At 65.1% G+C, this 57671-nt stretch carries 49 protein-coding genes (2 of these 49 cut by a window edge); 30 read left to right on the forward strand and 19 right to left on the reverse strand.

Annotated elements, in window-relative coordinates:
• Window positions 1-2216, forward strand: partial view of a peptidoglycan-binding protein gene (locus tag ACFJIU_RS21120; RefSeq protein WP_379063201.1) — the 3' portion only. 1498 nt of this gene lie to the left of the window's left edge; only the last 2216 of its 3714 coding nucleotides appear in the window; its start codon lies off the left edge, out of view; the stop codon is at window positions 2214-2216.
• Window positions 2217-2299: 83 nt separating this feature from the next.
• On the opposite strand, the gene ACFJIU_RS21125 is transcribed toward ACFJIU_RS21120, so the two are convergent.
• From ACFJIU_RS21125 to ACFJIU_RS21135, 3 genes are all read right to left on the reverse strand, one after another.
• Entirely contained in the window at window positions 2300-3253 is a 954-nt protein-coding gene (locus ACFJIU_RS21125; RefSeq protein WP_379063203.1) for an isoaspartyl peptidase/L-asparaginase family protein, read from the reverse strand.
• A gap of 320 nt (window positions 3254-3573) precedes the next feature.
• Entirely contained in the window at window positions 3574-5154 is a 1581-nt protein-coding gene (locus ACFJIU_RS21130) for an ABC transporter substrate-binding protein (RefSeq protein ID WP_379063205.1), read from the reverse strand.
• Window positions 5155-5213: 59 nt separating this feature from the next.
• Complete coding sequence (locus ACFJIU_RS21135; RefSeq protein WP_379063207.1) at window positions 5214-5786, reverse strand: MarR family winged helix-turn-helix transcriptional regulator; 573 nt, start codon at window positions 5784-5786, stop codon at window positions 5214-5216.
• 197 nt (window positions 5787-5983) lie between these two features.
• On the opposite strand from ACFJIU_RS21135, the gene ACFJIU_RS21140 reads away from it, so the two are divergent.
• From ACFJIU_RS21140 to ACFJIU_RS21175, 8 genes are all read left to right on the forward strand, one after another.
• Window positions 5984-6685: a creatininase family protein gene (locus ACFJIU_RS21140; RefSeq protein ID WP_379063209.1), complete on the forward strand. Its 702-nt coding sequence runs from the start codon at window positions 5984-5986 to the stop codon at window positions 6683-6685.
• A 133-nt stretch (window positions 6686-6818) separates the two neighbouring features.
• The gene (locus ACFJIU_RS21145) at window positions 6819-7790 is read left to right on the forward strand and encodes an ABC transporter permease (RefSeq protein WP_379063211.1); all 972 of its coding nucleotides are present in this window, start codon (window positions 6819-6821) and stop codon (window positions 7788-7790) included.
• Window position 7791: 1 nt separating this feature from the next.
• On the forward strand, window positions 7792-8706 hold the full coding sequence (locus ACFJIU_RS21150; RefSeq protein ID WP_379063213.1) for an ABC transporter permease: 915 nt from the start codon (window positions 7792-7794) through the stop codon (window positions 8704-8706).
• The gene (locus tag ACFJIU_RS21155; RefSeq protein ID WP_379063215.1) at window positions 8703-10388 is read left to right on the forward strand and encodes a dipeptide ABC transporter ATP-binding protein; all 1686 of its coding nucleotides are present in this window, start codon (window positions 8703-8705) and stop codon (window positions 10386-10388) included. The genes ACFJIU_RS21150 and ACFJIU_RS21155 overlap by 4 nt, the downstream gene beginning before the upstream one ends.
• A 359-nt stretch (window positions 10389-10747) precedes the next feature.
• Window positions 10748-11671 carry a sulfite exporter TauE/SafE family protein gene (locus ACFJIU_RS21160; protein WP_379063217.1) on the forward strand — a complete coding sequence of 308 codons (924 nt, stop codon included), beginning with the start codon at window positions 10748-10750 and terminating at the stop codon, window positions 11669-11671.
• A gap of 98 nt (window positions 11672-11769) precedes the next feature.
• Entirely contained in the window at window positions 11770-12519 is a 750-nt protein-coding gene (locus tag ACFJIU_RS21165) for a TIGR02186 family protein (RefSeq protein ID WP_379073184.1), read from the forward strand.
• Between the two features lie 5 nt (window positions 12520-12524).
• Complete coding sequence (locus ACFJIU_RS21170; RefSeq protein ID WP_379063219.1) at window positions 12525-13181, forward strand: hypothetical protein; 657 nt, start codon at window positions 12525-12527, stop codon at window positions 13179-13181.
• A 131-nt stretch (window positions 13182-13312) separates the two neighbouring features.
• Window positions 13313-13663: a DUF2200 domain-containing protein gene (locus ACFJIU_RS21175; RefSeq protein WP_379063221.1), complete on the forward strand. Its 351-nt coding sequence runs from the start codon at window positions 13313-13315 to the stop codon at window positions 13661-13663.
• Window positions 13664-13725: 62 nt separating this feature from the next.
• Here the strand turns inward: ACFJIU_RS21175 and ACFJIU_RS21180 are convergent, their stop codons facing one another.
• A complete protein-coding gene (locus ACFJIU_RS21180) occupies window positions 13726-14592 on the reverse strand; it encodes a transporter substrate-binding domain-containing protein (protein ID WP_379063223.1) in 867 nt (288 codons plus the stop codon).
• Between the two features lie 352 nt (window positions 14593-14944).
• On the opposite strand from ACFJIU_RS21180, the gene ACFJIU_RS21185 reads away from it, so the two are divergent.
• From ACFJIU_RS21185 to ACFJIU_RS21220, 8 genes are all read left to right on the forward strand, one after another.
• A complete protein-coding gene (locus tag ACFJIU_RS21185; protein ID WP_379063225.1) occupies window positions 14945-15880 on the forward strand; it encodes a LysR family transcriptional regulator in 936 nt (311 codons plus the stop codon).
• A 130-nt stretch (window positions 15881-16010) separates the two neighbouring features.
• Window positions 16011-16580: an NADPH-dependent FMN reductase gene (locus ACFJIU_RS21190; protein ID WP_379063227.1), complete on the forward strand. Its 570-nt coding sequence runs from the start codon at window positions 16011-16013 to the stop codon at window positions 16578-16580.
• On the forward strand, window positions 16552-17064 hold the full coding sequence (locus ACFJIU_RS21195; protein WP_379063229.1) for a flavin reductase family protein: 513 nt from the start codon (window positions 16552-16554) through the stop codon (window positions 17062-17064). Before ACFJIU_RS21190 ends, ACFJIU_RS21195 begins: the two co-directional genes overlap by 29 nt.
• A 47-nt stretch (window positions 17065-17111) precedes the next feature.
• The gene (locus tag ACFJIU_RS21200) at window positions 17112-18455 is read left to right on the forward strand and encodes an LLM class flavin-dependent oxidoreductase (RefSeq protein ID WP_379063231.1); all 1344 of its coding nucleotides are present in this window, start codon (window positions 17112-17114) and stop codon (window positions 18453-18455) included.
• Between the two features lie 75 nt (window positions 18456-18530).
• Entirely contained in the window at window positions 18531-19466 is a 936-nt protein-coding gene (locus ACFJIU_RS21205) for an amino acid ABC transporter permease (protein ID WP_379063233.1), read from the forward strand.
• 2 nt (window positions 19467-19468) lie between these two features.
• A complete protein-coding gene (locus ACFJIU_RS21210) occupies window positions 19469-20233 on the forward strand; it encodes an amino acid ABC transporter ATP-binding protein (protein WP_379063235.1) in 765 nt (254 codons plus the stop codon).
• An 87-nt stretch (window positions 20234-20320) separates the two neighbouring features.
• Complete coding sequence (locus ACFJIU_RS21215) at window positions 20321-21397, forward strand: LLM class flavin-dependent oxidoreductase (RefSeq protein WP_379063237.1); 1077 nt, start codon at window positions 20321-20323, stop codon at window positions 21395-21397.
• Window position 21398: 1 nt separating this feature from the next.
• On the forward strand, window positions 21399-22715 hold the full coding sequence (locus ACFJIU_RS21220) for an NtaA/DmoA family FMN-dependent monooxygenase (RefSeq protein WP_379063239.1): 1317 nt from the start codon (window positions 21399-21401) through the stop codon (window positions 22713-22715).
• Window positions 22716-22731: 16 nt separating this feature from the next.
• Here the strand turns inward: ACFJIU_RS21220 and ACFJIU_RS21225 are convergent, their stop codons facing one another.
• Window positions 22732-23640 (reverse strand): LysR family transcriptional regulator, encoded by a 909-nt coding sequence (locus ACFJIU_RS21225; protein WP_379063241.1) that lies wholly within the window; start codon window positions 23638-23640, stop codon window positions 22732-22734.
• 204 nt (window positions 23641-23844) lie between these two features.
• On the opposite strand from ACFJIU_RS21225, the gene ACFJIU_RS21230 reads away from it, so the two are divergent.
• Together ACFJIU_RS21230 and ACFJIU_RS21235 are read left to right on the forward strand one after the other, a co-directional pair.
• Window positions 23845-24792 carry a ring-cleaving dioxygenase gene (locus ACFJIU_RS21230; RefSeq protein WP_379073185.1) on the forward strand — a complete coding sequence of 316 codons (948 nt, stop codon included), beginning with the start codon at window positions 23845-23847 and terminating at the stop codon, window positions 24790-24792.
• 60 nt (window positions 24793-24852) lie between these two features.
• Entirely contained in the window at window positions 24853-25404 is a 552-nt protein-coding gene (locus tag ACFJIU_RS21235; protein ID WP_379063243.1) for an NADPH-dependent FMN reductase, read from the forward strand.
• A 335-nt stretch (window positions 25405-25739) separates the two neighbouring features.
• Here the strand turns inward: ACFJIU_RS21235 and ACFJIU_RS21240 are convergent, their stop codons facing one another.
• Window positions 25740-27284, reverse strand: coding sequence for a VOC family protein (locus ACFJIU_RS21240; RefSeq protein ID WP_379063245.1), 1545 nt, complete (start codon window positions 27282-27284; stop codon window positions 25740-25742).
• A gap of 217 nt (window positions 27285-27501) precedes the next feature.
• A complete protein-coding gene (locus tag ACFJIU_RS21245; protein ID WP_379063247.1) occupies window positions 27502-28239 on the reverse strand; it encodes an SDR family oxidoreductase in 738 nt (245 codons plus the stop codon).
• Between the two features lie 96 nt (window positions 28240-28335).
• Between ACFJIU_RS21245 and ACFJIU_RS21250 the strand changes: the two genes are divergently transcribed.
• On the forward strand, window positions 28336-29220 hold the full coding sequence (locus ACFJIU_RS21250) for a LysR substrate-binding domain-containing protein (RefSeq protein WP_379063249.1): 885 nt from the start codon (window positions 28336-28338) through the stop codon (window positions 29218-29220).
• 24 nt (window positions 29221-29244) lie between these two features.
• Here ACFJIU_RS21250 and ACFJIU_RS21255 read toward each other — a convergent pair whose 3' ends face one another.
• From ACFJIU_RS21255 to ACFJIU_RS21265, 3 genes are all read right to left on the reverse strand, one after another.
• Window positions 29245-30684: an FAD-dependent monooxygenase gene (locus ACFJIU_RS21255; protein ID WP_379063251.1), complete on the reverse strand. Its 1440-nt coding sequence runs from the start codon at window positions 30682-30684 to the stop codon at window positions 29245-29247.
• A gap of 240 nt (window positions 30685-30924) precedes the next feature.
• Window positions 30925-32052 (reverse strand): DKNYY domain-containing protein, encoded by a 1128-nt coding sequence (locus tag ACFJIU_RS21260; protein ID WP_379063253.1) that lies wholly within the window; start codon window positions 32050-32052, stop codon window positions 30925-30927.
• 6 nt (window positions 32053-32058) lie between these two features.
• Window positions 32059-32577, reverse strand: coding sequence for a hypothetical protein (locus ACFJIU_RS21265; RefSeq protein ID WP_379063255.1), 519 nt, complete (start codon window positions 32575-32577; stop codon window positions 32059-32061).
• Window positions 32578-32726: 149 nt separating this feature from the next.
• Here ACFJIU_RS21265 and ACFJIU_RS21270 point away from each other — a divergent pair, with 149 nt between their 5' ends.
• Complete coding sequence (locus ACFJIU_RS21270) at window positions 32727-33230, forward strand: hypothetical protein (RefSeq protein ID WP_379063257.1); 504 nt, start codon at window positions 32727-32729, stop codon at window positions 33228-33230.
• 16 nt (window positions 33231-33246) lie between these two features.
• Here the strand turns inward: ACFJIU_RS21270 and ACFJIU_RS21275 are convergent, their stop codons facing one another.
• The gene (locus tag ACFJIU_RS21275; protein ID WP_379063259.1) at window positions 33247-33900 is read right to left on the reverse strand and encodes an alpha/beta fold hydrolase; all 654 of its coding nucleotides are present in this window, start codon (window positions 33898-33900) and stop codon (window positions 33247-33249) included.
• 836 nt (window positions 33901-34736) lie between these two features.
• On the opposite strand from ACFJIU_RS21275, the gene ACFJIU_RS21280 reads away from it, so the two are divergent.
• Both ACFJIU_RS21280 and ACFJIU_RS21285 read left to right on the forward strand, forming a co-directional pair.
• Window positions 34737-41051 carry an autotransporter-associated beta strand repeat-containing protein gene (locus ACFJIU_RS21280; protein ID WP_379063261.1) on the forward strand — a complete coding sequence of 2105 codons (6315 nt, stop codon included), beginning with the start codon at window positions 34737-34739 and terminating at the stop codon, window positions 41049-41051.
• The gene (locus tag ACFJIU_RS21285; RefSeq protein ID WP_379063263.1) at window positions 41048-42502 is read left to right on the forward strand and encodes an autotransporter outer membrane beta-barrel domain-containing protein; all 1455 of its coding nucleotides are present in this window, start codon (window positions 41048-41050) and stop codon (window positions 42500-42502) included. The genes ACFJIU_RS21280 and ACFJIU_RS21285 overlap by 4 nt, the downstream gene beginning before the upstream one ends.
• A gap of 161 nt (window positions 42503-42663) precedes the next feature.
• Here the strand turns inward: ACFJIU_RS21285 and ACFJIU_RS21290 are convergent, their stop codons facing one another.
• Window positions 42664-43530, reverse strand: coding sequence for an NmrA family NAD(P)-binding protein (locus tag ACFJIU_RS21290; protein WP_379063265.1), 867 nt, complete (start codon window positions 43528-43530; stop codon window positions 42664-42666).
• Between the two features lie 78 nt (window positions 43531-43608).
• On the opposite strand from ACFJIU_RS21290, the gene ACFJIU_RS21295 reads away from it, so the two are divergent.
• Window positions 43609-44529 (forward strand): LysR family transcriptional regulator, encoded by a 921-nt coding sequence (locus ACFJIU_RS21295; RefSeq protein WP_379073186.1) that lies wholly within the window; start codon window positions 43609-43611, stop codon window positions 44527-44529.
• Between the two features lie 53 nt (window positions 44530-44582).
• On the opposite strand, the gene ACFJIU_RS21300 is transcribed toward ACFJIU_RS21295, so the two are convergent.
• The 5 genes from ACFJIU_RS21300 to ACFJIU_RS21320 form a co-directional block, all read right to left on the reverse strand.
• Entirely contained in the window at window positions 44583-45878 is a 1296-nt protein-coding gene (locus ACFJIU_RS21300; RefSeq protein WP_379063267.1) for a D-tagatose-bisphosphate aldolase, class II, non-catalytic subunit, read from the reverse strand.
• A complete protein-coding gene (locus ACFJIU_RS21305; protein WP_379063269.1) occupies window positions 45875-46822 on the reverse strand; it encodes a sugar kinase in 948 nt (315 codons plus the stop codon). Before ACFJIU_RS21305 ends, ACFJIU_RS21300 begins: the two co-directional genes overlap by 4 nt.
• A gap of 53 nt (window positions 46823-46875) precedes the next feature.
• Window positions 46876-47871, reverse strand: coding sequence for an ABC transporter permease (locus ACFJIU_RS21310; protein WP_379063271.1), 996 nt, complete (start codon window positions 47869-47871; stop codon window positions 46876-46878).
• Window positions 47868-49412: a sugar ABC transporter ATP-binding protein gene (locus tag ACFJIU_RS21315; RefSeq protein ID WP_379063273.1), complete on the reverse strand. Its 1545-nt coding sequence runs from the start codon at window positions 49410-49412 to the stop codon at window positions 47868-47870. Before ACFJIU_RS21315 ends, ACFJIU_RS21310 begins: the two co-directional genes overlap by 4 nt.
• Window positions 49413-49623: 211 nt before the next feature.
• Complete coding sequence (locus tag ACFJIU_RS21320) at window positions 49624-50526, reverse strand: substrate-binding domain-containing protein (protein ID WP_379063275.1); 903 nt, start codon at window positions 50524-50526, stop codon at window positions 49624-49626.
• A gap of 357 nt (window positions 50527-50883) precedes the next feature.
• Here ACFJIU_RS21320 and ACFJIU_RS21325 point away from each other — a divergent pair, with 357 nt between their 5' ends.
• From ACFJIU_RS21325 to ACFJIU_RS21345, 5 genes are all read left to right on the forward strand, one after another.
• Entirely contained in the window at window positions 50884-51915 is a 1032-nt protein-coding gene (locus tag ACFJIU_RS21325; protein WP_379063277.1) for a LacI family DNA-binding transcriptional regulator, read from the forward strand.
• Window positions 51916-52013: 98 nt separating this feature from the next.
• Complete coding sequence (locus ACFJIU_RS21330) at window positions 52014-52979, forward strand: ABC transporter substrate-binding protein (RefSeq protein ID WP_379063279.1); 966 nt, start codon at window positions 52014-52016, stop codon at window positions 52977-52979.
• 19 nt (window positions 52980-52998) lie between these two features.
• Window positions 52999-54003: a FecCD family ABC transporter permease gene (locus ACFJIU_RS21335; protein WP_379063281.1), complete on the forward strand. Its 1005-nt coding sequence runs from the start codon at window positions 52999-53001 to the stop codon at window positions 54001-54003.
• On the forward strand, window positions 54000-55034 hold the full coding sequence (locus tag ACFJIU_RS21340) for a FecCD family ABC transporter permease (protein ID WP_379063283.1): 1035 nt from the start codon (window positions 54000-54002) through the stop codon (window positions 55032-55034). The genes ACFJIU_RS21335 and ACFJIU_RS21340 overlap by 4 nt, the downstream gene beginning before the upstream one ends.
• A gap of 9 nt (window positions 55035-55043) precedes the next feature.
• On the forward strand, window positions 55044-55838 hold the full coding sequence (locus ACFJIU_RS21345) for an ABC transporter ATP-binding protein (protein WP_379063285.1): 795 nt from the start codon (window positions 55044-55046) through the stop codon (window positions 55836-55838).
• On the opposite strand, the gene ACFJIU_RS21350 is transcribed toward ACFJIU_RS21345, so the two are convergent.
• A complete protein-coding gene (locus ACFJIU_RS21350) occupies window positions 55822-56505 on the reverse strand; it encodes a class I SAM-dependent methyltransferase (RefSeq protein WP_379063287.1) in 684 nt (227 codons plus the stop codon). The two genes, ACFJIU_RS21345 and ACFJIU_RS21350, sit on opposite strands and share 17 nt — an antisense overlap.
• Window positions 56506-56794: 289 nt before the next feature.
• Between ACFJIU_RS21350 and greA the strand changes: the two genes are divergently transcribed.
• Window positions 56795-57277: a transcription elongation factor GreA gene (gene greA / locus ACFJIU_RS21355; RefSeq protein ID WP_379063289.1), complete on the forward strand. Its 483-nt coding sequence runs from the start codon at window positions 56795-56797 to the stop codon at window positions 57275-57277.
• Window positions 57278-57577: 300 nt separating this feature from the next.
• On the opposite strand, the gene ACFJIU_RS21360 is transcribed toward greA, so the two are convergent.
• Window positions 57578-57671, reverse strand: partial view of a DEAD/DEAH box helicase gene (locus ACFJIU_RS21360; protein ID WP_379063291.1) — the 3' end only. It continues 1718 nt past the right edge of the window; 94 of the gene's 1812 nt are visible here — the last part of the coding sequence; its start codon lies off the right edge, out of view — the gene reads right to left on this strand; its stop codon occupies window positions 57578-57580.

The raw sequence follows: 57671 nt of genomic DNA on the forward strand, positions 1-57671 counted from the left end.
CGGAATTCGAGGACATCGCGCCCCGCATCGAGAAGATCGAGGAATCGATCGCAACCAACCGCGACACCATCCTGGAGACGGCAAGGCAGGCCGCCGAAAACGCCGTGCGCGCGCTCGGCCTTTCGAACGGCGACACGGTCACCGTTGCCGGGCTCGCCGGCGACCTCAAGACGCTTGAAGACCTGACGCGCCGCTCCGACGAGCGCAACACCAAGACCTTCGAGGCCATCCACGACACGCTCCTGAAGATCGTCGACCGCCTCGGTTCACTGGAAGGCGCGCCGCCGATGGCGTCGCCGAAGATCACCGTTCAGGATGCGCCGGCGCTCGACATGGACGAGCCGCTGCCGTTCCTGAACGAGCCCGAGACCCCGGCCATGCGCGGCGGTGCGCGCACGCCAGCGCAGGCCGCAGCCGATGCGGCACGCGCGGCACTCGGCGCTGAAGCCATCGCCGCGGACTCGGAAATCTCCGGCCAGAACAAGTCGATGTTCGGCGGCATCGCACGCGCCTTCAAGATGCGCCGCGAAAACGAGACAACGCAGCCGACGGCGCTCGCGGGCAATGCCGAGGTGCCGACGGTCGACCTCGACGAGCCGCTGGAGCCGAAGCTGCTCAACCGCCCGCTCGAACCGGGCTCGGGCGCGCCGGACCTCCGCGCCATCATGAAGCGGGTGCGCGACGAGCGCGGCCAACCCGCCAGGCAGAACACGACCGATGCCTCGAAGGCTGATTTCATCGCCGCCGCGCGCCGCGCCGCGCAGGCAGCGGCCGCCGAGGCGGAAGCGCTCAAGCAGCAGTCGGGCAAGGCCGGCGGCGTCAAGTCGTTCGGCCTCGGCAACCTGTTGAAAGCGCGCCGCAAGCCGATCCTGATGGCCGCCGCCGCGATCATGCTGGCGCTCGCCGGCCTGCAGCTCGGCAAGGCCTTCCTGTCCGATCCGGAGCAGGTATCATTCAACGAGGCCGCCCCGACGACGATCGAGGAAAAGACCGATGTCGCGACGGCACCCGTCCAGCAGGCACCGGTGATGGCCGAAGCACCGGCACTGCCGATCCCGGCCGACGCGCCGCCGGTGCGCAGCGTCGACAACAAGGACGCGGCAGAACCAGCATCCACCGCGGGCCTGACAGCTCCGGAACCAAGGTCCAAGGACGACGCCGCCGTCCTGCAGGCTACGGATGCGCAGGCCGCGCCGGAAACCGTGGAGACAAAGGCCGAGGCCGCCCCGGCGACGCATGCGCTGATCGCCGCCCCGGTGACCCTGCCGACCGTCGACGTGCCTGGCATGCCGAAGTCCGAAGTCGCGACCGAAGACAAGACCGGCGCCGTGCAGTCCGCCTCGGTCAGCCCGTCGGCGAGCGGCATCGAGATCCCGCAGGCCATCAGCCCGGCAGCGCTGCGTGACGCGGCCGCCGCCGGCGACGCCAAGGCGCTGTTCGAAGTGGGCTCGCGTTATGCCGAGGCGCGCGGCGTCAAGGAAGACATGGCCACCGCCGCCAAATGGTATGGCGAAGCGGCCGAACGCGGCTTCGCCCCGGCCGAATACCGCATCGGCAATTTCTACGAGAAGGGCATCGGCGTCGAGCGCGACATCGCCAAGTCGAAGGAATGGTACCGCCGCGCCGCCGAGAAGGGCAACGCCAGCGCCATGCACAATCTGGCGGTGCTGTTTGCCATGGGCGCCGATGGCGCCGCCGACAACGACGCCGCGACCCGATGGTTCAGCCAGGCCGCCGACCTCGGCGTCAAGGACAGCCAGTTCAACCTCGGCATCCTCGCGGCCAAGGGTGCAGGCATGGCGCAGAACCTGGAGGAATCCTACAAGTGGTTCGCGCTGGTGGCCAAGGCCGGCGACAAGGACGCGGCCGCCAAACGCGACGAGATCGCCAAGGCATTGCGCCCCGAGCAGCTCGAACGCGCCAAGCAGGCCACCGAGCTCTGGAAGCCCAAGCCGCTCGACGAAGCCGCCAATTCCACCGAGATGCCGGCAGCCTGGCAGGATGCCCCGACCACCATTGCCGGCATCGACATGAAGAAGGCCGTGCAGAACATCCAGCGCATCCTGGCCAAGAACGGCTACGATGCCGGCGGCACCGACGGCGTCATGGGCGACCGCACCAAGAAGGCGATCATGGCCTTCCAGACCGACAACGGCCTGCCGGCGACCGGCTCGGTCGACGAACCGCTGGTCAAGGCACTGCTGGCCAAGAAGTAAGGCTGCAACGACGTTTCAGCGACCCCTTCTCCCCTTGCGGCGGAAGGGGTCTGGCGAAACGCCGAGACGAGCCTCGTCCACGTCTACCGCAGGTCTTCCGGATACCGGTAGACCTGTGCATGCGAGGCCACGAAGAACGCGCCGTCGTCGCTCACCCAGCCGCGGAACATGCCGTCTGTGTTGTAAGGGGCAGCAACGGCACCCTTTGCATCCACCGCCACCAGACCCGCGCCGACCTCTTTCAGGTCGTTAATGATCACCTTGCGCGTCGCCGCCTCCAGGCTTTCGCCGAGATAGTCGACGCGGGACGCGACCTCGTGCGCGGCGACGTGGCGGATGAAATACTCGCCCTTGCCGGTGCCTGAAACGGCGCAGACGCCGTTGCGGGCATAAGTGCCGGCGCCGATGATCGGGCTGTCGCCGACCCGGCCGTCCGGCTTGTTGTTGTAGCCGCCGGTCGAGGTGGCGGCGGCCAGATCGCCATGGCTGTCGAGCGCGACCGCGCCGACCGTACCGTGCTTTTCGGATTCGCTGGCCTTTGCGGCGGTGCCGGCCTCGACATGCGCTTTCATCGCAGCCAGCGCCGCCTTCCGGCGTTCGGTGGTGAAATAGCTCTGCGGCTCGACGGCCAGCCCGATGTCCTCGGCGAACCTGTCGGCGGCGGGGCCAGTCAGAAGCAGGGGATCGCCCTTCTCCAGCAGGGCGCGTGCCGCCTTGACCGGGTTGCGGACATGCCGGGCGGCGCTGACGGCGCCGGCCGCCAGCGAGCGCCCGTCCATGATCGAGGCGTCGAGCTCATGCACGCCGTTCTCGTTGAGCGCGGCGCCATGGCCGGCGTTGAAATGCGGGCTGTCTTCCATGACGATGACAGCGGCCTGCACGGCGTCGAGCGCCCGGCCGCCGGACTTCAGCACCGCATAGCCGGCTTCCAGCGCGCGCCCGAGATCGCGGCGCGCGGCGATCCATTCCTCCTCGTTGAGATCGAGCTGCGCCATGACCCCGCAACCGCCATGGATCGCCAATGCGAATTTCGTCATCGTCCGTTACCTTCAAGGGGGAGTAGGCGGCCCGGCGGACCGTTTCTGGAGTTTCACAATTCCTGGCGCAAAACCGCCGCGCACTTTTGCTGGAGCGCGACCCCGAAAGCAGGAATCGATTTCGGGATCGCGCTTCAAAAAAGCCAGATCAGGAAGAATATCGAACCAACGCCTTCCTGATCTGGAGAGAATGCAAACGGGATGAACGGTATTCCGTTCTATCTCTTCGTTTTCGGCATGATCCTCGTTCGGCAAGCCCTCGGCTTCCTGCTTTGTTGCTTTCCGGCGGGATCATGCCTCCCATTGCATTCCCGGAACTTCTACTGCTTCGGCTTGGCGTCCATCGCCAGCGTGTCCTCGTCGGAACGCGGCGTGTAGGTGATCTTGTCCGCCTTCACGCCCCACGCCGAGACATTGACGGCCAGCGGCAGGTCGGGACGATCGGTGGCGACGAGCAGGTTCGCCTTTTCGAGCAGTTCGCGGCGCTTGGCCTCGTCCATCTCGACGCCGGCGTCCTCGATCAGCTTGTCCATCTCGGGGTTGGAATAGCCGCGTGTGTTGAAGGCACCCAGCGACTTTTCCTTGTCGTTGGTGTGCATCAGCGACGACAGCATGTAGTTCGCCTCGCCGGTCAGCGTGCCCCAGGACGCCATGTAGAGCGAATATTCGCCGCGCGTCTTGGCGGGATTGAACACCGCGGCCGGCACGCCGTTCACATCCGCCTGCACGTTGATCGCGGCCAGGAGCTGCGCCACCGTCGGCCCAAGCTCGGTCGGCAGACGGTCGTTGGCATAGTTCAGCGACACCTTGAAGCCGTCGGCGAAGCCGGCTTCGGTCATCAGCTGCTTGGCCTTGTCGACGTCATAGGCCGCCGGCGCAATGTCCTTGTTGTAGCCGAAGATGTTGGCGCTCACGAGCTGGGTCGGCACGACGCCCATGCCTTCCAGCGCGACATCGGCGATGGTCTGGCGATCGATGACGAGGTCGAAGGCCTCGCGCACGCGCGGGTCGAGGAAGGGGTTCTTGTCGAGCTTCTTGCCTGATTTGTCCCAGACCATCGGCGAGTCCGCGCGGAAGTCGAATTCGAGATAGGGGATGTAGACCGACTCGTCCTTGACCACGTCGATCGCCGGATCGGCCTCGAGATTGGCGAGGTCGGTGGCCGGCACCTTGGAGATCAGGTCGACCTGCCCTGCCTTGAGCTGGGCGACACGGGCCGCGTCATTGGGGATTTCCTTGCGGACCACCTTGTCCCAGGGCTGCGCGCCACCCCAGTAGCCGTCGAATTTCTCCAGCACGAGATCCTGCGTCGGCGCCCAGCTGACAAACTTGTAGGGGCCGGTGCCGATAGTGGCCTTGCCGGTGTTGAAACCCTCGGCCGCCGTCTCCTTGGTGGAATAGGCCGCGGCCGCCTTGTGCGAAACGATGAAGAGACGCACGAAATCATTGGGCAGGGTCGGCGCCGAGCCATGCGTCTTGACGCGCACCGTCAGCGGGTCGACGACTTCGACGCCGGCGACGCGGCGCACATAGATGGTCGACGGGTTCGGCCCGGTGACGTTGGGGATGCGCTCGATCGAGAACTTCACGTCCTCGGCGGTGAAGTCCGAACCGTCATGGAACTTGACGCCCTCGCGCAGCTTGAATTCCCAGGTCGTCTCGTCGACCGGTTTCCAGCTCACCGCCAGATTGGGCTCGACCTCAAGCTTGTTGCCGGACTTCAAGAGCGTGTCGAAGACATGCTTGGTGGCCTCGGCATTGGCCGAGGTGGCCGTGAAATGCGGATCCATCGAGGCCGGACCGGACTTGGTGGCAATGGTCAGGTCGGCGGCGAGTGCCGGCAGCGACACCAGCAGCGTCGACACAAGCAGCGCCGAGCGCAGCAAGGAATGGGTAGTCATGGGGATCTCCTCTTTTTGTTGTTGAATGTCTCGTTGTCGCCGATATCGGTTCGGCGGGATCAGTCGGTCGCCGCCTCGGCGACACTCATGTCGAGATCGCGGGGCCAGCTGCCGGTGGCGACAACCATCTTGGTCAGCAGGTCCGACAGGGTCAGCCGTTCGGCGGGCGACAGGCATTCGAGCATGGCGCGTTCATGCTCGAGCATCAGCTCCTTGACCGAGACCACGGCGGCGCGGCCCTTCTCCGTCAGCGTCAGGGTGACGCGGCGCTGGTCGGACGGATCGATCTCGCGGTCGATCAGGCCAAGCGTCGCCACCTTGTTGACGGCGCGGCTCAGCGTGTTCTTCGGGAAGTTCGACGAGCGCACCACCTCGGTCAGCGTCAGGCCGTCGCCGAGATAGAGCGACCACAAGACCACGAATTCCGGACGCAGCAGGCCGAGCTGCTGCTGGATGCGGCCATAGACCGGATTGTTGAACTGCAGGGCCAGGAAGTTCAGCCGGAACGACAGCCAGCAGGGATTGTCCCACAGTTTGGGAAACAGCGGATCGTCCTGCGGCAGATGCTGCGGCCCGGGTGTCTCCCGCCCCGCACGCGCCTCATGCAGGGCTGTGCTCAGCAATCGATCCATACAACCTCGCCCCTGAATTAGTCCCAAACGGAACGGTAATTGAAATTTTTGTTGCGTCAACCTCATATTTTTGTTCCTAATGGAACTTAATTGGAGATATCTCGCAGTTTTGTTGCTGACCCATGCCGCATCCCGGCGGGCCGGCGCACGACACCAATCGCGGCAGTACCGGCCGCTGACAAACGGAGTTTTCGGGAATGCGCATTCAGGACATGCACTGGGCTCAGGTCGAGGAACGCGCCAAGGTCGACGACCGCTGCGTCCTGCCGATCGGATCGGTCGAGCAGCATGCCTATCTCAGCCTCGCGACCGACATGATCCTGGCCGAGCGCATTTCGGTGGAGGCCGCCGCGCCGCTCGGCGTGCCCGTCTTCCCCTGCCTGCCCTATGGCATGGCCTCGGGCTTCGCCGACTTCCCCGGCACCATCACGCTGACGCTGCGCACCTATATCAGCGTCATCGAGGACATGCTCGACAGCGTCTACCGCTCCGGCTTTCGCCGCATCCTCGTCGTGAACGGCCATGGCGGCAACACGCCGATCGCCCCGCTGCTGTCGGAATGGATGAACGGCCATCGCGACACCTCGGTGAAGCTGCACGACTGGTGGCGCGCGCCGCAGACCATGGCCAAGGTGCAGGAGATCGACCCGGCCGCGAGCCATGCGAGCTGGATGGAGAACTTCCCCTGGACCCGCCTCGAAGACGCGCCGGTGCCGAACTTCAAGAAGGATCGCATCGATTTCGCAGCCACCGGCCGCGTCGATGCCGGCCGCAAGCGCGAGCGCATCGCCGAGGGCAATTATCACGGCGTATTCCAGCGCCCGGACGCGGACATGTACGCGATCTGGGAAGTCGGCGTCGCGGAGACCCGCGACGAGATCGAGAACGGCTGGCATTGATGGATGGGCGCCCTCCGGCAGGTCCGGAGCTGCGTGACAACAGAGGTTTGGAGCATTTCCGCACCGAGAATGGCGGAAATGCTCAGGAGGAGGGGCAGATGACAGACAGCAAGCACCGTTACGGGGTCAGTGCATGACCTCCTTCGTGTTCAAGCGGCTCAGCCAGGCGGTCATCGTGCTGGTCGTCATGTCGATCCTGGTCTTCGCCGGGGTCTATGTGATCGGCAATCCCGTGGACGTGCTGATCTCGCCCGACGCCACCCAGGCGATCCGCGAGCAGGTGATCGCCGAATACGGCCTCGACCAGCCGCTGTGGAAACAATATCTCGACTTCGTCGGCTCGATGTCGACCGGCGATTTCGGCCGCTCCTTCGTCTTCAACATGCCGGTCGGCGAGCTGATCTCGCAACGCCTGCCCGCGACGCTGGAACTGGCGGTGATCGCGGTGATCCTGGCCTCGCTCATCGGCGTTCCGCTCGGCATCTATGCCGGCTACCGGCCCAACAGCCCCGCTTCCCGCCTCATCATGGCAGGCTCGATCCTCGGCTTCTCGGTGCCGACCTTCTGGATCGGCCTGATGCTGATCATGCTCTTCGCCGTGCAGTTCGGCGTGCTGCCGGCAGGCGGACGCGGCCAGACCGCCAGCCTTTTCGGGATCCCCTTCTCCTTCCTCACGCTGGACGGCTGGAAGCACCTGCTGCTGCCCGTGCTCAACCTGTCGCTGTTCAAGATGTCGATGATGTGCCGGCTCGCCGCCGCCGGCACCCGCGAGGTGATGACCACCGACGCCATCAAGTTCGCGCGTGCTGCCGGCATCCCCGAGCGCACCATCCTGCGCAGGCACGTGCTGAAGCTTATCTCGATCCCGCTGGTCACGGTGTTCGGCCTCGAGCTCGGCTCGACACTGGCCTTCGCGCTGGTGACGGAAACCATCTTCAACTGGCCGGGCCTCGGCAAGCTGATCATCGATTCCATCGCCTCGCTCGACCGGCCCGTCATGGTCGCCTACCTGATGATGGTCTCGGTGCTGTTCGTCGTCATCAACCTCAGCGTCGATCTGGCCTATGCCGCGCTCGATCCGCGTCTTCGGCTGAAAGGACGCTGAGATGAGTGACATCACCGTCAAGGACAATTTCGACGCGGCACCGCCGGCTTCCGCCTGGCGCGACTTCTGGCGCATCTTCCTGCGCAACAAGGTCGCGGTGATCGCGCTGGCGATCGTGCTGGTCATTGCGCTGCTCGCCATCTTCGCGCCCTTCCTCACGCCGCAGGACCCCTATGACCTGCGCTCGCTGGTGCTGCGTGACGCGCGCCGCCCACCAGGCTTCGTCGGCGCCAATGGCATGCACTATCTGCTCGGCACCGACAGCCAGGGCCGCGACCTGCTTTCGGCGATCATCTACGGCCTGCGCATCTCGCTGGAGATGGGCCTGATCGCCGGCGCGGTCGCCTTCACCATCGGCGCCATCGTCGGCTGTTTCGCCGCCTATGCCGGCGGTCGCTTCGAGACCTTCATCATGCGGCTGGTGGACGTGCAGCTGTCCTTCCCGGCCATCCTGCTCGCCTTCGTCGTCGCCGCGCTGTTGGGACAGGGCAAGGGGCAGCTCATCCTGGCGCTGGTCTTTGCCCAGTATGCCTATTTCGTGCGGACCGCCCATGGCGCGGCCTCGGCCGAACGGCAGAAGGACTATGTACAGGCGGCGCTCTCCATTCCGATGAGCGGCTGGTTCGTGGTGACCCGGCACATTTTGCCGAACTCGCTGCCACCGCTGATCGTCGTCGCCACGGTGCAGGTCGCCTCGGCGATTTCGCTGGAAGCGACGCTGTCCTTCCTCGGCGTCGGCCTGCCGCCAACGGAACCGTCGCTCGGCATGCTGATCGCGAACGGCTTCCAGTATCTGCTGTCCGGCCGCTACTGGATCTCGATCTATCCGGGCGTCGCCCTCATCATCCTGATCATGGCGATCAACCTGGTCGGCGACCAGGTCCGCGATCAACTCAATCCACGGCTGCGCAAATGACCGAACTGCTCAAAGTCGACAACCTGCGCACCTATTTCGAAACCGAGCGCGGCACCGTCAAATCGGTCGACGGCATCTCCTTCGAGGTGCGCAAGGGCGAGATCTTCGGCCTGGTCGGCGAATCCGGTTCGGGCAAGTCCATCACCGGCTTCTCGCTGATCGGCCTGCTCGACGCCAACGGCAAGGTGCAGCCGGGCAGTTCCGTCAAGCTGGAGGGCCGCGAAATCGTCGGCCTGCCGGACGCGGAGCTGCGCAGGATACGCGGCCGCGACATCGCGATGGTCTTCCAGGACCCGATGATGACGCTGAACCCGGTCATCAAGATCGTCGACCAGATCGCCATGGCGATCCGCGCCCATGAAAAGGCCAGCGACCAGGACGTGCGCCGCCGAGCCATCGAGGCGCTGGCGCGCGTGCGCATCGTCGAGCCCGACAAGAAGATCGATCAGTATCCGCACCAGTTCTCGGGCGGCATGCGCCAGCGCGTCGCCATCGCGATCGCCTTGCTGCACAAGCCCAGGCTGGTCATCGCCGACGAGCCGACGACGGCGCTCGACGTCTCCGTGCAGGCCGACATCCTCAAGGAGATGAAGGCGCTGGTGGCCGAGCTCGGCGTCTCGATGATCTGGATCAGCCATGACCTGGCGACGGTCAGCCAGATCTCGCAGCGCATCGCGGTGATGCGGCGCGGCAAGATCGTGGAAACCGGCAGTGTCACGCAGGTGCTCGGGACGCCACAGCATTCCTATACGCAAGGGCTGCTCGACGCCCTGCCCTCGCGCGCCAGGCCCGGCGAATTGCTGGCCTCGGCGGCGACCGAAAGTTCCGGCCCGATCGTGCTCGACGATCTGGCCAAGGCCGCTCCCAAGGCTCCCGACGGTGCGTTCGTCCAGGTCGACGATGTCGACATGGTCTTCGAGCGCCCCGTCGGCCGCGTCGGGCGTTTCGCCCAGAAATTCGGCATCTCCCAGCCGACCCATGCCGTCCACGCCGTCAAGGGCGCCACCTTGACGATCGCCCAGGGCGAGGTGCTCGGCCTTGTCGGCGAAAGCGGCTCCGGCAAGTCGACGCTCGGCCGCATCGTCTGCGGCATCTATACGCCGACGGCGGGCAAGGTCACCGTCGCGGGCAGGAAGGTGCGCGAAGGCCAGCGCAAACTAGGCACCGGCGTGCAGATGATCTTCCAGGATCCCTATGCCTCGCTCGATCCGCGCCGCACCATCTTCCAGTCCGTCGCCGAGGGGCCGCTGGCGCATGGCCTCACCACGCGTCGCGACGCCCGCGCCTATGTCAACCGCTGGCTGAAGGCGGTCGCCTTCGATCCCGCGCTCGCGGACCGCTATCCGCACCAGTTCTCCGGCGGCCAGCGCCAGCGTATCGCGATCGCGCGCGCGCTCGCCATGCAGCCGGAACTGATCGTCTGCGACGAGCCGGTCGCCTCGCTCGATGTCTCGATCCAGGCGCAGGTGATCAACCTTCTGATCGAACTGCGCCGCACGCTGAACCTGACGCTGCTGTTCATCAGCCACGACCTGTCCGTGGTGCGCCACCTGTGCGACCGGGTCGTCGTCATGCATCACGGCAGGATCGTCGAGGAAGCGGAAGTCGGCCAGCTTTTCGAAGCACCGCAGCAGGCCTACACCAGGATGCTGCTCGACGCGGTACCGCGACTGGCCGTGTAGAAATAGCTCCGGGGCCAAAGCGCCGCGCATGACAAATCAGTGGCTCGACCGGAGCAAGACTTGCGTCCGTTCCGGGATGGATCCCATCCCTGGAGACACAGGAACAGCGGCAGATCGTGCTGCTTTCGCATCACGCCGCGCAAATCGCGCCAAAGACGTCGCCTTCGCGACGCCTTGTCATCAAATTGCCTGTTAGCCTCCCGTAACTGCTTGAATGGGTTTTTGTTTCGGTAACCCTGACCGGGCTTTTTCCCGTCGCGTTGCCGGCGCAAGAACGAATTAGCTTTTGGGTGGTATAGCAACAGAAGTTCTCCCGCCGAGAGGCAGGGCCAAGAAACTGGATTGATCGAGACAGACGGGTGAGCATTTATCTCCCGATCGCGGAAATATCCGTCAACATCCTCGTGCTGCTCGCCATGGGCGCGGCGGTGGGTTTCCTGTCGGGCATGTTCGGCGTCGGCGGCGGGTTCCTGATCACGCCGCTCTTGATCTTCTACAACATCCCGCCGGCGATCGCCGTTGCTACCGGCGCCAACCAGGTCATCGCCTCGTCCGTCTCCGGCGTGCTGTCGCACATGAAAAGGGGGACGCTCGACTTCAAGCTGGGCGGGGTGCTGCTGGCCGGCGGTGTCGTCGGCTCGACGGTCGGCATCTACGTATTCGGCCTGCTGCGCGAGATCGGCCAGCTCGACCTGTTCATCTCGCTGCTCTACGTGGTGCTGCTCGGCACTGTCGGCGGACTGATGCTTTTGGAAAGCATCAACGCACTGCGCGCCACGCGCGGCGGTGCGGCACCCGTGCTGAAGAAATCCGGCCAGCACAACTGGATCCACCGCCTGCCGCTCAAGATGCGCTTCCGCGCCTCCAAGCTGTTCGTCAGCGTCATTCCGGTGCTGGGCCTCGGTGCCGCGATCGGCTTCCTGTCGTCGATCATGGGTGTCGGCGGCGGCTTCATCATGGTGCCGGCGCTGATCTATCTGCTGAAGGTGCCGACCAATGTCGTTATCGGCACCTCGCTTTTCCAGATCATCTTCACCTCGGCCTACACCACGCTGGTGCATGCCACCACCAACCAGACGGTGGACGTGATACTCGCCTTCGTGCTGATGGTCGGCGGCGTTGCCGGAGCACAGTATGGCGCCAAGGCCGGACAGAAGCTGCGCGGCGAGCAATTACGCGCGCTGCTGGCGCTGCTGGTGCTGGCAGTGGCGCTGCGCCTCGCCTTCGACCTGTTCGTGACGCCCCCGAATCGCTATTCGCTTTCGGCGCTGGGGCTGAGCTGATGGCAGTTCAGACCCTGCCGGTTTCGCCTTCGCTTCGCCACACCGGCATCATCCCCAGCCGCAAGGGCCGGACCCTTTCGGGTGTGCTGCTGTTCCTGATGCTGATCGCCGCCTTTCCGGCTGCCGCGCAGTCGCCGCACCAGGAAAACATCCAGATCGGGCTTTCCACCGACAGGGTGATGATCACCGCCGGCTTCACCGGCGCCGACCTCACCATCTTCGGCGCGCTGGAGGATGTCGACCCGCAGATCGCCCGCCAGGGGCGCTACGATGTCATCGTGGTGCTGGAAGGACCGGCGCGACCCGTCGTGGTGCGGCGGAAGGACCGCGTGCTGGGCGTGTGGATCAACCTGGATTCGGAGACCTTCGAGAACGTGCCGGTGTCCTATTCGGTCGCCACGACAAGACCATTCCAGGACATCACCGAACCCGGCAGCTACAAGCAGCTCTCGCTTGGTGCCAACAACATCTTCATGCAGCCGGCCGACGAGAGCCAGAACCCGGCCACCATCGCGGAATTCACGGCGGCACTGCGCGAACGCAAGGCCGCGACGGGGCAATACAGCGAGAATGTCGGCGGCGTGCAGTTCCTGTCCCAGAACCTGTTCCGCGCCACGGTCAGGCTGGCACCCAGCGTGCCCGTCGGCACGCACAAGGCGCGCGCCTTCCTGTTCAAGAACGGCCTGTTCGTGAAGGAAAACTCGGCCCAGCTCGAAATCCGCAAGTCCGGTTTCGAACAGTCGATCTTCCGTGCGGCACACAACTATTCCTTCCTCTACGGCTTCTTCGCCATCAGCCTGGCCATGATCACCGGCTGGCTCGGCCGCGTCATCTTCCGCAAGGACTGAGATGAATGGCCGGCCGTAAACGCCTGACCGCTTCGCTGCGGGCTTTCCTTCAGACCGGCGAACTTGGCCCCATCACACCCGGCCTGACGCTGCTCGATGTCGCGGCCCTGATCGGGCCGCCGGCCTGGTGGGTGACCGACTGCCACGACTTTCCGGTTCCTCTCCATTGGGGTTATTCCACTCTGGAGATCTCCTTCTCGCTCGAGCCGCCGCACCCGATCGAGTCTCTGGCGATCAAGCCGCCGCACAAATGGGGGAGCCGTTTTCACAACTTCTGCCCGCTTTTGCGCTTGTCGATGGACGGCCTTCCGATCGAGGGGCGACCATCCGAACTTTTGCGCGCCGGCATATGGAACGCCGACAGCATCGGGGTCGGTATCCTCGCCGATCCAGAAAATCCAAAACTCTGCATCCGCGGAAGCGGGATCGAGGTCCTGTATGTCGTGGCCGATCTGGATAAGGAGCATCACTCCCAGCTCGAGGAAATCGACAGCGCAATCGCTCTGCTGGAAGAACACGCGTTTCTCCTCGGGCTGTATCAAAGTCACGGCGGCATCTCGAGCGTGCGGTGGCCAGAAGAATCCTGGCAGCAGATCTCGGCACGGGAATATCTGGAGACCATCGAAAGGAGTCAGAGAGCCGGCGTGCACGGCTTCTCCTGACGTTGATACCCTGCAGGGACTCGCTGGCGGCGGGGTCCCAGGCAGGCCGCCGTTTCCAGGCGCAGACGATTGTCCCGGCTTGATCCCCGCCCCATTCGGCCCGATGATCTCAGACCGGATCGGGAGAGCGCATGGCAAACCATCGCATCTATTCCATGAGTGTGGCGAGCGTCTATCCGCTCTATGTCGCCAAGGCGGAGAAGAAAGGTCGCCGCCAGGCGGAGGTCGACGAGATCATCCGCTGGCTGACCGGCTACAGCCAGGAGGCGCTGGCCGAGCAATTGGCAAAGAAGACGGGTTTCAAGGATTTCTTCGCGCAGGCACCGCAGCCCAACCCGTCACGTTCGCTGATCACCGGTGTGGTCTGCGGCGTGCGAGTGGAAGAAATCGATGAGCCCGTCATGCGGGAAATCCGCTATCTCGACAAGCTGGTCGACGAACTCGCGAAGGGCAGGCCGATGGAGAAGATCTTGCGCAAATAGCCTGTCGGCCTGGCGCAGCACTTCGACCGAGCCCGCCGGGACGGGCTCGGTCTTCACGGCATTCAGTTCTTGGTGGCGTTGATCTCGGGCTTGTCCATCAACGAGGCTTCGAGGCCGTATTTCTTGGCGATGGTCTCCAGCGTGCCGTCGGCCTTGAGTTCGGTGAGCGCTGCGACGAAAGCCTTCGCGAGTTCAGGCTTGTCGACCGAGGTGTATGGGCCCATCGGAACCTTGTCGCCGACGCCGGCCTGCAGGATCATCCAGTTCTGATGGCCCTTGCTCAGGATGAAGGCGGCCTGCTCGGTCGAGACGACCTCGGCAGCATCCCGGCCCGACTTCAGCGCGAGGTCGGCATCCGGAACCGAGCTGTAGTAGCTGATGGTCAGCGCCGGCTTGCCCTTGTCGGCGCAGTTCTTCACGGCGAATTCGCCCACCTTCACCGTGTCGGTGCCCTTGAGCACGCCGATGCTGCCGCCGCACAGGGCGTCGATGTCCGGATATTTGTCCTTGTTAGCGGCCTGGATGATGATGGCGTTGGACGAGGTCGCATAGTCGGCGAAAGTGACGAGCTTCTGGCGCTCCAGGAGGTCGCTGGTGCCGCCGGCGCCGGCGTCGAAGCGGCCGCCGCCGACACCGGTGATCAGGCCTTCCCACTTGGCATTGACGATGTTGGCCTTGATGCCGAGCTTCTCGGCCACGGCGTTGAAGACATCGACTTCCAGACCGGTGGTCTTGCCGGCCTCGTCGATCCAGGAATAGGGCGGATAGTCGAGCACCATCGCCACCGTGATCTCGCCCTTGGACTTGTAGGGCTCGGGCAGCAATTCCTTGGCGTTCTGTGCGAGGCCAGCGGTGAGCGTGCCGGCGATGATTGCAGCCGACAGCATGCTGGTCTTTGCGAATTTGGTCAGACAGGTCACACTCTTCATCAATTTCCTCCCAGGTAGACGATGAAACCCCAACAACCCGGCAAAGCTCCGCCCACCTGCCAAAGCAGGGGTTGAAGTCGTTTGTCGAATTTGCCGAATTGCCTATGCGTTCAAACGCAGGCAACGAATGGGGGCGTTGCGATGCGGCGCATGCGAGCCCTGCCCTCCTATGCAGAGACCGTCCGGGTCACACCATCACGTTGACAACCCCAGCGGACCTATCGAATTCCGCGCCCCCATAGCTTATGCGTTTGCACAGTGGCACATTGCTAACATCAAAAAGTGATTATTTGCAACGTGCATTGTTGAAAAAAATGAATGTAACGATTGTGACGGATCGGCAGGCGCTTTCATGGTGACATTCAAACAGCTCGAAGCCTTGTATTGGATCGGCACGCTTGGCAGCTTCGAAGCAGCCGCGCAGCACCTCGACACGACACAGTCGGCGATCTCCAAGCGCATCCAGGAACTCGAGGCGAGCTTCGGCGTCTCGGTGTTCGACCGCAGCCGCCGCGCCGCCCATCTGACGCCGAAGGGCGTCGAGATGCTGGAACTGGCAGCAGGCCTGCTCGAACAGCGCACGCGCTTTGCCGAACGCTTCAGCGCTCCCGACCTGATCGAGCGCCGGCTGCGCATCGGCGCGACCGAGGCCTCGGCCATGACATGGCTCGGCCGCTTCGTCGGCAGCCTGCACCAGGCCTTTCCCAAGGTCTCGCTGGAGATCGTGGTGGATTCGGCAACCGCGCTCACCCAGAAACTGGCCGAGAGCCAGCTCGATCTCGCCGTGGTTCCCGACGGGCTCACCGATCCGCGCTTCCAGGCGGTTCCGATCGCCTCCTCGCAATGGTGCTGGGGCTGTGCGCCCGGCCTGATCGATACGGGCACGAAGCATCACCTCAAGGACCTCGCCGAACATGCGATCCTGCTGCGCCCTGACTCCGCGTCCGAGATGCTGGTCGGCACCACGCTGCGCTCGGCGGGGCTGGCGACCACCAGGATCATCGCCGTTCCCGACTTCCTGTCGCTGGTCAGCCTGACGGTCGGCGGTCTCGGCGTCGCCGCCATGCCGACTTTTGTCTTCGACCAGGGCTTCGCGGGTGCCGCGCTCGCCCGCATCGACACGGTCGAACCGGTGCCGGACCTGCAATATCTCGCTGTCTTCCCTGCTACCGACACCAGCCCGATCCTAGCTTCGGTGGTCACGCTGCTGAAGCAGACCTGCGATTTCTCCAGGGCCTATCAACCGCGGGATGAAGGGGAGGCCGAACCGGCACGCGCAGAGAGCTGACACCAATCATTCTTTTTTTTCCACAATCATTCTTGCAATAAATCTCTTTTAGAAATACTCGTAACGCCAGATCACGGCTGACGGGTGCGCACGGTGCGCGCTGACCGGCCAACGCTTCCGGCTTTGCGACATGGACATTCTTCCAACCACGGCGCCCAGGGTCTCGCTCCTCATCGGCAATCCCAAGCCGATGTCGCGCACCCGCACGCTTGCCGAACGGTTCACCGACGGGCTGGTGGAACACCCTGCCCCTGACCGGGTCGTCATCGACCTTGCCGAGCAGACCGAGGCACTGTTTCCACCCAAGGCCGAGTTGCTATCGCCCTTCTACGAGCGGCTGAGCGGCAGCGATCTGCTGGTGGTTGCCTCGCCCACCTACAAGGCAAGTTATACCGGACTCACCAAGCTGTTCTTCGACCAGATGCGGCCCGACGCCCTGCAGAGCGTGGTCGCCATACCGCTGATGACCGGCGCGAGTGCCGGGCATTCGCTGGCCGTCGACTTCCATCTCGCCGCGCTGCTCAGGGAACTCGGCGCGGTCGTGCCGACCGGCGGCGTCTATTTCATCGTCAACGAAACCGAGGACCTCGACGCAGCGGTGAACACTGCGGTCGCCAGGCAGCGATCGCAGCTCGCGCTGCTCAACGCACCTTGGATTGCAGGAGGCAAGCATGCTGGAAATGCCGTCGATGGTCGCTAGGATCGCGCCCGAACCACATCTGTTTCGCCAGGCGCTCGGCCATTATGCGTCGGGCATCACGGTGATCGCCGGTGTCGCCGACGGCTTGCCGGTCGGCTTCACCTGCCAGTCCTTCTACAGCGTCTCGCTGGAGCCGCCGCTGGTGTCGTTCAGCGTCATGCGAACCTCCAGCAGCTGGCCAAAGATCCGCGCCAGCGGCGCGTTCTCCGTCAACATCCTGTCAGCACGGCAGCGCGAGGTCTCGAATACCTTCGCGCGCTCGGGCACTGACAAATGGAGCGGCGTCGACTGGGCCCATAGCGGCTTCGGCAACCCGATCATCGCCGGCTCGCTGACCTGGCTCGATTGCGCGCTGTTCGAGGAATACCCGGCCGGCGACCACACCATCGTCATCGGCCAGGTCCGCGAAATGGCGTCGATCAACGCCGACGAGGATCATGAGCCGCTGATCTTCTTCAAGGGACGCTACGTGAATTCGATGTGAGGCCGGCAGCATAAGCCGGCTACAGGACCGAGACGGGAGGACGATCGATGACCGCCGCGCCGCGCCAGCTCAAGCTGGCGCTCTTCATGAACACCACCGAATACGCCTGGCTCTATGAGAAGGCGCGTTCGGAGAGCGAGTTCGACTTCGCCTTCTACCGCGATCTCGCGCAGATGGCCGAGCGCGCAAAATTCGATGCCGTCTTCCTGGCCGATATCGTTGCCGTCAACGACCGCAATCGGGGCATCGAAGCCGCCGGCCATATGGGCAATGCGGTGGTCTACGAACCGCTGACCATGCTCGGCGCGCTTTCAGCCGTGACCGAGAAGATCGGGCTGGTCGCCACTGCCTCGACGACCTACCACCAGCCGTTCCACATCGCGCGCATGATCGGCAGCCTCGACCATCTGTCGAAAGGGCGCATCGGCTGGAACGTCGTCACCTCGCAAGGAGAATCGGAAGCCGCTGCCTTCGGTCTCGACGCGCAGCTCGACGCCAATTTTCGCTACGAGCGCGCCAGCGAATTCGTCGATCTCGTCTTCGACCTGTGGAACAGCTGGGAAGGCGACGCCTTCCTGCGCGACAAGACTTCGACACGCTATTTCGACCCTTCGAAAGTGCATCCCGTCGACCATCGCGGGAGGCACTTCAAGGTGCGCGGCGCACTCAACGTGCCAAGGCCGCCGCAGGGCCGGCCGGTGATCTCGCAGGCCGGTTCCTCCGAGCCCGGCTTCGAACTCGCCGCCCGCACCGCCGACGTCATGTTCTGCGCGCCCGGCTCACTCGAGCGCGGCAAGGCGTTTTCGGCCAACATCCGCGAGCGCATGGTCAAATACGGCCGCGGACCGGACGAGGTGGCGATCATGCCCGGCCTTTTCGTCGTCGCCGGCGGCACCGAGGAAGAAGCGCGCCGCAAATATGCCGACGCACAGGCCGCCACGCCCGACAGCTTCAAGCTGCAGAGCATCGACCGCTATCTCGGCGGTGTCGGCGCGCTGGAATGGAACCTCGACAAGCCGATCCCGACCGCCGCCGAGGAAGGGGCTGCCCGCCTGCGCCGCCGCGTCAGCTTCGAGATCGACGGCCGCCGCATGACTGCGCGCGAGCTCGGCGACCAGATCACCTCCTGCTACGGCCACATCACCTGCATCGGCGCCGTCGAGCAGGTCGCCGACACGATGCAGACCTGGCTGACGGAGCGCGGCTGCGACGGCTTCACGCTGTTCCCGCACTATTTGCCCGGCAACGCCCATGACTTCGGCCAGCTGGTGGTGCCCGAACTGCAGCGGCGCGGCATCTTCCGCAAGGACTATGAGGGCTCGACCTTCCGCGAGCATCTCGGGCTGGCATCGCCGCAGCATCCGGCACTGGCCGGACAAAAAAGACAATGAACATCCGCCCCCTTCGACCGCCGGAAAACCGAAAACGATCGGACCGATAGGGGTGCGCGCGTGGAGGAGGAGAACATGAGCGCAGTGATACCGATCAAACCGATGCGCGGCACCGAGGGAGTGCCGGCGTATCTGCCGCCGCTCAACCAGAACGGCGTCGTCACGGCAGCGCGGCGCCCGCGCCTCGGCCAGATCGCCGCCAGCATTGTGCTGCTGGCCCTGCTGGCCGCCTTCGTCTGGACGGTGGCGGTCAACAAGAACATGCACTGGGACGTCGTCGGCACCTATCTGTTCCACCCGCTGATCCTGCGGGGCGTGGTCTCGACGCTGCAGTTGACCATGCTGGCGGTGCTGCTGGCCTTCGTCACCGGCGTGGTGCTGGCGGCGATGGGGCAGTCGCGCAACCCGGTGCTGTCGACCTTTTCCGCCTTCTACATCTGGCTGTTCCGTGCCTTGCCGCTGCTGGTGCAGATCGTGCTGTGGTTCAACCTGGCGCTGCTGTTTCCGGAACTCGGCATCGGCATTCCCGGCACCTCGCTCTATGTCGGCTGGAACACCAACCACGTCATCACGCCGTTCACCGCCGCGATCCTGGCGCTGGCCATGCATGAGGCCGCCTATATGGCAGAGATCGTGCGTTCCGGCATCCTGTCAGTGCCGCAGGGACAGACGGAAGCGGCACTCACCATCGGCATGACACGCGGCGAGGCGCTGCGCCGCATCGTGCTGCCACAGGCGCTGCGCGTCATCATCCCGCCGATCGGCAACCAGTTCATCATGGTGCTGAAGGCGAGCGCGCTGGTCTCGGTGATCGGCGGCGGCGACCTCCTGACCGCGGCGCAGAACCTCTACGCCGTCAACTACGAGGTCATCGCGCTGCTGCTCGTCGCCTCGGCCTGGTACATGGTCATCATCTCCATCACCAGCGTCGGCCAGCACTATCTCGAAAAGCGGCTGAGCCGCTCCGAGCGCAATGGCGCGGGCGCCCCCGCCGCCGACACGGAGGTTTGAGCATGGAACCGGCGATCCGCATTCACGGGCTGCGCAAATCCTTCAAGAGTGTCGAAGTGCTGCGCGGCGTCTCGCTCGACGTCGCGCCCGGCGAAGTCGTCTGCATCCTCGGCCCTTCCGGCGGCGGCAAGAGCACGATGCTGCGCTGTATCAACCAGCTCGAGACATTCGAAGCCGGCTTCATAACCGTGCATGACGACCCTGTAGGCTATGCGCGGCGGGCCAATGGCGAACTGGTGGAGGCAAGCGAACGGCACATGGCCGGCCAGCGCCGCCGCATCGGCATGGTGTTCCAGCAGTACAATCTGTTCCTGCACCTAACTGCGCTGCAGAATGTCACCGAGGGCCCGGTCAAGGTACTGGGACAGAACCGCGCCGCCGCCGAGAAACGCGCGCGGGACCTTTTGGCATCGGTGGGCCTCACCCGGCACGCGCACAAATATCCGAGCCAGCTTTCGGGTGGCCAGCAGCAGCGCGTGGCGATCGCGCGTGCGATGGCCATGGAACCGGACATCCTGCTGTTCGACGAACCGACCAGCGCGCTCGACCCGGAATGGGTTGGTGAGGTGCTCGACGCCATCCGCAATCTCGCCAGGTCCGGCATGACGATGGTGATCGTCACCCATGAGCTGAACTTCGCGCGCGAGGTCGCCGACCGCATCGCCATCATGGCAGACGGCCAGATCATCGAGTGCGGGCCGGCCGCCGACGTGCTCGACCGGCCAAGCTCGGCGCGCGCCGAAGCCTTCGTGCGGCGGCGCAACTGAGCGCACGCCAACCCAAAGCGGCCAGAGGCGACGGCGCTCGCACAGGCGCCGCCACCTGGGGCTACGCCAACAAACGGAACCATCACGATGCACCAGAAGCTGTTTAGTCTGTCGCTGAACGGACAGGGCCACCACCCCGGCGCGTGGCGGTTGCCCGGCGCTACGCCGGAGCGCGCCGTCGCCCCGGATTTCACGCGCGACCTGGCCAGGCAGGCCGACGCTGCCGGCTTCGATCTGCTCATCGTCGAATATCCGCCGCGCCCGACGGCGACGCCGGCGCCCGACCGACAGGAGGCCGTGCATTTCGAGGCGCTGTCGGTTGCGGCATCCCTCGCCGGCGTGACCGAGACGATCGGTCTCGTCGCGCCGGTTTCGCCCGTCTACAACGAACCCTTCAACATCGCGCGCCAGTTCACCGCCTTCGACCATCTGTCGAAAGGCCGCTCCGGCTGGCTGCTGGTGCCGGGGCTGGACGAGGCCGACCGACCCAATTTCAACCGCCTCGACGGCACTGACGCCGCGTTCCACGACGCCCGCTCGGCGGAGTTCGCCGACGTGGTGCTGGAGCTGTTCGACAGCTGGGAAGATGGCGCGCTGGCGCTGGACAAGGAGGAATCGATCTTCGCGCATCCCGACAAGGTGCATGTCATCGACCACAGGGGCCCGCATTTTTCCATCAGCACCTCGATGAATGCGCCGCGCCCGCCGCAGGGCCATCCGGTGGTGGTGATGTCGCCGCGGACGCGCGCCGACGAGGCCACCGCCGTGACCAGGGCCGATGTGGTGCTTTTGTCCGGTGGCCGCGAAGAGATCTCGGCGCGCGGTGCTGCCCTGAAACAGATAGCCGGTGCCGGTGGGCGAGGACATCTCAAGGCGTTCGCCAATCTCGCCACCACGCTGGCCGAGACTGATGACGCGGCACAGGCACTGGCCCGGCAACTCGACGCGCTGGGCCCACCGATCAGCGGCGTCGAGCATTTCGTTGGCACGGCGAACGGGCTCGCCACCTATCTGGAGACCTTCGACTGCGACGGCTTCAATTTGATGCCGTCGGTGCTGCCGGACGGGCTGGCGCCACTCGCCGCCCTGCCACGCGGGCCGGCCACCAAGAAGACATTGCGCGACAGGCTGGGACTGCCCCGCCCCGCGGGACGGAGGAACTGACATGGCGACGCGGAAGATGCACATCCTGCTCTGGCTGCAGAATCTCGGTCACAACCTCGCCGCCTGGCGCCATCCGGACTCGCGCACGCAGGATTTCCTCACCGTCGACTATCTGCGCGATGTCGGCAGGCTGGCGGAGTCCGGCAAGCTCGACATGGTGTTCATCGAAGACGTGATGTTCACGCGCGAAAGCGGCGGGCGCTATTTCGGCGAAGTATCGATCAACTCGATGGACCCGTCGATCATCATCGCCGCGCTGTCCTCGGTCACCGAAAGGATCGGGCTCGCCGCCACCTATTCGACGACCTATCACGAGCCGGAAGTGCTGGCGCGCAAATTCGCCACGCTCGACCATCTGAGCAAGGGCCGGCTTGCCTGGAACGTCGTCACCTCCGACCCGCGCGTGGCGCGCAATTTCGGCGCCACGCTGCATCCCGACAAGGAGCTGCGCTACCGCAAGGCGGCAGACACCATCGCCGCGATCAAGGCGCTGTTCGATTCATGGCGCGACGACGCGCTGGTGTTCGATCAGGAGGGCGGGCGTTTCTACGATCCCGACAAGGTGCGGCCGGTCGCCCACAATGGCGAGTTCGTGCGCGTGCAGGATGCGCTCGGCGTACCGCGGTCGCCGCAGGGCCATCCGGTTTTCATCCAGGCCGGCATGTCGGAATGGGGTCTCGACTTCGCAGCCTCCTTCGCCGAAGCCGTTTTTGCCTCCGCCAAGAGCCTGGAACTGGCGCGCGACTATCGAACCGCGCTCAAACAGAAAGTTGCTGACAAGGGCCGCGATCCCGACGGCATCAAGATCTTTCCGGGCTTCGTGCCGATCGTCGGCTCGACCGAGGAGGAAGCGCGCCGCAAGGAGGCCTATTTCGACAGCCTGGTGCATCCGCGCGCCATGCTCAACCTGTTGCGCGAACAGTTCCATCTCGACTTCTCGCAGCATTCGCTCGACGATCCGTTCCCGATCGAGACGATCATGGCCAGCGACGGCTACACCAACGGCCGCACCCAGGTGCCGCACTACCTGAAGGCGATCCGCGGCCAGGAGAGCATGGCCACCTACTGCAGGCGCTACATGCGCAGCCTTGGCCATCAATACATCGTCGGCACGCCGGAGCAGGTTGCCGACTTCATGCAGGGTTTCGTCGACGGCGGCGGCTGCGACGGCTTCGTGCTGGCGCCATCACACATTCCGGGCGAGCTGAAGACCTTCATCGAGGAGGTGGTGCCGGTGCTGCAGAAACGCGGCGCCTTCCGCCAGGACTACGAGGGCGCGACACTGCGCGACCATCTCGGCCTGGCGCGACCTGGCTAGGCGCGACGTCCGGATCTCAGTCCAGCCAGGGTGGACGTTCGGTAAAGGCTTTGGCGAGATGATCGACGATCGCGCGCAGCTTCATCGGCATCGGCTTGATCGGTGGCCAGACGAGCGAGATCGGCAGTGGCACCGGTTTCAGCGTCGGCGCGACCCTGACCAATTGCCCTCGCCGCAGCGCCTCATGCGCGACGAACAGCGGCAGCAGCACAACGCCGAGACCGGCGATGGCCATATCGCGCATGGCCTCGCCATTGTTGGCGGTGACGCGGCTCTGCATGGCAATGCCCGCCGCCGTCCCGTCCTGGTTTGAGAACTGCCAGACACTGGCGGCGTGCACGTTGAGATAGCCGATGCTGGCATGTGCCTGCAGTTCGTCGAGACTTTGCGGCTCGCCACGTCGGGCAACATAGTCCGGGCTAGCAACGACGACCCTGGGGTCTTCGCACAACTTGCGCACGATCAGCCCGGAATCACGCAGCTGGCCGATCCTGACGGCAAGGTCGAAGCGGCCGCGCACGAGGTCGACCGTCCGGTCGTCATAGTCGAGCGTGATGGCGAGCTCGGGGTGCTGGCGCGAGAAGTCGGCGACGACCGGGCTGAGATGGCTTATGCCGAAACTCATCGGCGCTGCGATCGCCAACGTCCCCCTGAGACCAGCCATACCCCAGGCCGCGCTTTCGACGGCATCGTTCATCTCCGCCAACGCCGGGCGAAGCCTGAGCGCCAGTTCCTCGGCGCTTTCGGTCGGTGAGATGCGCCCGGCATGACGCCGAAACAACGCGGTGCCGAGTGCTGCCTCCAGATCGCTGATGCGCTTGCTGATAACCGATTTCGACAGATTGGAACGGGCGGCGGCGCCCGAAACGGTACCCGCCTCCATGACATCCAGGAAAGTCCTGACTTCCTCGACCGACCATTTCATATGGTTGTTCTAGAGCATTTTAGACGACACGGCATCGGCAATCGTTCGCGAATAGCGAACGGTTCCCCGATGCTGGGCGTTCGCGAATAGCGAACGCCGGATCAGCCGGATGGCGGCTAAACAGCAATGGAAGACACGCTCATATTGGCTGCAACGAAGCGATCATTCTGGTCGCAACCAATCAACCAATAAGGAATGACCGAGATGAACCTGACCGGCATCCACCATCTGACGGCGATCACCGCGAATGCGCCCGCCAACAAACGTTTCTATACCGGGACGCTCGGCCTGCGGCTGGTCAAGAAGACCGTCAACCAGGACGACACCAGCGCCTATCACCTGTTCTATGCCGACGGCGAAGCCACGCCGGGCACCGACCTGACCTTCTTCGACTGGCCGGTTTCGCCGGAACGGCGCGGCACGCATTCGATCAGCCGTACCGGCCTGCGCGTCGCTGGCGAGGAAAGCCTGAACTACTGGGCCGCCCGCTTCAAGGACAGCGGCGTGAGTGCCGGCGCGATCACGACGATCGACGGCCGCGCCGCGATCGAGTTCGAGGATGCGGAAGGCCAACGCTTCCGCCTGATCGACGACGGCAGCCGCGGCGAGGCCCATGCCTGGGAGCGCAGCCCGGTGCCCGCAGCAAACCAGATTCGCGGACTCGGCCCGATCACTATCTCGGTGCCGACGCTCGGACCGACCGACGCGGTGCTGACCACGGTGCTGAACATGAGGCAGGAACGGCATTATGCCTCGCCGGACGGACAGGGCGATGTTCATGTCTACGCCATGGGCGAAGGTGGTCCGGCGGCCGAACTGCATGTCGCGGTGCAACCCGACCTGCCGATCGCACGGCAGGGCGCCGGTGCCGTCCACCATGTCGCATTCCGCACGCCCGACGTGCCTGCGATCCGCGACTGGGCGGCACGGCTTTCAGAGTTCAGGATCCCGAGTTCCGGCGAGGTCGAGCGCTATTACTTCCGCTCGCTCTATTTCCGCGAACCCGGCGGCAACCTGTTCGAGATCGCCACGGACGGCCCCGGCTTCACCGCCGACGAGCCGCTGGAGAGCCTGGGCGAGCGCCTGTCGCTGCCACCCTTCCTGGAAGGCAAGCGGAGTTCGATCGAGGCCAACCTGAAGCCGCTGGATTAAGATAAACAAGTCTCGCAGCGACATGCTCGCTGCGAGACGCGCCCTGGGAGAACAGTGATCATGACCACCATCCTCGGCCTGTCCGGCAGCCTGCGGCAGGCGTCCTTCAATGCGGGCCTGCTCAGGGCGGCGGCCGCGGCTGCTTCACCGGATACGAATGTCGTCATCGGCTCGATCCACGAGGTGCCGCTCTACAATGCCGACGACGAGGCCGCGCATGGCATTCCGCCCGCAGTGCAGGCGTTGAAGGATAGCCTGCTTGCCGCCGACGGGCTGCTTCTGGTGACGCCGGAATACAACAACGGCATTCCTGGCGTGTTCAAGAACGCCATCGACTGGATGAGCCGACCGGCCAACGACATACCGCGGCATTTCGGCGGCAAGCCGGTGGCCCTGCTCGGCGCATCGCCGGGCGGCTTCGGCACGGTGCTGTCGCAGAACGACTGGCTGCCGGTGCTGCGCACGCTCGGCACGCGTCACTGGGCAGCAGGCAGGATGCTCGTCGCCCGCGCCGGAACGGTGTTCGACCGCGACGGCAACCTGACAGACGAGGCCACGCTGGCACGGCTCGGCGATTTCATGGCCGGCTTCGCGGGATTCATTGAAAGCTGAGGCGCGGCGCGCCAGGATGACAGGACTGCACCTCCGTGAGGCTCACCCGAGAAGCCGTAAAGTAGCGGGTCGCTTTTCATTCAGCGTGACATTCAACGAGGCTATCGTTTGAATGTCTTCACACGGAGATATTCGGATGCTGTTTTTTCGCCGTCTCGCCCTTGATCGCTTCGTGAAGACGCACCCTCCATCGAGGCAGGTTTCGCCGGCCGATCGTGAGCTCGTCTCTGCCTATGAGCACATTCTTCCCGCCAGCCTCATCGCGCTATGGCGCCGGAAAGGGCTCGGCTTCTATGGCGACCTGCAACTCGCGCTGATCGATACGGAGATGATCGCTATCCGGCAGATGTCGGGTGGCCGGGATGCATTTGCCGAAGCCAGCTTTGCGCGATTGCTTCGTCGTCGGCCGTCAGCTGATGGCCGGCGGCAACCGTGCGATATTCGGTGCCGGCGCCGTGTTTCGCCAGCCAATCGGCAAGCGCCGGCGCACCGTCGCCGAACGGGTCCTGCTCGCCGCTGATGACCAGGGCTTCGCTTCCCGTCAGATCGGCCCCGGGCAGCGGGTCGAGCACCGGCACCGCCCTGAGCAGGATGGCGCGGCGGATCACGGCCGGATGCAGGCCCATGACGGCGGCGGCAAAGTTGGCGCCGTTCGAATAGCCGAGGAAAACAATGTGCCCCGGATCCAGCCCGTAGCCCGAGATCGCGCCGGCCATGAAAGCCTCGAAGGCCTCGGCCTCGGAGCGGATGTCGGCCTGGTCGAACACCTTCGGCGACAGGCGCCGGAAAAAGCGGGCGATGCCTTCCTCGTGGCTGCGTCCGCGCACGCCCAGCAACGTGGCGCGCGGCGCGACGCGATGCGCCAGAGGCATCAGGTCAGCCTCGCTGCCGCCGGTGCCATGCAACAGGACGAGGGTGCTGCCGTCGGGTTCCTCAGGCGTGAAAAAACGATGCACGAAAGGCAGGTCGCGCCTGGGCAGGCGCGGCTCGCCGGGCAAGGCGAACTGCGGCAGCATGACCCGCAGATCCTCGGCTCGCACGGCATCGTGCGGCGGAATGAACAGGCTCTCGCCGAGATGGCCGGGCGGTTCGTCGATTGCAAAGCCCGGCCCGTCAGTCGCCAGCTCGAACAGCGTGCCGCCAGGCTCGCGCACATAGAGCGAGGTGAAATATTTGCGGTCGTGAACGGTCGTCGGCGACGAGTTCAGCCGCGAGAGGGAGGCTTCGACATCCTGGAGGGCCGCCACATCCGCAGCCCGGAAGGCGACGTGGTCGGCGGTGCCGGTGCCCGGCAGGCCAGGCACATAGCCGGCGGCGTTGCGCACATCGATGGCGTCATTTTTCGACAGCATGCGCTGGATGTTTTCAGCGACAGGCCCCGGCTCATAACCGAAGCGGCGCACGAAGGCGGCGGTCTCCTCGGCATCGCCGGTGAGGATGGTGACCGCGCGCAGCCTGCCGACGGCGATATCGGAACCATCTTCAGCGACGCCGACAAGCTTGACGATGAAACCGTCCGGGTCCTTCAGTCGGAGCACGGGCTCGCCGAACTCGCGCAGCGGACCCTGCACCGGCACGCCCTTGTCGAGCGCCCGCACCAGCCAGCCGCCGATCTCTGCCGCCGGCACGGCAAAGGCGATCTCCGATACCTGGCCGAGGCCGGCGCGGCCGGGCGCGCCGTCCTGCCAGAGCAGGAAAGTGACCAACGAGCCTGGTGAAGCCTCTCCGTCGCCGTAGAACAAATGCAGCTGCTGGCCGTCCTCATAGCCGCCGGTGCGCTTGACCAGATGCAAGCCGAGGAAGCCGACGTAGAAATCGACATTGGCCTGCACATCGCGCGTGATCAACGTGACGTGGTGGATGCCATTGGAGCGTTCCATGCCTCAGCCCCCGGCGCGTCGCGCCGAGGGAAGGAATGTGAACAGGTCATGGATCGGCATATGCAAACTCCCGGTGATGCGGCGACATTTGCACGTGCCGTCCGCAGCGCCAAGCGCGGCGCCGCGAACACGGTGTTCACCTGACCCGAACGGGGCTCCGGTTCCTTCTCCCACAAGGGGAGAAGGCAAGGCGCGCATACGCTCCCCGAACGCAGCGTTACACCGAGCGGATCAGGCCGCCGTCGACCCGCAGGCTCTGGCCGGTGATGTAGGAGGCTTCGTCCGACGCCAGGAAGGCGATCGCGGCGGCGATCTCGTCGCTGGTGCCGTAGCGCTGCATGGGAACGCTGTCGCGGCGCTCCTCGGTCGCCGGGAGACTGTCGATCCAGCCCGGCAGCACGTTGTTCATGCGGATGTTGTCGGCGGCGAAGGTGTCGGTGAAGATCTTGGTGTAGACGGCAAGGCCGGCGCGGGCGACCGCGGAGGTCGGGAACATCGCCGACGGCTGGCTGACCCAGGCGGTCGAGATGTTGACGATCGAGCCCTTGCGCTGCGCCTTCATGATCGGGGCGACGAGGCGGACCGGGCGGACGACGTTCAGGAAATACACATCGATGCCCTGGTGCCACTGCTCGTCGGTGATGTCGAGGATCGGCGCGCGCGGGCCGTGACCGGCGCTGTTGACCAGCACGTCGACGCGGCCCCATTTCGCAACCGTTGCATCGACCAGCCGCTTGAGGTCGTCGTTCGACTGGTTGGACCCGGTCACGCCGATACCGCCGAGCTCCGCCGCGAGCGCCTCGCCCTTGCCGGACGACGACAGGATGGCGACCTTGTATCCGTCCCTGGCCAGGCGCTTCGCCGCAGCCGCACCCATGCCGCTGCCGCCTGCCGTGACAATCGCTACTTTTTCTACAGTCCCAACGGTGCTAACCGCTACTTTTTCTACAGTCATTGTGCTTCCTTCCGAAAACCGGCTGGTTCTGATACGCCTTTCACCAAAGGTATTCGAACCAGTTTCCTTATGATTTTCCAATAGAAAAACTACTGGATGCGATCAGGCCAACTTCCCTCACTCAATGCCGTGCGCGCCTTCGAGGCGTCGGCCCGCCACCTGAACTTCCGGCTTGCCGCCGAAGAACTGGGCGTGACGCAGGGAGCCGTCGCGCAGCATGTACGCGGACTGGAGGATTCGCTAGGCCTGAAACTGTTCCTGCGGCTGCCGAGGACGCTGGCGCTGACCGACCAGGGCCGGGCCTACGCCGGCACCATCCGGCGTGCCTTCGAGCTCATCGTCGAAGGCACCGCCGCGCTGCGGCCTCAGCCTGTCCGTCTCTCCATCAGCGTCACCCCGACCTTCGCTTCGAAATGGCTGCTGCCGCGCCTGCCAGGCTTCGCGGCACTTCATCCCGAGCTCAGCCTCGGCATCGTCGCCACCGACCGGATTTCCAGCTTCCAGCCGGAAGGCATCGACATCGCCGTCCGCTATGGCCCGGCACCAGCTGGCCCTCAGCTCGAGGCCGACCTGCTCTTCCGCGAAGAACTTGTCGGCGTCTGCAGCCCGATGCTGCTGGCCGGCACGAAAGCGCCGCTGCCGGCAGAGAGGCTCGATGGCTACGTGCTTCTCCACGACGCTCACAGCCGCTGGCCCGAATTCATCGAGACGCTGTCGGGGCGTCCCGATGCCGGCGGCAACAAAGGCATGCACTTCAACCAGACCGCGCTGGCCATCGATGCCGCGCTCGGCGGCCAGGGCATCGCGCTGGCAAGCCGCGGTTTCGTCGAGGCCGACCTTGCCGCCGGGCGGCTCGTCGATGCGTTCGGCGTCATCATGCAAAGCGACCGCGCCTATTATGTGGTGACACCGCGCAAGCCGCGCTTTCCGTTGCCGGTTGCGGCGGTCCGGTCGTGGCTGCTGTCCGATCCGGAAGTATGACTCGCACGTTCCCTGGCACCTGCTCTAGAACCACATGCGAGCGGCTTCGGTGAGGCCGTCGGAACTGCCATCCCCGACCCATGCCACATGCCCGTCTGGCCGGATCAGGACGGCGGCTGGGTTGTCGACCCTACCGATGACAGGGAGCTCGCATGAACCTTCGAAGGTCGCGTCCACCCGCTTGAGGCGATCGGCCCCTTTGCCGATCGCGAGCGGGTTGCCGAAGTTCAGCAGAACCGGCTGCGCATCGTGCAGCAGCGCGAAGACACGCGTCGACGCACCGCCGATCGTGATGTCGAGATCGGGCATGCGACGGCCAAGCAGCGGGTGGCCCTCGCCAAGCGCGTAGCGGATGTCGAGGCCGCTCATCATCGCGGCAAAGCGTTTGCGTGGTTCCTCGAGCGAAAGCAGTTCGGAGACGAAGTCGCCGAGCACTGCCGTGCGCTCGCCCGGATAACGCAGCACGCCCTGTGCGATGGTGTTCTTCAGCACGCGCAACGCCACAGGATGTCGCTCGGCCTGATAGGTATCGAGCAGCGTTTCGGGTGATATGCCCCTGGCCACCCGCGCCAGTTTCCAGCCGAGATTGACCGCGTCCTGCAGGCCGAGATTGAGCCCCTGCCCACCCATCGGGGAATGGATATGCGCTGCATCGCCGGCCAGCAGGACGCGCCCCTGGCGGTAACTTTGCGCCTGCCGCGCCGCGTCGCTGAAACGGGACAGGAAGCGCGGCGCATGCACGCCGAAATCGGTACCGTAGGCGGCCTTCAACGCGACGGCGAATTCGTGCAGCGACGGCTCGCCACTGGCACGCGGATCCTGCCCGGCAAGCACCACAGCCACCGTTTCGCCGTCATCCAGCATGGCCATGGCATGGCGGCCCGAGGCGGTTTCGTGGAAGCCGAGCACCGGCTGCTCCCGCATCCTCACCTCGGCGATCAGCCAGCTCGTCGAAGCCTCCCAGCCGGGAAAATCGATGCCGGCCAGTTTCCGCACCGTGCTGCGGCCGCCATCGCAGCCGACCAGCCAGCCGGCCCGCAAGGTCTTGTCCTGTGCCGTCGAAACCTCGACACCGTCATCGTCCCTTATCATGTCCAGAACTTCGGTGCCGCGATGGACCGGCACGCCAAGTTCCTCGACCCAGTCCGCCAGCAGCCGTTCGATGCGTTCCTGGCGCAGCGCCAGCAGATAATTGTGCCGGGTCGGGAAATCGCTGATGTCGAGCGCGACGTGAAAGCCGACATTGGGATAGGTCTGGCCCTCGGCGAGGAAGCGGTCGACGATGCCGCGCTGGTCGAGCACTTCCAGCGAACGCGCATGCAGGCCGCCGGCGCGCCGGCCGGCGACGTCCATGGTCGATCGCTGCTCGACGATCGCGACATCGACACCGGCAAGCGCCAGTTCACCGGCCAGCATCAGGCCGGTCGGGCCGGCGCCCGATATGAGGATCTCGTGTTCGGACATTTGCCACCTCGTGCAGGAGAAGAAGGGGCCAGTCTTCTACGACGTGGTCGGGGCCTTGATGCAAGAGGGTTGTGCGCCATATGTATGATATGAGGGGCGGATGTGATGCGCTGCATCCGGGCAAGTTGCTCGCGAGGCTGGCGGTTGGTGCGATTATGTTGCACCCGACAAGAATGATCCCGACAAGCCCTCGACATTCCCGTTGAAGATCGGCGTTCCGCTGGAGTGGAAGCCGGCATCTCATGCGGCGAGTTTGTGCCACCACCAGCCTTTCAGATCAGGCCTCGCCTCGAAGAACGGACGCCAGTCCTCGATCCATTGCAGCGGGTCGCATGGTTCGCCCTCGACATAGGGGCGATGGCGGTCGGTGACACAGGAACCACCATGGCGGCCCGCTATATGCGGCTCGCCGGGACCGGGAACCGTGAAGGTCGCGGCATCGACATTTTCCACCACTTTCTTGTGGTCGAGGAACCAGACGGTGGCGCCATCCGTCGCGTAACCGTGACCGATGACGCGGAAGCTGTCGGGCCGGGTGTTCTTCAGGCGGGCGCCATAAAAATACACCGCCTCGCGGTCGCGGGCGATGACGCTGGTGGCATGCAGGGGGTCGCGCGTTCCGTCACGATAATTGAGCCTCAGCTCCGGTACGATCTCGAAGGCCTCCGGGCTTTTCGTACGGATCGTCTTGCCGGTGATGTAGTAGGCCTGCCTGACGTCGCGCGCGTAGCGCAGGTTCAACGCCTCGAACGTCGTGGCGTCCGCGCCTTCGACGAGATACCAGTAGAAGGTCCTGTTCGCGCCATATTGCCCCTGGCCGTAGACATGATGCCTGTCGGCAAGCCAACGGCCTTCGACAGCCCTGAAGCCCGGGGCATCGACATCGATCCGCTCGCCCTTGCGGTTCGTCAGCGGCTTCCCATTGAAATAGACCGTCTTTCCGTCATGCGTGTAACAACACAGCGTGGCTTCCGGATGTGCCGCGATGAAGGCATAGGGCCAGCCGCAACCAGCGAAAGGCCCTATGCGGGGGTTGCGGCGCACGGCCTCACGGATATGCCAGGTCGTACGCAGGTCGGCTTCGTCGCCTTCCTGCAACCGCCATCGCGGCGGCAGCACCAGCCGGCAGATCGCTGCGTCGTCCAGTTCTTTGAAGTAATCGCGCCTCTCGCCGTCACCCAGGGCGGTGGGAAACCATCGGTAGGCTGCCCGCAACCTCGTCCATTCGACGGCGCTCAGGCCGATCAGCGGCAGCACCTCCTCCGGAGTTCGCCCGGTGGCGAGGAACAGGTTGGCGGCCTCGAACGTGTCATAGGGGATGACGGGAACGGTATCGTCGCCTGCCCGGTAGTCGGATCGCTCGGTCATGCCGCCTCACTGATCCGTTCCGCGATGACTGCCGGCTGTATCAGCCGCGGTGAAGCGCTGCTCGGCCGGCCACAAGGCGATTTCGATCACATCCGGCTCGACGGGCACGCTTTCGTCCCGGCTGCCCTGGAATTCCTTCCAGCTGATGCGCACGGATACCGTGCTGCCATCCAGAAAGAAGGCCGGGCCGCAGGGAAGCGGGTCCGGCATGGAAGGGCTCGAAATCGAGAACGACCGGGACGGAAACCGTGTCGTTACGGTCTCCACCTGTGTCCAGGGTTTTCCGCTCATCGGCTCCAGCGCGCCAGCATCCGGCACGGCATCGTGGATATGAATGCGGATGTGCTGGTGGAGGCTTCCCTCGGTATAGACCACGAGGCCGCCCTCGGGAACGAAGAACCGCCGTGCCTCCATTTCGGGCGTGATGATTTCGGGCGGAAGGAAGGATGTGTCTTCACGGTCGACAAGATAGAACTGACCGTAGTCGGCCTGCCATGCCAGCGTAGCCCAGCCCAATAGTGCCACGGCAATCTCCTAAATCGCATATGCGGGCAGCATCGCATTTCCCGGCTAGACGTTTCGTTGCCGCCCCCCATCTCCCCTCCTGAAGGAGGGGTGTCAGCAGGACTGTGCAACACTTTCCTTCCCCGATGAAGCAGGAAGGGCTTGCGACCATGACCGCAACGGCGTTTCTCACCGCGCTCGCCTCCGAGGGCCCGCCACCCGAGCGCGCGAAAGACATGGCGCTCTATGGCTGGCTGATCGGAAGCTGGCAGATGGAAACGCTCCATCATTGTGACGACGGCACGATCGAGAACCTCCCGGGAGAAATCCATTTCGGCTGGGTGCTCGAGGGGCGCGCCATCCAGGATCTCTGGATCAGGCCGCGGCGTCCCGAGGCATCCATCATGTACGGCACGACCCTGCGTGTCTTCGATGCAGCGATCGATGGCTGGCACATCCTCTGGAGCGACCCGCTCAACCAGGACTATTCTCGCCAGATCGGGCGAGCCGAGGGCAAGGACATCGTCCAGGTCGGCGAAGACTCGCGAGGTGTGAAGACGCGATGGCGCTTCACCGAGATCACACCCGACAGCTTTCACTGGATCGGCGAAGAGAGGGTTTCGGACAGCGATCGCTGGCGGATGACCTACGAACATTTCGCCCGGCGGGTCTGAACCCGGCCGCGAGGGTTCAGACCTGCGCCAGCAGGATCTCGGTTAACCTCTCCGGCATCAGCCGCGCGACGTTGTGGCCGCAGTCGAGGGAATGGGTCGACCAGTCGGGGTCGTTGCCCAGGCGCTGGTAGAGGTCGAGGAACGGGCTGCCTTCCCAGCCATGCGCGCCGACATAGACCTTGCGCGGCACCTCGCGCCAGCGACCGCCGAGCGTGATCGCCTGCAGGAACGCCGCAAGCGGATGCGGCCGGCAGCGCGGGTCGAGATTGGGCGGCGGCATGCAGTTCAACCCGTCGACCCTGGCGCCGGTGACGAACATGTCCCGGAAGCGCGGCGTCGTCAGCGACCAGACGGAGTCGCCGCTATCCGGCACATAGGCATCGACATAGACAATTGCGCGGAGACGGGACGGATCGGCATCGGCCACGCCGCTGACCACCATGCCGGCATAGGACTGGCCGACGATGACGACGTCGCCGCGCTGCGCCTTCACGACATCGACGGCCTCGCCGATATGCGTTTGCAGGTTGGCCATCGGGGACGGGACTTCGCCAAGTCCCGAAAGCGTCAGCGGCAAGGCTGCGTGCCCGCGGGCGGCCAGCAGTTCGGCCACCGCCTGGTAGACCCAGCCGCCCTGCCAGCCTCCGGCGATCAGGATAAAGGTGGCCATGGTGTTCATCCCTGATTTCGACGCGGACGAAGCTTCGACAGGTCCACGTCGAAATCAAGACCGTGCTGTCAGCAGACTGCCGGCGGTGAGCCGAGTACGGCTGGCGATGTCGTACAAAAAAACAGAATTAAACCGCTCCGCATAGATAAGCGGCCTATTCAAAACAGCCTTGTCTCGAGAAGAGAGATATCCTTTTTCTCTTCGCAGTAAAAGCGAGGCGTTCCGGCCGGAAATGGTCCCTCCTGGATCATCCAAGACTTGGCTGCCCGGAGACACGCTATCGCCTGCGCCGAGAACGCAGCCATCCTGCCCGCTTGCATCGAGCCGGGTGACGCGCATCTTTCAGGATCTCGATTGCACAGAACGGAAACATTCCGATACGGATTTCGGCGATATCTTCCCGCTCTCTCAAAGAAAAAAATGGTTCCGCTCCACATCAATCTCAATCGAATATCGGATATACTTTAAATCCTTATTTTCCTTTAAACTGGATTTTGGTTTTGAAAATCTTTCAAGTCATATCTTGTAACAATAATTTAATGTCAGAAAACAAGTAAACATGCATACAATAACCTTTTTAAATATCATTCAATGTATAAAATAAATCCACCAATCATTTAGTACATTCTTACAGTCGAAACGAATCATATTATGTGCCACTATGAACAAAATGGTCTTGCTTAACGCGTAAATCATTTCTCCAATATTTTCTTCAACCCTCAACGATCTGTTGAGGGCACGAGTCTTGGCGCGCCTATGGGGAGGCAGCGTCATCATCAACGGGCTGGGGCGAGGACTTGACGAGGTAAATCCAGATACTTCCACGAAGAGGGGTCATGATGCGGCATTACAGCCTTTCTCATCGTTTCGGTTGTTCTACTCTGCTTCTCAGTGCTTCTACTCTGGCGCTTACGGTTGCGTATCCGATCAGTCCGGCATCCGCCCAGGATGCGACCTGGCTTGGTGGTGTCGTGGCGGCCCCCTGGGATGCCGGGACCTCCTGGATAGGCGGCACGGTTCCCACCGGTACGGCAACCTTCAACCTCTCCGTCTCGCCGGGCGTCCTGTTCACCCCAGGCAGCTCCAGCACGGTCGGCGGCATCAATTTCGGCGCAACCGCCCCCAGCTATGCATTCGGACTTGCCGGCACGGGCCTGGGCAGCGTTTCCCTCGACATCAACGGAGCCGGAATCCAGAACAATTCCGCGCTGCCGCAAACCTTCACCGCTTCCGGTGTCGGCGGCGGAACCGGGACGCTGTCGTTCAGCGGTACCGGCACGACCGCCGCCAATGCGGTCATCAATTCCAATCTCGGCGGTATCGTCAACTTCTCCGGATCGAGCACGGCCGCGACGTCCGGGATCCTCGCAACGGGCGGCAGCGTCAATTTCTCGGGCACGAGCACCGCCGCCAGCGCCAACATCACCGCAGCAACGGGCGGTTCCATCAATTTCGGCGGCAACAGCACTGCTGGGAGCGCCACCATCACCGCCAATGCCGGCGGCAGCATCGCCTTCACCGGCGCCGCCAGTGGCGGCAGTGCGCAGGTCAACCTCAATGGCACCGGCAGCCTCAACATAGGCGGCCTCACCGGCACGGGCATGAGCATCGGCTCGCTGACGGGAACCGGTTCGGTCGATCTCGGCGCCAAGGCACTGACACTCGGAGGCAACGGGGCCAGCACCGTTTTCAGCGGCAACATCACCGGTGCCGGCGGCTCGCTGGTCAAGACCGGCGCCGGGCTGCTCACCCTGTCCGGCTCGAACACTTCGACAGGCGGCCTGGCCATCAACGGCGGCGGCGTGCTGGCGACCAATCTCGGCGCCGTCGGCACCGGCGCCATCTCGCTCGGCGGCGGCGGCCTGACGCTCGGCGCAAGCGGTGCCCTGGCCAACCAGATCAATGTCGGCGCCGGGGCAGGCAACAGCCTGTCCGCCGGCAACGGCCTCAACGTCAACCTGACCGGCGGCCTGAACATCGGCGCTGGCGCAGCGCTCGGGCTGGGCTCGGCGGGAGCCACCGGTGGCCTGACCTTGTCCGGCCCCGCCAGCATCGGCGCAGGCGCAACCCTGTCGGCGGATTTCGGCGCGGTGACGTTCGGCAGCGCATCGATCGGCGCGCAGCTTGCCGGCGCGACGCTCAATGTCGGCGGTGCCGGCTCCGTCAACCTCAACGGCTTCGGCGCCACCATCGGCACCCTCACAGGGGCTGCCGGAGGCATCCTCACCAACACCGGCGATGCCGCGAACATCACCGTCAATGGCGGCAACTTCGCTGGCAACATCACCGGCAATCTCGGCCTGCAGGTCGGCGGCGCGCTGACCCTGTCGGGCACCAACACCTTCACAGGCAACGTCACCATTCTGAATGGGGGGGCCCTTACCGCCAACAGCGATGCGGCCCTGGGGGCCGGTGCGGCGCTGAACCTCAGCGCCGGCGCCTCTTTCGGCATCAGCCCCGGCGGGACGATCAGCAAGAACCTGAACCTGGGCGGGGCGGCCTCCCTCAATGTAGGAGCAGGCGTCGGCACGCTGACCGGAACGATCAATGGCAGTTCCGCACTCACCAAGACCGGTACCGGACAACTGACGCTGGGCGGGGTCAATACCGGTTTCAGCGGCGACCTGAACATCGGCGCAGGCTCGGTGCTGGCGACGAACCTGAATGCGCTCGGCACCGGCGCGGTCAACCTCAGCGGCGGCGGTGAGCTGACGCTGGGCGTCAACGGCACCTTCAACAATGCGCTCGGCGTCGGCGCCAACCTCAATGGCACACTATCGGCCGGCGCCGGACTGACGGCGACGATGGGCGGCGGGCTCAATCTCGGCGTCGGGGCAACCCTCGGCATCGGCACCGCCACCAACAACGGCATCGTGGCGCTGGGCGGTGGCGCCACCATCGGTGCCGGCGCAACACTGTCAGCCAACAACGGCACGCTGCGGCTGGCCGATGCCACCATCGGCGCCGCACTTGGCAACGCAACACTCAATGTCGGCGCAGCCGGTAATGTCGACCTCAACGGCTTCGGTGCCACGGTCGGCACCCTCACCGGTGCGACCGGCGGTGTCATTGCCAATGCCGGAGCAGCGGCAACGCTCGGCGTCGGTGTCGGTAATTACAGTGGCGCCATCAACGGCAACATCGCCCTGAACAAGACCGGTGCCGGGCTGCTCACCCTGGGCGGCGCCAGCACCTTCAATGGTGGCCTCACCATCGGTGCCGGCACGGTGCTGGCCACCAATACCGGAGCGCTCGGGACGGGTGCCGTGAACCTCAATGTCGGCAGCGAGCTGACGCTGGGTGCCAATGGCACCTTCAACAATGCGCTCGCTGTCGCTGCCGGCGGCACGCTGTCGGCAGGAACCGGCACCGCAGCAACATTGGGCGGCGGGTTGAACCTCGGCGCCGGGGCAACCCTCGGCATCGGCACCGCCACCAACAACGGCATCGTGGCGCTGGGCGGTGGCGCCACCATCGGTGCCGGCGCAACACTGTCAGCCAACAACGGCACGCTGCGGCTGGCCGATGCCACCATCGGCGCCGCACTTGGCAACGCAACACTCAATGTCGGCGCAGCCGGTAATGTCGACCTCAACGGCTTCGGTGCCACGGTCGGCAACCTCACCGGTGCGACCGGCGGTGTCATTGCCAATGCCGGAGCAGCGGCAACGCTCGGCGTCGGTGTCGGTAATTACAGTGGCGCCATCAACGGCAACATCGCCCTGAACAAGACCGGTGCCGGGCTGCTCACCCTGGGCGGCGCCAGCACCTTCAATGGTGGCCTCACCATCGGTGCCGGCACGGTGCTGGCCACCAATACCGGCGCGCTCGGAACGGGTGCCGTGAACCTCAATGTCGGCAGCGAGCTGACGCTGGGTGCCAATGGCACCTTCAACAATGCGCTCGCTGTCGCTGCCGGCGGCACGCTGTCGGCAGGAACCGGCACCGCAGCAACATTGGGCGGCGGGTTGAACCTCGGCGCCGGGGCAACCCTCGGCATCGGCACCGCCACCAACAACGGCATCGTGGCGCTGGGCGGTGGCGCCACCATCGGTGCCGGCGCAACACTGTCAGCCAACAACGGCACGCTGCGGCTGGCCGATGCCACCATCGGCGCCGCACTTGGCAACGCAACACTCAATGTCGGCGCAGCCGGTAATGTCGACCTCAACGGCTTCGGTGCCACGGTCGGCAACCTCACCGGTGCGACCGGCGGTGTCATTGCCAATGCCGGAGCAGCGGCAACGCTCGGCGTCGGTGTCGGTAATTACAGTGGCGCCATCAACGGCAACATCGCCCTGAACAAGACCGGTGCCGGGCTGCTCACCCTGGGCGGCGCCAGCACCTTCAATGGTGGCCTCACCATCGGTGCCGGCACGGTGCTGGCCACCAATACCGGCGCGCTCGGAACGGGTGCCGTGAACCTCAATGTCGGCAGCGAGCTGACGCTGGGTGCCAATGGCACCTTCAACAATGCGCTCGCTGTCGCTGCCGGCGGCACGCTGTCGGCAGGAACCGGCATCGCAGCAACATTGGGCGGCGGGTTGAACCTCGGCGCCGGGGCAACCCTCGGCATCGGCACCGCCACCAACAACGGCATCGTGGCGCTGGGCGGTGGCGCCACCATCGGTGCCGGCGCAACACTGTCAGCCAACAACGGCACGCTGCGGCTGGCCGATGCCACCATCGGCGCCGCACTTGGCAACGCAACACTCAATGTCGGCGCAGCCGGTAATGTCGACCTCAACGGCTTCGGTGCCACTGTCGGCACCCTCACCGGTGCGACCGGCGGCATCATCGCCAATGCCGGAGCGGCAGCCACGCTCGGTGTCGGTTCCGGCACCTACAATGGCGCGATCAACGGCAACATTGGACTGAGCAAGACCGGCGCCGGCCTGCTCACCCTGGGCGGCGTCAGCACGTTCAATGGCGGCCTTGCCATCGGCGCCGGCACGGTGCTGGCCACCAACACCGGCGCGCTCGGCACCGGCGCGGTGAACCTCAGCGGCGGCGGCGAGCTGGCGCTGGGCGTCAACGGCACCTTCAACAACGCGCTGGGTGTCGGCGCCGCGGCAACCGGCACGGTGTCGGCCGCTGGCGGCCTGACGGCAACACTCGGCGGCGGGCTCAATCTCGGTGCGGGCGCGACGCTTGGCATCGGCACGCCTGTCAACAACGGCACGGTGGCGCTGGGGGGCACCGCCACCATCGGTGCGGGGGCGACGCTGTCGGCCAACAACGGCATCCTGCAACTGGCCGATGCCACCATCGGCGCCGGCCTCGGCAACGCCACGCTGAATGTCGGTGCAACCGGTACTGTCGACCTCAACGGCTTCGGCGCGACGGTCGGCGCGCTCACCGGCGCCACCGGCGGCGTCATCGCCAATGCCGGAGCGGCAGCCACACTCGGTGTCGGCGGTGCCGGCACCTACAATGGCGCGATCAACGGCAACATCGCCTTGAACAAGACCGGCACCGGCCAACTCACGCTCGGCGGCGCCAGCACGTTCAATGGCGGGCTCAACATCAACGGCGCCGGCTCCGTGCTGGCGGCGAACCTCAATGCGCTGGGCACCGGTCCGGTGAACCTCGGCGGCGGCGGCGAGCTGACGCTGGGTGTCGCCGGAACCTTCGGCAACGCGCTGGGCGTCGGCGCAGGCCTCGGCGGCACGGTGTCGGCAGGGGCAGGCCTGACGGCAACGCTGAATGGCGGGCTGAACCTCGGCGCCGGTGCCACTTTAGGCATCGGCACGGCCACCAACAACGGCACCGTGGCGCTGGGCGGCGGCGCCACCATCGGCGCGGGGGCGACACTGTCGGCCAACAACGGCATCCTGCAACTGGCCGATGCCACCATCGGCGCCGGCCTCGGCAATGCGACGCTCAATGTCGGGGCGGCCGGCCAGGTCGACCTCAACGGCTTCGGCGCCACGGTCGGCACCCTCACCGGTGCCGCCGGCGGCGTCATCGCCAATGCCGGGGCAGCAGCCACGCTCGGCGTCGGTGCCGGCAATTTCGCCGGCGCCATCACCGGCAACATCAGCCTCGACAAGGGCGGCACCGGCATATTGTCACTTAGCGGCAACAACAGCTTCACCGGTGCCGTCGCCGTCAATGGCGGAACGCTGGTGGCCGGCAGCAACACCGCCCTTGGCGCGGCCGCCAATCCCGTCTCGCTCGCCAACGGCACGACGCTTGGGCTGGGAGCCGGTGTCACGCTGGCCAACAACATCGCGCTGACCGGCAACGCCTCGCTCGACGTGGCCGCCGGCAACGGCGCGCTGGGCGGGGTCGTCTCCGGCGGCTTCGACCTGACCAAGACCGGGGCCGGTACGCTGGCGCTCAACGGCGCCAACACCTTCACCGGCGGTCTCGCCATCAACGCCGGCACCGTGATCGCCGGCAACACCGGGGCACTTGGCAGCGGCCCGGCGACACTGGCGACGGGCACGCAACTGGTGCTCGGTGCCAACGGCACCTTCAACAACGCGCTTGGACTCGGCGCCGGGGTGGATGCGACGGTTTCGGCCGGCACCGGCATCACCGCCGGTCTGGCCGGGCCGCTGGCGCTCGGCGCCGGGGCGGACCTCCATATCGGCTCAACCGGCAATACGGGGACTGTCGCGCTCGGCGGCGCCGGTGCGTCGATAGGAGCCGGCGCCACCATCTCTGCCGACTTCGGCACGCTTCAGCTGGCCGACGCGGCGGCCGGATCGCTGCTTTCGGGCGCCGGCACGACGCTGAATGTCGGCGCACAGGGAACCGTTGACGTCAACGGCTTCGGCGCAACCGTTGCCAACCTGACCGGAGCGGCGGGGGGCACCATCACCAATGGCGGCGGCGCGCTCGCCACCATCGGCATCGGCGCCGGCAATTTCGCAGGGGCCATCGTCGACGGTGCCGGCGGCATCGCCATCGACAAGACCGGCATCGGCACGCTGACGCTTTCGGGCACCAGCACCTACAGCGGACCGACCACGGTGACTGGCGGAACCCTCAACGTCACCGGCTCGATCGGCAATTCGAGCGTCGCCATCGCGGCGGGTGGAACGCTCGCTGGAACCGGAACCGTCGGCGGCGTCAATGCCGGATCGGGCGCGACGGTTGCGCCTGGTGCACGGGGACTGGAACCAATCCGATCGGCACCTTGACGGTCACCGGCAATACCGGGTTTGCGGGTGGTTCGATCCTGGCGATCGACGCCAATGTCGCCGGCGCCAGCGACCAGCTTGTAACCAGCGGCACGACCACGATCGGCGGCGGCCAGGTCAACGTCGCGGGACTGCTGAACCCCAACCAGGTCTACACGATCGTGACCTCCGGCGGCGGCGTCACCGGAACCTTCAGCGGCCTGAGCGCGGCCGTCAATTCAGGCTTCCTGACGGCCAGCCTGGCCTACCAGCCGACAGCGGTGCAGTTGCAGGTGCAGCGCAACGGTGTCGCGCTGCCGAGCGTTGGCCAGACAGCCAACCAGCGCAGCGTCGGTACCGCCGTGGAAACGCTCGATCCGGCCAATCCGATCGCCGCCGAGATCCTCAACGGTTCGGTTGCGCAGGCACGTGACGCCTTCGACCAGTTGTCGGGCGAGATCCACCCGAGCATGACCTCGGCACTGATCGACGAAAGCCAAATGATCCGCCGGACGATGGTCGGGCGCATCATGTCCGGCTTCTCCGATCAGTCGTCGGCGCCAGCACCGATGGATCCGGCCGCGAAGGGCGGTGCCGTCGACCTCAAGGATCCGCTGCTCACCCGCTACCAGGAGGCGCCGAAGAGCGAACGCTTCGCGGCATGGTCGGAAGCGCTCGGCGGCTGGGGCAGCTTCTCCGGCGACGGCAACGCCGCCCGGCTCGAACACTCGCTCGGCGGCGTGCTGTTCGGCCTCGACGGCGCCATGGGCGACAACTGGCGTGTCGGTGTCGCCGGCGGCTACTCGCGCACCTCCTTCGACGTCGACGCCCGCAAGTCCTCCGGTTCGGCCAACAGCTATCACCTGATGGCCTATGCCGGCACCCAGCTCGACGCCATCGGGCTGCGCTTCGGCGTCGGCCACAGCTGGCACGACGTCAAGACGGACCGCAGCGTCGCCTTCGGCGGCTTCGCCGACAAACTGTCAGCCAGCTACGACGCGTCGACCACCTACGCGTTCGGAGAGGTCGGCTACGCGATGGTGATGGACAGGGTGACCTTCGAGCCTTTCGCCAACGTCGCCTTCGTCCATCTCGACACGGATGGCTTCACCGAAAGCGGCGGTGCGGCGGCGCTGACCAGCAATGGCGAAACGCGCAACATCCCCTACACCACGCTCGGCCTGCGGGCCGGGACAGACGTGGTGCTGGGCGGCACGACCCTGCGCCTGGACGGCATGGTCGGCTGGCAACATGCCTATAGCGGCGTGGTGCCAAGCGAAGGGTTCGCCCTCAAGGGCAGCGATCTGTTCAACATCAGCGGCGTGCCGATCGCCCGGGATGCGTTCCTGCTCGAAGCCGGCACGAGCTGGCGGCCTGCCGACAACGTCACCCTCGGCCTGACCTACAGCGGCCAGTTCGCCTCCGGTTCGCGGGATCATGGCTTCAAGGGCACGCTGAGCGTCAAATTCTGAACGGGGGCTGTCGGCCGGGCTCGTCATCTCGTGGCGAGCCCGGCCGATATGTTTTGGGGTTGACCGCAGCTCCTCGGCGATGGCCATTTTCCCTGGCAGAGCGACAGAAGTCCGAAAGCGCCGGCGCGCCTCCATGTCGGCTCCTGCGGGAACAGATACACTCAGCGGCCGCCGGCCTTCGCGACAATCCGCTCTATCGCCGGCGTCAGTGAAACCGCGCCGAGGCGATGTTCGCTGCTGCTCTCACGCGTGAACAGGCCATTGGCGATACCCTCATACATGCCGAGGAGCGCGGCGGCGACCTCGCCTGGGACACCTTCTTCGGCCAGAAGCGCGGCGCGACCTTCCGGCGGCACGAACACCGGCGCCACCGGGCGGCCCAGAACATCGCCGAAGGCCGAGGCGACGTCGCCGGCGCTCCAGTTATCACCAAGCTCGAGGACGCGCCTGCCGCTCCAGTCTTCCACCAGCAGGCTTGCCGCAACGCGCCCGACATCGAGCGTGCTCACCATCGGGATCTTCAACGAGGGTTCGATGAAGGTCGGCAGCGTGTTTTGCAACAGGACGGCTTGCGCCACCTCGCCCCATGTCTCGACAAAATAGCCCGAGCGCAGGAAGACCATTGCCGGAGCAACTGCCTCCAGCAACGTCTCGAACCGGTTGAGTGTGGTTATCACGCCTGTGCCGGCTGGATGTTGTGCGCCGATGGACGACAGCACCACGGCCCTGGGCAGACCAGCCTGCCGTACCGCCTTGGCAAGCGCCTTGCCGCGTTCCTCGGTCTGCGCATAGGGATCGCCGCTCACCGGCGGCGGGTTGAGCAGGAATGCTGCTGAAGCTCCCTTCAATGCCTCCGCCATCGCTTCGGCATCCTCGATGTCTGCAAGCGCCACTTCGGCGCCGAGGGCTATCCAGCGATCAGCCTGTTCCCTGCGGCGCAGGATGACACGCACCGCAGCGCCGCGTTCGACGAGGGCTCGCGCGACCTCGCCGCCGGCGCGTCCGTTTGCTCCAAGCACGACATGCATGACTGTCTCCTTTCGTTCGACAGGAGAATGGTAGGTGCGGCAATTCCATGCGTCCAATGCATGGTATATATAGTCACCATGCACGAAGTGGATTTACGCCGGATCGACCTCAACCTGCTGGTGGCGCTGGAAGCGTTGCTGGAGGAAAGGAACGTGACGCGGGCAGCGCAGCGGCTGGGCATGAGCCAGCCGGCAGCGAGCCGGGCATTGGGACGGCTGCGCGCGCTGTTTTCAGATGCACTGCTGGTCGATGGAGCTGGCGGCTATATGCTTTCCGCCCGCGCCGAGGAATTGCGCCCTCATCTGCGCAGGATATTGGCGGGCATCGGCGACATGCTGGAAGCCAGTGCGTTCAACCCCGCCACTGCAACGGGTCGTATCCGCCTGCTGATGCCCGACCTCCAGGCCGCCGTGCTCGCACCACATCTGCTTGCCCGCCTCGCCCGCGAAGCGCCGTCGCTCGATCTCGAGGTCGCCGCCCCCGGCACCGACGGATTCGCAGCACTGGAGCATGGCGGCGCCGACGCAATGGTGGCACTGATCGACAATGCGCCGGCCGGCATCCAGCGACGGCGCCTCTATGACGAAGAGCTGGTCACCCTGATGCGAACGCAGCATCCGGCACTTGCCCGAAAACTCACACTCGAGCGCTTCCTGACGCTGGAGCATATCGTGGTGAGCGTTACCGGGTCGGGCCCCGCGCCCGTCGACGAGGCGCTGGCGCGGATGGGGCAGACACGGCGGGTGAAGCTGCGCGTTCCAAACTTCTTCGCAGCAGTCGAGATCGCTGCCCGCTCCGACCTCGTCATGACGCTGCCTTCCAGCCTAGCACGCGCCGCCGCCACCATCGGGCGCTTCGCGGCGTTGCCGCCGCCGCTCGATCTCGGAGTTTTCACCATGAGCCTCGCATGGCACGCGCGCCAGCAGGACGCATCCCGGCATGTCTGGCTGAGGCGGGCGATCGTCGCCGCAGCAACGGAAATGTCGTCAGGAAGCTGAAGGCCGCACTGGCGTTTCCGACGCGGCCTTCCCGGATTCACCCGGCGATCCGATCAGGCCGTCTGCAGCGACAAGGCAGCGCTATTGTAGCTGCGCACGACGTTGCGCACGGCCTCGACCATCAAGGCGTGAGGGGTGGCACTGACCTTGCCGGCAGCGACCGCGGGGTAAAGTGTCGCCAGGTTCTGGCTGATCAGCGTCTCGGGAATGACGCGGCCTTCGAGCCGCTTGAGCAAGGCATCGACCGCGGCCGAGGCCTGCGGGTGCGGCCAGTAGTAGCGGATGCGGTCGCTGTAGGAGAAATGGCGCTGCAGGCGCAGGTCGTCGGCGTCGCCATGGTAGTATTTCTCCCAGTTCTTCGGCTCGGCCAGGAGCAGCTTCTCCATCTTGCCGCGCAGGGTCTCCTCTTCCGGCAGGCGGTCGAGGAAGGCGGCGATCTGGTCGAGGCCGAACAGGGCCTCGCGCAGGGCAAAAGTGAGGCCGGGTCCCACTTTCAGGATAGCGAAGCCGTCATGGACCAGTGCCGACAGCGCCTCCTGCGGCTGGTAGTCGGTCGAATGCGCCTCGAAGACGAATTGCGGCATCTGCCCCAGCACGCCGCTCAAGGCCCTGGCCCTGGCGCTGTCGTAGACGACGACGTTCTCGTTGCCGAACTCGACGCCCGGCTGCACCACCACGCCGATGGCGCGAGCGAAGGCGGCCTCAAGCCCGAGTGCAGCGAAGGCACGGCGATGCACCTCGACCGTCTCGATGGCGGCGGCCGGCGTGGTCAGCTCCAGATGGTCGAGCGCTTCCATCGCACCGCCGGGGATCGGCACTTCGGTGCCGATGATATAGACCGGCAGGTCGTAGCCGGCCGCGGCCGCTGCCTGTTCCGACACCTTGGCGAGCCGAGCCGCGCGCTCGGCCGTCACCGCGTCGGGCAGAGCCACCGGCTCGCCAAGACAACCCATCGAGGTGTCGAGATGTATCTTGGTGAAACCTGCACGCACGAACGCATCCATCATGACGTCGGCCCGCTGCATCGCCTCTTCGGCGGGCAGGTGCTTCCACGGATTGGGGCCGAGATGATCGCCGCCGAGGATCAGGCGGCCGGTGTCGAAGCCGAGGCGGGCTGCAATGTCCTCGACGAAGCGGCGGAAATCCGCCGGCGTCATGCCGGTATAGCCGCCTTCCTGGTTGACCTGGTTGCAGGTGGCCTCGATCAGCACATCCGTTCCGGTGGCGATGCCTTCCAGAAGAGCGGCCTCGATGACCAGCGGATGCGCCGAGCAGATCGAAGTGATGCCGCCGCGCTCACCCCTGGCAAAGCGGGCCGGCAGGCCGGCGAGTGTGCTGGTCGCGCTCATGCCGCAACTCCTTGGCTGTGCAGGAAGGTTTCGATCTCGGCCATTGTCGAGGTACCCTCCATCGGCCCCTTGACGCTGACGGCGCGCGCGCCGGTGGCGTTGGCGATGGTCAGCGCCTTGGCGGGCTCCATGCCACGCAGCCAGCAGGTGACGAAGGCAGCGCCGAAGCTGTCGCCGGCGCCGGTCGGATCGACCTCCTCGACCTTGAAGGCAGGGGCGGACACTTCACCGGTGCGATCGAAATGGCTGGCGCCGTCGGCGCCACGCTTGACGACGACGGCCTTGATGCCGCGATCTAGCAGTTCGGCAACGGCCGCCCGTTCCTCGGTCGCCTTGGTGAACAGGAACATCTCCGCGCCGCTCGGCATGAACAGGTCGGTGTTCTCCAAGGCGTGCGCGAGGGCGTCGCGCATTCCGGGCAGGTCCAGCATCTCCTTGCGGATGTTGGGGTCGAAGGAGACGGTGCCGCCCTTGGCCTTGATGCGCCGTGTCGCTTCGAAGATCGCCGCCACGATGCCGTCGAAGAACAGCGCCGAACCCATGATGTGCAGGTGGTCGGCGCCGTCGATGAGCGCTTCAGCTTCCGGCGTCAGGCCGATGGCGCTGCAGGCGCTGTGGCGGATGTTGTAGATGAAGTCGCGGTTGCCGTCCGGCCGGTAGCGCACGAAGGCGCTGCCGGTGGCTGCCGTCGGGTGCACGCCGATGGCCGACACGTCGGCGCCGTCGCTGCGCAGGCGCTCGACATTGAGCACGCCGAAATCATCATTGCCGACCGCCGAGACGATGCCGCAGGGCTGGCCGAACCTGGCGACCTGGTCGATGAAGATCGCCGGCGCGCCGGAAGCGAAGGGGCCGACCAGCGGGATGGCGCTGGTGAAACCGTTGCCCGGCTCGACGGCCATGATCTCGACGACGATCTCGCCGATGGTGATGATCTTCTTCATGAGTGCATTCCGATAATTGCGGGCCGATGATTGCTGGCCGGGATTGCCGCCGATCAGGCGCGGGCCGACTTGCTGCGCACGTCGAGCCACACGGCGACGAGGATGACGACGCCCTTGACGATCAGCTGGTAGAAATAAGGCACCGACAGCATGTTCATGCCGTTGTTGATGACGCCGATGATCAGCGCGCCGAGGATGGTGCCGATGATGGTGCCGACGCCGCCGGCAAGCGAGGTGCCGCCGAGGACCACGGCCGCAATGGCGTCGAGCTCGTAGCCGGTGCCGGCATTGGTCTGAGCCGACGACAGGCGCGAGGACAAAAGCATGCCGCTGATGGCCGCCATCATGCCCGAGATGGTGAAGACGATGATCTTGATACGGTCGACGCGGATGCCGGAATAGATCGCCGCTTCCCGGTTGCCGCCGGTGAGATAGACCTGCCGCCCGAAGATCGTCTTCGACAGGATGATGTGATTGACCACGAACAGCACGGCCATGATCCAGATGATGATCGGGATGCCGAGGAAGCTTTCGCCGCCGATCGCCAGCCAGGTGTCGTTCTCGATCATGGCCGGTGCACCGTTGGTGGGCAGGCTGACCATGCCGCGATAGATGCCCATCGTCGCCACCGTGACGATGAAGGAGGGCAGCATAAGCTTGGCCGACAGCGCGCCGTTGAGTGCGCCCATCAGCGCGCCCGCCGCCAGCGTCAGCGCCACGGCCGGCACGAAGCCGAAACCCATGGCGAAGGCCTGAGCCGCCACCATGCCGGAGACGGCGATGATGGAGCCGATCGACAGATCGATGTCACCGAGCAGGATGACATAGGTCATGCCGTAGGCGGCGACCGCGATGACGGCGACCTGCTGCATGATGTTCATGAAGTTGTTGAATGCCAGGAAGCGCGGGCTCATGACCGAGAACACGACGCACAGCACGGCCAGCGAGATGATGATGCCGCCATACTGGCGCACCGTCGGCGAACTCAGGAATGAACGGCGGACCTCGGCGTCGGCGGCTTTCTTCTGGATGTCCTGAACATTGCTCATGCGTGTATCCCCGCTGCATAGGTCATGACGGTTTCGGGTGTGAGGCCGTCGGCTTCGAGCACGGCGGCAACGGATTTGTTGTGCATCACCACGACGCGGTCGCTGAGGCCCAGCACCTCCGGAAGCTCGGAAGAGACCATCAGGATCGCGGTGCCGTTGGCGGCAAGCTCGCGGATGATGCGGTAGATCTCGAACTTGGCGCCGACGTCGACGCCGCGGGTCGGCTCGTCGAGGATGAGCACCCGCGGCCTGATCTGCAGCCATTTGGCCAGCACGATCTTCTGCTGGTTGCCGCCGCTCAGCGAGCCCGCTCTGGTGTCGATCGAGGCGGTCTTGATGGCGAGGCGCTTGACCTCGGCCCTGGCCGCCTCGCGCTCGGCGGAACCTCGCATCAGGCCAAGCGGCCCGGAAAGCTGGCCGAGCCCGACCATGTTGATGTTGCGCTCCACGCTGTGGAGCAGCACCAGGCCTTCTTCCTTGCGGTTCTCGGTGACGAAGGCGATGCCGCTGCGGATCGCCTGCGCGGCCGAGCGGAACGTGACCGGCTTGCCGTCGAGCCGGATTTCGCCCTGCGGCGCAAGCATGCCGAACAGCGCCTTCATGACATCGGAGCGGCCCGACCCGACGAGCCCGAACAGGCCGACGACCTCACCGGGTTTCACGTCGATCGAAACGTCGCGGAACTTGCCGGCACAGGAGAGATGTTTCGTGGCCAGCACCGGCAGCGTCTCGGGCGACGGGCGTGGCGCCTCGCGCGGCGGATAGATGTCGTTCATGGCGCGGCCGACCATCAGCGTGATCAGCCTGTCGATGCTGGTCTCGCTCTTCTCGGTCGTCGTGACATATTCGCCGTCGCGCATGACGGTGATGTCGTCGGAGAGCCGCATGATCTCTTCCATGCGGTGGGAGATGTAGATCACCGCCTTGCCCTGGCTTTTCAGCCGCTCGATGATGGAAAACAGGATCTCGGCCTCGCTGTCGGACAGCGACGAGGTCGGCTCGTCGAGGATGACGACGTCGGCCGGCAGGCTGAGGCCCTTGGCGATCTCGACCAGCTGGCGCTGGGCGATCGACAGGTCGCCGACCCTGGCGCGCACATCGACCGGCAGGCCGAGTTCGCGGATGAGCCCTTCGGCCGCTTCATTCAGCGCGCGGTCGCGGATGAAGCCGAAACGGCTCGGCTCTTGGCTGGCGAAGATGTTCTCGGCCACCGACAGGTTGCGGCTGAGGCTGAGTTCCTGGAAGACGATGGAGATGCCGTGCGCACGGGCATCGCGTGGGTTGCGTGGCGTATAGGCCTTGCCGTTCAGCACGATGCTGCCGGCGGTCGGCGTGAAGATTCCGGCGAGGATCTTCATCAAAGTGGACTTGCCGGCGCCGTTCTCCCCGAGCAGCGTGTGCACGCGCCCACGCCGCACGGTGAGGTTCATGCGCTTCAGCGCGGCGACCGGGCCGAAGGACTTGGCGATATCGCGGATCTCGAGCACCACGTCGCCGGCGGCATGTGGTACGGTCCCTGCGTTCTGGCTGGTGGCTGTCACGGACTTTTCTTCCCGACCTTTCGGCCCGCTCACCGCTGGAGCGTTTCCGTTTCTCACGGAAATGCAGAAACGCTCCAACTCTTGGTCTTCACGCTGTTCCGGACGGAAACGGTCTTACGCTTTCCTGGAATTGCGCAGGACCGGCTCCCTCTCGTTTCGGGATCATGCCCTGAAAGGACGGCGGCGCCCCCCGCCACCGTCCTGGGAGGACTTACCCGGTTTCGCCGTCCTTGGTGACGACGCCCGGAACGATCGGCTGCTTGGCCTCGACCGTCTCGCCCTTGATGACCTTGGCGGCGGTCTGGACCGCGACCTTGCCCATCTGGTCCGGATACTGGGCGATGACGCCGACCATGACCGGGTCGTTCTTCACCGCGTTGCGGGCTTCTTCCATGCCGTCGAAGCCGATCACCTTGACCTGGGAGTCCAGCTTGGCGGCCTTGACGGCGGCAGCAGCCGCGAGGGCGGCATCATCGCCGAAGCCGAAGATGCCGACGATGTCGGGATTGGCCTGCAGGATGTTCTGGGCGGCGGCAAGTGCCTCGGGACGGGTGATGCCCGGCTGGATCGCCACGATCTTGACGTCCGGATGCTTCTCCAGGCCCTTCTTGAAGCCTTCGACGCGATCCACGACCGACTGCACGGTCGGGTAGTCGATGACCGCGACATTGCCCTTGCCACCGATCGACTTGGCCATCAGTTCGGCCGCCTTCTCGCCGCCGGCGAAATTGTCGGTGCCGACGAAGGAGGTGACGTCGACATTGTTGGCGGGCACGTCGACGGTGATGACCTTGATGCCGGCTTTCTCCGCCTTGGTGATGGCCGCCTTCACGCCCTTGGAGTCCACCGGCGAGATGATGATGACGCTCACACCCTTGGTGATGAAGTCCTCGACATCGGCGAGCTGCTTGGAAAGGTCCTGGTTGGCGATGGCGACTTCGAGCGGCACCTTCTCGGCCTCTGCCTCCTTCTTCATCGCATCGGCGAGCGAGATGTAGAAGGGGTGCTGCTGGGTGAGCAGCGACGCGCCGATGCCTTCGGCGGAAGCGATGCCGGCCATCAGGGCAAGAGCGGCACCCGACAGAAGAATACGGCCAAGCGTTTTGCGAAACATGAGTTCCTCCATGAGGCCGGCGCTGCCCGGCCCGTTGTTGATCTGAACGCGAAAGATGCGCCTCCTGCCTTGCGGACCGTCACCGGCCGCTACCTCCAGGCAGGAATTGGGCCCGATATCGAGCCGCCCTTGAGATGCAGCACTATCTCCTGCGTGTCAACTTATTTTTTTACACGTGATAAAAACTTGCGGAGTGCAAGAAATCGCGCAACTATCCGACCAATTGAAACGCAGCGCACAGGAAACGATCGCTTCGGGACGCCCTGCGGCTTGCCTCGGTCAAGAAATAAATTTACGCATGAAAATAAATCGATTTATCCCGTTCGGGGCGCACGGCCACAGGCGAGGAAGCCGAGCATGAACGAGCAGAAGATCCGGACCATGGAAGAGTTCGCGGCGGCGACCGGCCTGTCGCGCCCGACGGTCTCGAAATATTTCGACAATCCCGACAACGTGAAGCCGTCGACCAGGGCCCGCATCGAAAAGGCGCTCAAGGACTACGACTATCGCCCCAACATCTTCGCCGTCAGCCTCAACCGCAAGCAGCCGAAGAACATCGGCGTGATCGTGCCGCACATCTCCGACCCGTTCTACGCCGAGGTCGTGCGCCAGATCGAAATGCGCTGCCTCGCCGAAGGCTATTGGGCGATCGTTCTGTCCTCGCATGGCGAACGCAAGCTGGAGGCGCGCGCCATGCGCACGCTGATGTCGCTCAACATCGCCGGCGTCCTGATGGCGCCGCTCGGCTTCGAGACCGACGCCACCTTGCTGGCCAGCCTCGTCAGCACCATGCCGATCGTCTTCCTCGACAACCGGGTCAACGCCGACCAGTCCTTCGTCGGCACCGACAACCGCCAGAGCATGGGCATGATCACCGAATATCTGTGCCGCACCGGTGAACATCCCTGCTTCCTGGAGATGCCGGCGGTCAACCAGAACGCGCTGGAGCGCCGTGCCGCCTATGTCGCCACCATGGAGCGGTTGGGTTTCGAGCCGATCGTGCTGCCGACCTCGGCCAAGGGCTGGGAGTTCGAGGAACTCGGCTACCGCGAGGCCGGCCGCGTGCTCGACAATGGCGGCTTCCCGACCCGCACCGTGCTGTGCGCCAACGACCGCCTCGCCTTCGGCGTCATCGCCGCGGCGTTCGAGCGCAAGCTGCAGGTGGGAAGGGATGACGGCTGCGAACTGCGCGTCGCCGGCCACGACGACCATCCGCTCAGCCGCTTCACCTGCCCGCCGCTGACCACGGTGGCGCAGGACTACCAGGGCATCGCCGCCGCCGGCGTCGACATGCTCTTCACCCGTATTGCCGGCAGCCCGGACGCGCGCGCCGGCAAAGCGGAAATCAAGCAGCTGGAAGCCAAGCTGATCATGCGCGGCTCGGCGTGATCGGGTCATCGGTTCAACGACAGCGACGCGCGAAAGTGGATTGTCGTACTCCTCTTTAATGACTAAAGCGATGTCGGCATCCTTGGGAGGACATCGCGATGGCAAACACACGTGCAGTAGCAGCCCTTGTCGGCGTGATCGCCATGCTGATGGGAGGAGTGGCCGCAGCCGAGGACGCCAAGACCCTCACCGTAACGGACGATCGCGGCGCCGCGGTGGCGGTTCCGGCACAGCCGAAGCGCATCGCCTCGATCTCCTACTTCGGCGATGACGTCGCGCTCGCCCTCGGCATCAAGCCCGTGGCAAGCACCTACATGACGGCAGGCCGCCAGCCCGATTTCCTGCTCGGCCTGACCAGCGACATGAAGCAGATCGGCCAGCGCGCCAAACCGAACCTCGAACTGCTTTCGCAAGCCAAACCCGACCTGATCGTCGCCATCCGGCGCTACACGGTCGGCAATGCACCGCAGCTGGAAAAGATCGCGCCCTACCTCGCCTACAACATGGAACTGCTGGACGGCAGCGACCGCGAGATCGCCGAGCTGTCGAAGATCCTTGGCAAGCCGGAGCGCGGGATCCAGCTCAACAAGGAATTCCGCGAACACCTGGCGGACTTCACCGCCAGGGCGCCGAAGGACGTGCACCCACGCTTCGCGATCATGTGGGGCGGAGAGACCCCCTTCGCCTTCCACACCGAGAACACGGCGGCATCCATCGTCGCGGCGATCGGCGGCAACAACATAGCCGGGGAGATGACGCCGGGTGGCGAGTTCGGCATCGACCTCAGCCTCGAAACCATGCTCGAGAAGGATCCGGAAGTCCTGTTCATCTACGATTCCGGACCCGACCGGCCGCATGAGAACAATCCGATCTGGCAGGAACTCTCGGCGGTCAAGAACAAGCGGGTGTTCTATGTCGGCGACCAGTGGGTGGAGACGAACGGCCCGATCGCCCGCGAGATCGTGCTGCGCGAAGCTGCCCACTATCTCTATCCCGACGTGTTCCCGGCCATCGACGTGAAGGCGGAAGCCGCCAGGATCATCCCGGCCGAGGTCCGAAAATAGCGGGCCGATCCTTACGACGATGGACGCACGGAAATCCGCCCTCGCCATCGGCTTGATCGTCGCCGCGACCCTGCTGGTCGCCTTCCTGGGCCTCATGCCCGGCGCCAAGACCTTGTCCCTGCACGACGTCCTGCGCGTGCTGTGGGCGCCCGATGGCAAGGTCGAGTCCATCCTCGTCTGGACGCTGCGCCTGCCGCGAAGCCTCGCAGCAGCAGCAGCTGGGGCCGGCCTGGCCGTGTCCGGCTACCTGCTGCAGGCGCTGACCCGCAATCCGCTCGCCGATCCGGGCATCACCGGGGCCACGGCAGGCGCCGTCGCCCCGATCGTGGCGTGTTTTGTCTTCCTGCCCTGGCTTTCATCCGCCTCCTATCCCTTCATCGGCCTGGCCGGGGGGCTTGCCGCCGCAGCCGTGACCTTCTGGGTGGCGCGCGGCGGCAACGGCCGCCCCCTGCACCTGGCGCTCGGCGGCATCAGCGTTTCGCTGTTCCTCGGTGCGATCACGATCTACGTGCTGCTTCTGGCCGGGCCGCAATCCACCGCCCTGCTATTCTGGCTGTCGGGCGGTTTCCAGGGGCGAAGCTGGGCGCATCTCGCCCATATGATACCCTGGGTCGTTCTTGGCATTGCGGGTGCGCTGGCGCTGCACAGGGTGGTCGCCATGTTCGCGCTGAGCGACCACGCCGCCGCCGGCATGGGCCTCCAGCTCAACATGTGGAAGCCCATTCTGCTCGTCCTGGCGATCTGCCCTGTCGCCGGCGTCGCCCCGGTTGCCGGTCCCGTCGCCTTCGTCGGGCTTGCCGCCCCGCACATCGCACGGCTTCTCAACCCGAGGGTCGCGATCCTGGAGATCGCGCTCACGGCGGCAATCGGAGCACTCGTCGTCACCTGCGCCGACCTCGCCGCCCGCACCATCGCCATCCCGAAGGAACTGCCTGTCGGCATCATAACCGCGCTGCTGGGCGGCCCGATCTTCATCTACCTCATCCAGCGCGGCCGACTCGACTTCAAGGCGCAGCAGCCATGACGGCCGTCCCCGGGATGCCCAGCCGACCAGGCCCCTGGCTGCTGCCAGCCACCGCGATACTGGTTCTGCTGTCACTGGTGGCCGCCGTGCTCCTCGGCGTGGTGGACATCCCTGCCGCCGACGTCGTCGCGGTCCTGACGGGCGGCGGTTCGCCGGAAGCGCAGTCCATCATACTCGACATCAGGCTGCCGCGTATCCTGACGGGCATGCTTGCCGGCATCCAGCTGGCGCTCGCCGGCCTGATCCTGCAGACGATCACCCGAAACCCGCTCGCAGACCCTTCGCTGATCGGGGTATCGCAGGGCGCCACGCTGACGGTGACCCTGTTCCTGCTGTTCACCGTCTATATCTTCAACCCGGGCTCGAATACCGTGGCCGAGCTTCCCACCGCCTGGTTGCCGGTGGCCGGCATGGTCGGCGGACTGGCGGCCGGCGTCATCATCTATCTGCTGGCCTTCCGTCTGGAGCTCAGCCCGCTGCGCATCACGCTTTGCGGCATCGCCATCGGCGCGGTGCTTCACGCCATTGCCATCGGACTGATCGCGGGCTGGGGATCGGCACGCATCGAGATCATCCTGGAATGGATTTCCGGAAGTCTCTACGCGCGCACGTGGGATCATGCACTCTTCCTGCTGCCGTTCACGGTGATGGGCCTGGCCGTCCTGCCCTTGATTTATCGTCCCCTGGTGCTGCTGCAGTTCGATGCGCCGGTCGCCCGCTCGTTCGGGCTTGCGTATCGCCGGCAGTTTTCCGTGTTGCTCGCAATTTCCTGCGCGCTGGCGGCAAGCGCCGTCGGCGTGGTCGGCCCCATCGTCTTCGTCGGACTGGTGGTGCCGCATCTGGCACGGTTCCTGGCCGGACGGCATTTCCCGCTGGTCCTTGCCATGACGGTCGCTCTCGGTGCCATCGTCGTCACGCTGGGCGACCTCGTCGGGCGGCTTGCCGGCGGCGCCGAGGAGGTGCCGATCGGTGTGGTTACCGCACTGATCGGCGTGCCGGTTCTGCTCGCCCTCCTTCGCAAAACTCCCTGAGACAAGCGCATGCCTCTGACCTGCTCGCAACTGTCGGTTCGTTATGGCCAGCGCCGGGCGCTCAACGGTTTCGAACTGTCCCTGCAGAAGGGCGAGATCCGGGCGCTGATCAGCCCCAACGGCTCCGGCAAGAGCACGGCCCTGCAGGCGCTTGCCGGCCTGATCACGCCCGCCGCCGGACATGCCGCGATCGAGGGCACCGCGGTCGCGTCGATGTCCCGGCGCGCCATCGCCAGGAAACTCGCCTTCCTGCCGCAGCAGCCCTCCGCGCCCGACGAGATGACGATCGCGCAGCTCGTGCGGCAGGGCCGCTTTCCCCATGTCGGGCTGTTCAGCTCCTATACCCGCCGCGATGAGGAAGCGATCGAGTGGGCGCTTGAAAGCACCGGCCTGACCAGCCTCGCCGACCGGACGCTGCGGGAGCTCTCCGGCGGCGAACGGCAGCGCGCCTGGATCTCCGCCGCGCTCGCGCAGGAAGCCGGCATCCTGCTGCTCGACGAACCGACGTCGTTCCTGGATATCGGCTATCAGGTCGAGGTGCTGGATCTCGTCCACCGCCTGAGCCGCGAGAAGGGCGTGACGATCGTCATGGCTATCCACGACATCAACCAGGCGATTGCCGTCAGCGACCGCATCTCGCTGCTCGAAAAGGGTGAGCTGCGCTTCGATGGCGAGCCGAGGGCGCTCGCCGAGAGCGGCCTGATCGAAAGGACATTCCGGGTGAGAGGACGGTTCGTCGAAGTCGGCCCCGACAAGCCGCCGCATTTCGATGTCGAACTGGCCCGGATCAATCCCGGCGCTTGACCAGGCGGAAGACGATCTTGGTCCGGGTGTAGTAGTCGAGGGCGTCGGCGAAATCCGGTGTCCAGCCATCCTCGACGAAGGGAATGAACCCGTCATACTCCAGCTTGCGGCCGGAGACCTCGAAGCCCGCCTTGGCGAAGGTCCGGCCGTAGTCGGAAATCGAACGGTCCTGCACGACCGTGTTGGTGCGCTTCGCCACCAGCTCGCGCCATTTCGGCCAGAGCGGATTGTCGGTGTGGCAGCCGGTGACGGCATAGTAGACGCCGCCGGGCTTCAGCGCCTTGAAGATATCCGCGGCATGGGCATCGATGTCCTCGACGAGGTAGATGACCTCGTGGCTTATCGCCAGGTCGAACTCCTCGACCCAGCCCTCGAGGGTGGCGCCGACGGCATGCTGGATGGGAAGATTGCCCTTCAGCGCTTCGGCCCTGGCAATCGACTGCTCGGCGATGTCGATGCCAAGCGCCTTGCGAAATGGCCGCATCGCATGGAGATGGCGCAACAGCCCGCCCTGGTTGCAGCCGAAATCGAGCACGCTCTTTTGCGAAAGATCGCGTTCGACCATCACATCGATGAGATGGCGCCAGATCGGCGCGTGGCCATCCGCCATGCGGTCTTCCGCGTCCGGGTCGACGTACCAGGTGGTTATGGTTTTCTGGGCACCCATCCGCAGTCTCTCCGATCGATTCACCTGCCCCAGTCTCATAGAGCAATTCCAGGAAAAGTGTGTAACGGTTTTCCGTCCGGAATTGCGTAAAAACAAAGAGTTAGAGCGTTTCCGCGTTTCCGTCCAAAAACGGAAACGCTCTAGGGTTGCCGGAACGATGTGGATAGGCAGATTCGGACCGGCAATTCGGCGATGGCTGCTTCAAAACAGTCCGTCAGATAGTTGCAGCTTTCTCCGCAGCGCTGAGGTATCCGTTGCCGACACTGTTCAGCCGGGAGTTCCAGTCAAAGTGAGCGTCGCATTCGCCAAGGAGGAAAGCACCGAGGCCGCATCGGAGACCATCCTGCCGCCACGCCCGATCCCCGACCGGATCAATCTGGTCACCGAGGCGGGGTTGAAGATGTTGCAGGAGGAACTGGCGCGGGCGCAGGAAGCGTTGGAGGCCGCCGGCAAGCTGGAAGACGTCAATGAGAAGCGTCGGCAGTCCGCCGTACCGCTGCGGGATGCGCGCTATTATGCCGAGCGCGTGCGCACGGCGCAGCTTGTGCCGGCACCCTCCTCGAATGCAGCGGTCGCCTTCGGCCATTCCGTCACCTTCAGGCGCGACGATGACCGCATCCAGACCTTCCGCATCGTCGGCGACGACGAGGCCAACCCGGCGCAGGCCTCCATCTCGCACGGCTCCCCGATTGCCATCGCGCTGATGGGCAAGGCGGCGGGTGATTTCGTGCCGTTCGGACAGGGCGAGATCGAGGTGCTGGCTATTTCTTGATGGTGAAAGCCTCAGACCATAGCCGAGGGCCGGGCGAAAGCGCCTCTATCTCCCCCCTTGCGGGGGAGATAGCGATTTCAGCATCTTAGCGAGCACGCCCGCAGGGCGGCACAGCTAAGTGCTAGAAATCGCAAGAGAGGGGATATTCCGCTGCGGCGTTAATAGGCTTCTTGGCTACTGCCTTGCTGAAGAAGACGGATGTCTGCTCGCGGCGGCGACAGTTGCGCACCCCTCAGCTGCAAATCCCCTCTCTTGGATTTTCTACGACTTAGACTGCGCCGCGTGCGCGCGCGCCAAAACTCAACCCGGGCGCTTCGGCTTGCCCTTGCCTTTGTACTCCCCAGGCGCGCCCTGGCCACGGTGGGGTTTCTTGCCCGGCTTGCCGCCCTTGCCG

This window comes from Mesorhizobium sp. UC74_2, assembly GCF_042701485.1.
Taxonomy (GTDB): Bacteria; Pseudomonadota; Alphaproteobacteria; order Rhizobiales; family Rhizobiaceae; genus Mesorhizobium.

Coding starts and splice junctions, on each gene's coding strand:
- ACFJIU_RS21335 (WP_379063281.1), top strand. CDS start 52,999: ATGGACGCACGGAAATCCGCCCTCGCCATCGGCTTGATCGTCGCCGCG.
- ACFJIU_RS21345 (WP_379063285.1), top strand. CDS start 55,044: ATGCCTCTGACCTGCTCGCAACTGTCGGTTCGTTATGGCCAGCGCCGG.
- ACFJIU_RS21295 (WP_379073186.1), top strand. CDS start 43,609: ATGCACGAAGTGGATTTACGCCGGATCGACCTCAACCTGCTGGTGGCG.
- ACFJIU_RS21180 (WP_379063223.1), bottom strand. CDS start 14,592: ATGAAGAGTGTGACCTGTCTGACCAAATTCGCAAAGACCAGCATGCTG.
- ACFJIU_RS21195 (WP_379063229.1), top strand. CDS start 16,552: ATGCTGGAAATGCCGTCGATGGTCGCTAGGATCGCGCCCGAACCACAT.
- ACFJIU_RS21150 (WP_379063213.1), top strand. CDS start 7,792: ATGAGTGACATCACCGTCAAGGACAATTTCGACGCGGCACCGCCGGCT.
- ACFJIU_RS21300 (WP_379063267.1), bottom strand. CDS start 45,878: ATGAGCGCGACCAGCACACTCGCCGGCCTGCCGGCCCGCTTTGCCAGG.
- ACFJIU_RS21185 (WP_379063225.1), top strand. CDS start 14,945: ATGGTGACATTCAAACAGCTCGAAGCCTTGTATTGGATCGGCACGCTT.
- ACFJIU_RS21310 (WP_379063271.1), bottom strand. CDS start 47,871: ATGAGCAATGTTCAGGACATCCAGAAGAAAGCCGCCGACGCCGAGGTC.
- ACFJIU_RS21205 (WP_379063233.1), top strand. CDS start 18,531: ATGAGCGCAGTGATACCGATCAAACCGATGCGCGGCACCGAGGGAGTG.
- ACFJIU_RS21130 (WP_379063205.1), bottom strand. CDS start 5,154: ATGACTACCCATTCCTTGCTGCGCTCGGCGCTGCTTGTGTCGACGCTG.
- ACFJIU_RS21125 (WP_379063203.1), bottom strand. CDS start 3,253: ATGACGAAATTCGCATTGGCGATCCATGGCGGTTGCGGGGTCATGGCG.
- ACFJIU_RS21155 (WP_379063215.1), top strand. CDS start 8,703: ATGACCGAACTGCTCAAAGTCGACAACCTGCGCACCTATTTCGAAACC.
- ACFJIU_RS21165 (WP_379073184.1), top strand. CDS start 11,770: ATGCTGATCGCCGCCTTTCCGGCTGCCGCGCAGTCGCCGCACCAGGAA.
- ACFJIU_RS21305 (WP_379063269.1), bottom strand. CDS start 46,822: ATGAAGAAGATCATCACCATCGGCGAGATCGTCGTCGAGATCATGGCC.
- ACFJIU_RS21240 (WP_379063245.1), bottom strand. CDS start 27,284: ATGGAACGCTCCAATGGCATCCACCACGTCACGTTGATCACGCGCGAT.
- ACFJIU_RS21235 (WP_379063243.1), top strand. CDS start 24,853: ATGACCACCATCCTCGGCCTGTCCGGCAGCCTGCGGCAGGCGTCCTTC.
- ACFJIU_RS21210 (WP_379063235.1), top strand. CDS start 19,469: ATGGAACCGGCGATCCGCATTCACGGGCTGCGCAAATCCTTCAAGAGT.
- ACFJIU_RS21175 (WP_379063221.1), top strand. CDS start 13,313: ATGGCAAACCATCGCATCTATTCCATGAGTGTGGCGAGCGTCTATCCG.
- ACFJIU_RS21215 (WP_379063237.1), top strand. CDS start 20,321: ATGCACCAGAAGCTGTTTAGTCTGTCGCTGAACGGACAGGGCCACCAC.
- ACFJIU_RS21140 (WP_379063209.1), top strand. CDS start 5,984: ATGCGCATTCAGGACATGCACTGGGCTCAGGTCGAGGAACGCGCCAAG.
- ACFJIU_RS21350 (WP_379063287.1), bottom strand. CDS start 56,505: ATGGGTGCCCAGAAAACCATAACCACCTGGTACGTCGACCCGGACGCG.
- ACFJIU_RS21200 (WP_379063231.1), top strand. CDS start 17,112: ATGACCGCCGCGCCGCGCCAGCTCAAGCTGGCGCTCTTCATGAACACC.
- ACFJIU_RS21230 (WP_379073185.1), top strand. CDS start 23,845: ATGAACCTGACCGGCATCCACCATCTGACGGCGATCACCGCGAATGCG.
- ACFJIU_RS21275 (WP_379063259.1), bottom strand. CDS start 33,900: ATGGCCACCTTTATCCTGATCGCCGGAGGCTGGCAGGGCGGCTGGGTC.
- ACFJIU_RS21170 (WP_379063219.1), top strand. CDS start 12,525: ATGGCCGGCCGTAAACGCCTGACCGCTTCGCTGCGGGCTTTCCTTCAG.
- ACFJIU_RS21270 (WP_379063257.1), top strand. CDS start 32,727: ATGACCGCAACGGCGTTTCTCACCGCGCTCGCCTCCGAGGGCCCGCCA.
- ACFJIU_RS21320 (WP_379063275.1), bottom strand. CDS start 50,526: ATGTTTCGCAAAACGCTTGGCCGTATTCTTCTGTCGGGTGCCGCTCTT.
- ACFJIU_RS21225 (WP_379063241.1), bottom strand. CDS start 23,640: ATGAAATGGTCGGTCGAGGAAGTCAGGACTTTCCTGGATGTCATGGAG.
- ACFJIU_RS21255 (WP_379063251.1), bottom strand. CDS start 30,684: ATGTCCGAACACGAGATCCTCATATCGGGCGCCGGCCCGACCGGCCTG.
- ACFJIU_RS21135 (WP_379063207.1), bottom strand. CDS start 5,786: ATGGATCGATTGCTGAGCACAGCCCTGCATGAGGCGCGTGCGGGGCGG.
- ACFJIU_RS21145 (WP_379063211.1), top strand. CDS start 6,819: ATGACCTCCTTCGTGTTCAAGCGGCTCAGCCAGGCGGTCATCGTGCTG.
- ACFJIU_RS21260 (WP_379063253.1), bottom strand. CDS start 32,052: ATGACCGAGCGATCCGACTACCGGGCAGGCGACGATACCGTTCCCGTC.
- ACFJIU_RS21330 (WP_379063279.1), top strand. CDS start 52,014: ATGGCAAACACACGTGCAGTAGCAGCCCTTGTCGGCGTGATCGCCATG.
- ACFJIU_RS21245 (WP_379063247.1), bottom strand. CDS start 28,239: ATGACTGTAGAAAAAGTAGCGGTTAGCACCGTTGGGACTGTAGAAAAA.
- ACFJIU_RS21280 (WP_379063261.1), top strand. CDS start 34,737: ATGATGCGGCATTACAGCCTTTCTCATCGTTTCGGTTGTTCTACTCTG.
- ACFJIU_RS21290 (WP_379063265.1), bottom strand. CDS start 43,530: ATGCATGTCGTGCTTGGAGCAAACGGACGCGCCGGCGGCGAGGTCGCG.
- ACFJIU_RS21190 (WP_379063227.1), top strand. CDS start 16,011: ATGGACATTCTTCCAACCACGGCGCCCAGGGTCTCGCTCCTCATCGGC.
- ACFJIU_RS21220 (WP_379063239.1), top strand. CDS start 21,399: ATGGCGACGCGGAAGATGCACATCCTGCTCTGGCTGCAGAATCTCGGT.
- ACFJIU_RS21250 (WP_379063249.1), top strand. CDS start 28,336: ATGCGATCAGGCCAACTTCCCTCACTCAATGCCGTGCGCGCCTTCGAG.
- ACFJIU_RS21325 (WP_379063277.1), top strand. CDS start 50,884: ATGAACGAGCAGAAGATCCGGACCATGGAAGAGTTCGCGGCGGCGACC.
- ACFJIU_RS21340 (WP_379063283.1), top strand. CDS start 54,000: ATGACGGCCGTCCCCGGGATGCCCAGCCGACCAGGCCCCTGGCTGCTG.